The sequence below is a fragment of the Rhizobacter sp. Root404 genome (assembly GCF_001425865.1).
Classification (GTDB): Bacteria; Pseudomonadota; Gammaproteobacteria; order Burkholderiales; family Burkholderiaceae_C; genus LMDS01.
The window spans coordinates 1344641-1402311 of the sequence record NZ_LMDS01000004.1 but is presented as its reverse complement, the minus strand read 5'-3'; the positions used below and the strand labels follow the sequence as shown (position 1 = coordinate 1402311).

46 protein-coding genes and 1 other RNA gene (2 of these 47 running past the window's edge) are annotated in these 57671 nt (G+C 69.4%); 35 read left to right on the top strand and 12 right to left on the bottom strand.

Annotated features, from left to right (window positions below):
• Positions 1 to 1557 carry the 5' portion of a response regulator gene (locus ASC76_RS10795; RefSeq protein ID WP_162247109.1) on the bottom strand. 1446 nt of this gene lie to the left of the window's left edge, so 1557 of the gene's 3003 nt are visible here — the first part of the coding sequence; its start codon is at positions 1555 to 1557; its stop codon lies off the left edge, out of view.
• 244 nt (positions 1558 to 1801) lie between these two features.
• Here ASC76_RS10795 and ASC76_RS10790 point away from each other — a divergent pair, with 244 nt between their 5' ends.
• A complete protein-coding gene (locus ASC76_RS10790; protein ID WP_056467279.1) occupies positions 1802 to 2266 on the top strand; it encodes a (2Fe-2S)-binding protein in 465 nt (154 codons plus the stop codon).
• An 11-nt stretch (positions 2267 to 2277) separates the two neighbouring features.
• On the top strand, positions 2278 to 4431 hold the full coding sequence (locus ASC76_RS10785; protein WP_056465336.1) for a molybdopterin cofactor-binding domain-containing protein: 2154 nt from the start codon (positions 2278 to 2280) through the stop codon (positions 4429 to 4431).
• A 62-nt stretch (positions 4432 to 4493) separates the two neighbouring features.
• Here ASC76_RS10785 and ASC76_RS10780 read toward each other — a convergent pair whose 3' ends face one another.
• A complete protein-coding gene (locus tag ASC76_RS10780; protein ID WP_056465334.1) occupies positions 4494 to 5048 on the bottom strand; it encodes an HNH endonuclease in 555 nt (184 codons plus the stop codon).
• A gap of 84 nt (positions 5049 to 5132) precedes the next feature.
• A complete protein-coding gene (locus ASC76_RS10775) occupies positions 5133 to 6125 on the bottom strand; it encodes a 2-dehydropantoate 2-reductase (RefSeq protein WP_056465332.1) in 993 nt (330 codons plus the stop codon).
• 242 nt (positions 6126 to 6367) lie between these two features.
• Here ASC76_RS10775 and ASC76_RS10770 point away from each other — a divergent pair, with 242 nt between their 5' ends.
• From ASC76_RS10770 to otsA, 12 genes are read left to right on the top strand one after another with little or no spacing between them, the layout of a single operon-like run.
• Complete coding sequence (locus ASC76_RS10770) at positions 6368 to 7075, top strand: TetR/AcrR family transcriptional regulator (RefSeq protein WP_056467276.1); 708 nt, start codon at positions 6368 to 6370, stop codon at positions 7073 to 7075.
• A 21-nt stretch (positions 7076 to 7096) separates the two neighbouring features.
• Positions 7097 to 8887, top strand: a complete 1791-nt coding sequence (locus ASC76_RS10765; RefSeq protein WP_056465330.1) for an acyl-CoA dehydrogenase C-terminal domain-containing protein — start codon at positions 7097 to 7099, stop codon at positions 8885 to 8887.
• Positions 8888 to 8921: 34 nt separating this feature from the next.
• Positions 8922 to 9377, top strand: coding sequence for a DUF2147 domain-containing protein (locus ASC76_RS10760; RefSeq protein WP_056465328.1), 456 nt, complete (start codon positions 8922 to 8924; stop codon positions 9375 to 9377).
• Positions 9378 to 9409: 32 nt separating this feature from the next.
• A complete protein-coding gene (locus ASC76_RS26440) occupies positions 9410 to 11806 on the top strand; it encodes a 3-hydroxyacyl-CoA dehydrogenase/enoyl-CoA hydratase family protein (RefSeq protein WP_056465325.1) in 2397 nt (798 codons plus the stop codon).
• Positions 11807 to 11820: 14 nt separating this feature from the next.
• The gene (locus tag ASC76_RS10750; protein WP_056467273.1) at positions 11821 to 13017 is read left to right on the top strand and encodes an acetyl-CoA C-acyltransferase; all 1197 of its coding nucleotides are present in this window, start codon (positions 11821 to 11823) and stop codon (positions 13015 to 13017) included.
• Positions 13018 to 13022: 5 nt separating this feature from the next.
• Positions 13023 to 13577: a DUF1569 domain-containing protein gene (locus ASC76_RS10745; RefSeq protein ID WP_056465323.1), complete on the top strand. Its 555-nt coding sequence runs from the start codon at positions 13023 to 13025 to the stop codon at positions 13575 to 13577.
• A 26-nt stretch (positions 13578 to 13603) separates the two neighbouring features.
• Positions 13604 to 14359, top strand: coding sequence for an enoyl-CoA hydratase (locus ASC76_RS10740; RefSeq protein WP_056465321.1), 756 nt, complete (start codon positions 13604 to 13606; stop codon positions 14357 to 14359).
• 7 nt (positions 14360 to 14366) lie between these two features.
• Entirely contained in the window at positions 14367 to 15098 is a 732-nt protein-coding gene (locus ASC76_RS10735) for an SGNH/GDSL hydrolase family protein (protein WP_056465319.1), read from the top strand.
• Positions 15095 to 15931, top strand: a complete 837-nt coding sequence (locus ASC76_RS10730) for an NAD(P)-dependent oxidoreductase (RefSeq protein ID WP_056465317.1) — start codon at positions 15095 to 15097, stop codon at positions 15929 to 15931. Before ASC76_RS10735 ends, ASC76_RS10730 begins: the two co-directional genes overlap by 4 nt.
• 60 nt (positions 15932 to 15991) lie before the next feature.
• Positions 15992 to 16780: a trehalose-phosphatase gene (gene otsB, locus ASC76_RS10725; protein WP_056465316.1), complete on the top strand. Its 789-nt coding sequence runs from the start codon at positions 15992 to 15994 to the stop codon at positions 16778 to 16780.
• Complete coding sequence (locus ASC76_RS10720; RefSeq protein ID WP_056465314.1) at positions 16777 to 18576, top strand: glycoside hydrolase family 15 protein; 1800 nt, start codon at positions 16777 to 16779, stop codon at positions 18574 to 18576. The genes otsB and ASC76_RS10720 overlap by 4 nt, the downstream gene beginning before the upstream one ends.
• Positions 18576 to 19973 (top strand): alpha,alpha-trehalose-phosphate synthase (UDP-forming), encoded by a 1398-nt coding sequence (otsA, locus tag ASC76_RS10715; RefSeq protein ID WP_056465312.1) that lies wholly within the window; start codon positions 18576 to 18578, stop codon positions 19971 to 19973. Before ASC76_RS10720 ends, otsA begins: the two co-directional genes overlap by 1 nt.
• A gap of 30 nt (positions 19974 to 20003) precedes the next feature.
• Here otsA and ASC76_RS10710 read toward each other — a convergent pair whose 3' ends face one another.
• A complete protein-coding gene (locus tag ASC76_RS10710) occupies positions 20004 to 20435 on the bottom strand; it encodes an acyl-CoA thioesterase (protein ID WP_056465310.1) in 432 nt (143 codons plus the stop codon).
• 110 nt (positions 20436 to 20545) lie between these two features.
• Here ASC76_RS10710 and ASC76_RS10705 point away from each other — a divergent pair, with 110 nt between their 5' ends.
• The 14 genes from ASC76_RS10705 (at position 20546) to ASC76_RS10640 (ending at position 34725) form a co-directional block, all read left to right on the top strand.
• Positions 20546 to 20920, top strand: coding sequence for a hypothetical protein (locus ASC76_RS10705; protein WP_056465308.1), 375 nt, complete (start codon positions 20546 to 20548; stop codon positions 20918 to 20920).
• Between the two features lie 10 nt (positions 20921 to 20930).
• Positions 20931 to 22781, top strand: coding sequence for an ABC transporter ATP-binding protein/permease (locus ASC76_RS10700; protein WP_056465306.1), 1851 nt, complete (start codon positions 20931 to 20933; stop codon positions 22779 to 22781).
• A 31-nt stretch (positions 22782 to 22812) separates the two neighbouring features.
• Positions 22813 to 23730: a LysR substrate-binding domain-containing protein gene (locus ASC76_RS10695; protein ID WP_056465304.1), complete on the top strand. Its 918-nt coding sequence runs from the start codon at positions 22813 to 22815 to the stop codon at positions 23728 to 23730.
• Between the two features lie 189 nt (positions 23731 to 23919).
• The gene (locus ASC76_RS10690) at positions 23920 to 25224 is read left to right on the top strand and encodes a dicarboxylate/amino acid:cation symporter (RefSeq protein WP_056465302.1); all 1305 of its coding nucleotides are present in this window, start codon (positions 23920 to 23922) and stop codon (positions 25222 to 25224) included.
• A gap of 7 nt (positions 25225 to 25231) precedes the next feature.
• Positions 25232 to 26143: an amino acid ABC transporter substrate-binding protein gene (locus ASC76_RS10685; protein ID WP_056465299.1), complete on the top strand. Its 912-nt coding sequence runs from the start codon at positions 25232 to 25234 to the stop codon at positions 26141 to 26143.
• A gap of 51 nt (positions 26144 to 26194) precedes the next feature.
• The gene (locus ASC76_RS10680) at positions 26195 to 27277 is read left to right on the top strand and encodes a type II asparaginase (RefSeq protein WP_056465297.1); all 1083 of its coding nucleotides are present in this window, start codon (positions 26195 to 26197) and stop codon (positions 27275 to 27277) included.
• A 33-nt stretch (positions 27278 to 27310) separates the two neighbouring features.
• Entirely contained in the window at positions 27311 to 28738 is a 1428-nt protein-coding gene (locus ASC76_RS10675; protein ID WP_056465295.1) for an aspartate ammonia-lyase, read from the top strand.
• Positions 28739 to 28876: 138 nt separating this feature from the next.
• On the top strand, positions 28877 to 29779 hold the full coding sequence (locus ASC76_RS10670; RefSeq protein WP_056465293.1) for a transporter substrate-binding domain-containing protein: 903 nt from the start codon (positions 28877 to 28879) through the stop codon (positions 29777 to 29779).
• 142 nt (positions 29780 to 29921) lie between these two features.
• Positions 29922 to 30629, top strand: coding sequence for an amino acid ABC transporter permease (locus ASC76_RS10665; RefSeq protein WP_056465291.1), 708 nt, complete (start codon positions 29922 to 29924; stop codon positions 30627 to 30629).
• A complete protein-coding gene (locus ASC76_RS10660) occupies positions 30626 to 31294 on the top strand; it encodes an amino acid ABC transporter permease (RefSeq protein WP_056465285.1) in 669 nt (222 codons plus the stop codon). The genes ASC76_RS10665 and ASC76_RS10660 overlap by 4 nt, the downstream gene beginning before the upstream one ends.
• 19 nt (positions 31295 to 31313) lie before the next feature.
• Positions 31314 to 32048 (top strand): amino acid ABC transporter ATP-binding protein, encoded by a 735-nt coding sequence (locus tag ASC76_RS10655; protein ID WP_056465282.1) that lies wholly within the window; start codon positions 31314 to 31316, stop codon positions 32046 to 32048.
• Between the two features lie 70 nt (positions 32049 to 32118).
• Complete coding sequence (pyrC, locus tag ASC76_RS10650; protein WP_056465281.1) at positions 32119 to 33162, top strand: dihydroorotase; 1044 nt, start codon at positions 32119 to 32121, stop codon at positions 33160 to 33162.
• The gene (locus ASC76_RS10645; protein ID WP_056465278.1) at positions 33159 to 33941 is read left to right on the top strand and encodes an NYN domain-containing protein; all 783 of its coding nucleotides are present in this window, start codon (positions 33159 to 33161) and stop codon (positions 33939 to 33941) included. Before pyrC ends, ASC76_RS10645 begins: the two co-directional genes overlap by 4 nt.
• 19 nt (positions 33942 to 33960) lie before the next feature.
• Positions 33961 to 34725, top strand: a complete 765-nt coding sequence (locus tag ASC76_RS10640; protein WP_056465276.1) for a DUF3025 domain-containing protein — start codon at positions 33961 to 33963, stop codon at positions 34723 to 34725.
• Positions 34726 to 34758: 33 nt separating this feature from the next.
• Here ASC76_RS10640 and ASC76_RS10635 read toward each other — a convergent pair whose 3' ends face one another.
• A complete protein-coding gene (locus ASC76_RS10635) occupies positions 34759 to 35163 on the bottom strand; it encodes a hypothetical protein (protein WP_056465274.1) in 405 nt (134 codons plus the stop codon).
• Positions 35164 to 35415: 252 nt separating this feature from the next.
• Here ASC76_RS10635 and rnpB point away from each other — a divergent pair.
• Positions 35416 to 35761: RNase P RNA component class A (gene rnpB, locus ASC76_RS14110), an RNA gene on the top strand.
• A 25-nt stretch (positions 35762 to 35786) separates the two neighbouring features.
• On the opposite strand, the gene ASC76_RS10630 is transcribed toward rnpB, so the two are convergent.
• Positions 35787 to 36374: a GNAT family N-acetyltransferase gene (locus ASC76_RS10630; protein ID WP_056465272.1), complete on the bottom strand. Its 588-nt coding sequence runs from the start codon at positions 36372 to 36374 to the stop codon at positions 35787 to 35789.
• 38 nt (positions 36375 to 36412) lie between these two features.
• Between ASC76_RS10630 and ASC76_RS10625 the strand changes: the two genes are divergently transcribed.
• From ASC76_RS10625 to ASC76_RS10610, 4 genes are all read left to right on the top strand, one after another.
• Positions 36413 to 37618: a multidrug effflux MFS transporter gene (locus tag ASC76_RS10625; protein WP_056465270.1), complete on the top strand. Its 1206-nt coding sequence runs from the start codon at positions 36413 to 36415 to the stop codon at positions 37616 to 37618.
• A gap of 67 nt (positions 37619 to 37685) precedes the next feature.
• The gene (locus ASC76_RS10620; RefSeq protein ID WP_082549033.1) at positions 37686 to 38780 is read left to right on the top strand and encodes a carbonic anhydrase; all 1095 of its coding nucleotides are present in this window, start codon (positions 37686 to 37688) and stop codon (positions 38778 to 38780) included.
• A gap of 46 nt (positions 38781 to 38826) precedes the next feature.
• Entirely contained in the window at positions 38827 to 39399 is a 573-nt protein-coding gene (locus ASC76_RS10615; RefSeq protein ID WP_056465267.1) for an NnrU family protein, read from the top strand.
• 113 nt (positions 39400 to 39512) lie between these two features.
• Positions 39513 to 39698: a CsbD family protein gene (locus tag ASC76_RS10610; RefSeq protein WP_056465265.1), complete on the top strand. Its 186-nt coding sequence runs from the start codon at positions 39513 to 39515 to the stop codon at positions 39696 to 39698.
• A 3-nt stretch (positions 39699 to 39701) separates the two neighbouring features.
• On the opposite strand, the gene ASC76_RS10605 is transcribed toward ASC76_RS10610, so the two are convergent.
• Entirely contained in the window at positions 39702 to 41795 is a 2094-nt protein-coding gene (locus ASC76_RS10605; RefSeq protein ID WP_056465264.1) for an ATP-dependent helicase, read from the bottom strand.
• A gap of 44 nt (positions 41796 to 41839) precedes the next feature.
• Between ASC76_RS10605 and ASC76_RS10600 the strand changes: the two genes are divergently transcribed.
• Positions 41840 to 42742, top strand: coding sequence for a DUF72 domain-containing protein (locus ASC76_RS10600; RefSeq protein WP_056465262.1), 903 nt, complete (start codon positions 41840 to 41842; stop codon positions 42740 to 42742).
• A 13-nt stretch (positions 42743 to 42755) separates the two neighbouring features.
• Here ASC76_RS10600 and ASC76_RS10595 read toward each other — a convergent pair whose 3' ends face one another.
• Complete coding sequence (locus ASC76_RS10595; protein WP_056465260.1) at positions 42756 to 43679, bottom strand: rhodanese-like domain-containing protein; 924 nt, start codon at positions 43677 to 43679, stop codon at positions 42756 to 42758.
• A 100-nt stretch (positions 43680 to 43779) separates the two neighbouring features.
• Between ASC76_RS10595 and ASC76_RS10590 the strand changes: the two genes are divergently transcribed.
• On the top strand, positions 43780 to 44211 hold the full coding sequence (locus ASC76_RS10590; RefSeq protein ID WP_056465258.1) for a universal stress protein: 432 nt from the start codon (positions 43780 to 43782) through the stop codon (positions 44209 to 44211).
• A 6-nt stretch (positions 44212 to 44217) separates the two neighbouring features.
• On the opposite strand, the gene ASC76_RS10585 is transcribed toward ASC76_RS10590, so the two are convergent.
• The 4 genes in view from ASC76_RS10585 to ASC76_RS10570 are tightly spaced (at most 8 nt apart) and all read right to left on the bottom strand, a layout consistent with a single transcriptional unit that may run on beyond the window.
• A complete protein-coding gene (locus tag ASC76_RS10585; protein WP_157615547.1) occupies positions 44218 to 45756 on the bottom strand; it encodes a diguanylate cyclase in 1539 nt (512 codons plus the stop codon).
• Complete coding sequence (locus ASC76_RS10580; RefSeq protein ID WP_056465253.1) at positions 45753 to 55841, bottom strand: DUF4347 domain-containing protein; 10089 nt, start codon at positions 55839 to 55841, stop codon at positions 45753 to 45755. The genes ASC76_RS10585 and ASC76_RS10580 overlap by 4 nt, the downstream gene beginning before the upstream one ends.
• Positions 55842 to 55849: 8 nt before the next feature.
• The gene (locus tag ASC76_RS10575) at positions 55850 to 56800 is read right to left on the bottom strand and encodes an efflux RND transporter periplasmic adaptor subunit (protein ID WP_162247108.1); all 951 of its coding nucleotides are present in this window, start codon (positions 56798 to 56800) and stop codon (positions 55850 to 55852) included.
• On the bottom strand, positions 56797 to 57671 hold the end of the coding sequence (locus ASC76_RS10570) for a DEAD/DEAH box helicase (RefSeq protein WP_056465249.1). The gene runs 1186 nt beyond the window's last position; only the last 875 of its 2061 coding nucleotides appear in the window; the start codon falls outside the window, past its right edge — the gene reads right to left on this strand; the stop codon is at positions 56797 to 56799. The genes ASC76_RS10575 and ASC76_RS10570 overlap by 4 nt, the downstream gene beginning before the upstream one ends.

Below are 57671 nucleotides of genomic sequence, written 5' to 3'. Positions count from 1 at the left end.
GACCAGCGCACGCAGGCCGCGCACGCGGTGCAGGTCCAGCGTCAGGTGCTCCGCGCGCGCCGGCTGCACGCGGACGGTGAAGCTGAAGGTACAGCCCTCGCCGAGCCGGCCTTCGACCTCGATCTCGCCGCCCATCAGCTGCACGAGCTGGCGGCAGATCGTCAGGCCCAGGCCGGTGCCGCCGTACTTGCGCGTCACCGAGTTGTCGGCCTGCGTGAACGCGTGGAAGAGCTGCCCGGCTTGCGTCTCCGACAGGCCGATGCCGGTGTCGCTGACCGAGAAGCGCAACAGCATTCCGGTCGGCTCGCGCGCCGCGACCTCGGCCTTCAGGTGGATCTCGCCCCGTTCGGTGAACTTGATCGCGTTGCCGACCAGGTTGTTCAGCACCTGCGTCAGGCGCATCGGGTCGCCGACGACCTCCATCGGCACGTCCGGCGCCACTTCGAAGAACAGCTCCAGGCCCTGCTGCTCGACCTGCGCGCCGAACAGGTTCGCGACATTGTTCAGCGGCTCCTCGACCGCGAACTGCACTTGCTCGAGCGTCATGTGCCCGGCCTCGATCTTCGAGTGGTCGAGGATGTCGTTCAGGATGCCGAGCAGCGACTTGGACGAGGCCTGCACCTTCTGCAGCAGGTCGCGCTGCGGCGCGGCGAGCTCGGTGCCGAGCACCAGACGGGTCAGCCCGATCACCGCGTTCATCGGCGTGCGGATCTCGTGGCTCATGTTGGCGAGGAACATGCTCTTGGCGTGGCTGGCCGCGTCGGCCGCCTCCTTCGCCGCCAGCAGCTCGGCTTGCGCGTGCTTGCGCTGGGTGATGTCCTGGGCGGTGCCGATCACGCGCCGCGGCCGGCCGCCGGCGTCGCGCTCCACAACCATGCCGTGCTCGAGCAGCCAGACCCAGTGCCCTTCCTTGTGGCGCAACCGGTGCTCGACTGCGAACTCGGCGGTCTCGCCGCGCAGGCAGGGCTGGATGATCGCGGTGGTCGCCGCGTCGTCATCCGGGTGGCCCAGCGCAACGATGTCGTCGATGTGCGGTCGCAGTTCCACCACCGCGTAGCCCAAGGTCATCGCCCACAGCATGTCGACCTGGTAGGCGCCGCTCTCGACCTGCCATTCCCACAGGCCGATGCCGGCGACCTGCAGCGCCAGGCTGTGTCGCTGCAGCTGCAGGGCCTCGGTGCGCTTGCGCGCATCGATGTCGAGCGCCAGCACATGGACGCCGGCGACGTCGCCGTCCGGCGTGCTCAGCGCGCACAGCGCCACGTCGGCCCAGACGGTGCGATCCGGCTCGGGCTCGAAGCGCAGCTCGAGCCGCGTGCTCGCGCCGGCGCCGTAGCGCAGTGCGGTGAGGGCGTCGGCAAGCGCGTCGGCATCGTCCTCGCAGACCAGCGCGGCGAACGGGCGTCCGACCAGCGAACCGGCCGCACATCCCAGGCTGCGCGCGAATGCCGGATTGGCACACCGCACCCGGCCCGCGGGATCGAGTTCGAGCCAGCCGACGCTGCCGTGATCGAAGCGGGGATCGGTCGTGCGGGGCAGGGCGGTGGCGAGGCTCATGGCGCGCATATCGGTGAGCGCCGCGGCCAACTTGACGGGCGGGTGGACCGGGCCGATGCCAGTTGACTTGAGTTCACCTTTTGTCGCTCAATCCAGGTGGTAAGTCGCGGTCTGGACGGGCAATGGGCTTGTTCCGAAACGCGACATCCCGGCCAGGCGCGGCCGGTGCGCCGGGGGCGGCGCTAGCATGCGCGGCCGACGCGGGGCGCGCGGTCACAACAACGACGACAAACTGGAGATTCCGATGACGACCCGTTTCAACGTGAATGGCAAGAGCGTGGACGTGAAGGCCGAGCCCGACACGCCGCTGCTGTGGGTGATCCGTGACGAGATCGGTCTGACCGGCACCAAGTTCGGTTGCGGCATGGCGCTGTGCGGCGCCTGCACCGTGCACCTCGATGGCGTGCCCGTCCGCTCGTGCCAGACGCCGGTGTCGGCAGTGGCCGGCAAGAACGTGGCGACGATCGAAAGCCTGTCGACCAACAACTCGCACCCGCTGCAGAAGGCGTGGATCGCGCACGACGTGCCGCAGTGCGGCTACTGCCAGTCCGGCCAGCTGATGAGCGCCGCGGCGCTGCTGAAGGACAACAAGAACCCGAGCGACGCCGACATCGACGCGGCGATGAGCGGCAACATCTGCCGCTGCGGCACCTACGGCCGCATCAAGGCCGCGATCAAGACCGCCGCCGCCGACATGCGCAAGGCCTGAGGGAGACGACCATGACGACCACCACCACCACCGTCTCGCGTCGCGCCTTCCTGCAGACCTCCACCCTCGCCACCGGCGGGCTGATGCTCGGCGTCACGCTGCCCGGCCTGCTCGCCGCAGGCGCCGCGGACGCCGCCGGCACGTTGTACACGCCGAATGCCTGGGTCCACATCGCCGACGACAACACGATCACGCTGCTGTCCGCCCGCTCCGAGATGGGCCAGGGCGTCTACACCTCGATGCCGATGTTGATCGCCGAGGAACTGAACGTGGACTTCCGCTCGATCAAGGTCGCGATCGCGCCGCCCAACGCCAAGGTCTACGGCAACGCGCTGCTCGGCGGGCCGCAGCTCACCGGCGGCTCGACCTCGGTGCGCGACGGCTGGGAGCGTCTGCGCGTCGCCGGCGCGCAGGTGCGCGAGATGCTGGTCAGTGCCGCGGCCACGAGGTGGAACCTCGATCGAGCCACGCTGACGGCGGCCAACGGCATCGTCACCGGCCCGGGCGGCAAGAAGGCCACCTACGGCGAGCTCGCGGCCGACGCGTCGAAGCTGCCGGTGCCGGAGAAGGTCGCGCTGAAGGACGCGAAGGACTTCACCCTCGTCGGCAAGCGCACCAAGCGACTGGACACGCCGGCCAAGACCAACGGCACGGCCGAGTTCGGCATCGACGTGAAGCTGCCCGGCATGGTCTACGCCTCGCTCGAGCAGTGCCCGGTGATCGGCGGCACGGTCAAGAGCTTCGATGCCGCCAAGGCCAAGGCGATGCCCGGCGTGATCGACGTCGTGCAGATCCCCGACGGCGTGGCCGTCGTCGCCGACACCTGGTGGCATGCCAAGAAGGCGCGTGAAGCGCTGACGGTCGTCTGGGACGAAGGCGCGGGCGCGGCGCTGAACGACAAGGCCATGTTCGCCGGCATCCGCGCCGGTGCGCCGGCCGACAAGCTGATCCCGTTGAAGGCGGTGGGCGACGCCGACGCGGTGATCAAGGCGTCGAACAAGGTCGTGCGCGCCGAGTACGTGATGCCGCTGCTCGCGCACGCGCCGCTGGAGCCGATGAACTTCACCGCGCACTTCCACGCCAACAAGGTCGACCTGATCGGCCCGACGCAGTGGCAGGACGCGGCGCAGGGCACGGTCGCGAAGGTGCTGGGCGTGAAGCCGGAAGACGTGACGCTGCGCACCACCTTCCTCGGCGGCGGGTTCGGCCGGCGCATCGACATCGACTACATCATCCAGGCGGCGCAGATCTCGAAGGCGGTGAACAAGCCGGTCAAGCTGCTGTGGACGCGCGAGGACGACACCACGCACGACTTCTACCGCCCGCAGTCGCTGCACCAGCTTGCGGCGTCGCTCGGCGCCGACGGCAAGCCGACCGCGATGACCTTCAAGATGGTCTCGCAGTCGGTCACCGGCCGCGTCTTCGGTCTGCCGCTGGAAGCGCAGGACCCGCTGATGACCGAGGCGGCGATCGCGGCCTACGAGATCCCGGCGACCCGCCACGACATGGTCAAGCACGACGCCGGCCTGCGCGTGGGCTACTGGCGCTCGGTCAGCCACGCGCTGAACGCGTTCGCGAACGAGAGCTTCATCGACGAGTGCGCGGCCGCGGCGGGCAAGGACCCGTATGCCTACCGCATGTCCTTGCTGGAGACCAAGCCGCGCTTCGCCAACGTGCTGAAGCAGGCCGCCGACAAGGCCGGCTGGGGCACACCCGCACCGGCCGGGCGCTCGCGCGGCATCGCGCTGATGGAGGGCTACGACACCTACATGGCGCAGGTGGCCGAGATCTCGATGAAGGACGGCGTGCCGGTCGTGCACAAGGTGACCGTGGTGGCCGACCTCGGCCGCATGGTGAACCCCGACACGGTCGAGGCGCAGATCCAGTCGAGCATCGTGTTCGGGCTGACCGCGGCGCTGTACGGCGAGATCACGCTCGACAAGGGCCGGGTGCAGCAGACCAACTTCCACCAGTATCAGCTGCTGCGCATGAACGAGGCCCCGGCCATCGACATCACGCTGGTGCCGAGCACCGAGAAGCCCGGCGGCATCGGCGAGCCGGCGACCGCGCTGATCGGGCCGGCGGTGGCGAACGCGATGTTCGCGGCGACAGGCAAGCGGGTGCGGCGGATGCCGTTCTCGGCCGACAACATCAAGTCGGCCTGACGTGATCACCCTCTCCCGCTTGCGGGAGAGGAACGCGGTGCGGGAGGCGGCGGTGCGCCGCCCTATCCGTGCAGCCGGCTGTGCCGCGGCACGCTGGCGAGCAGGAATTCCATCTGGTCCGCCAGGATGCGGCGGCCGCGCAGGATCATGTCCTCGTGCAGGCTCGGCACGTAGGGCAGGTACATCAGCGACAGGTGAGCCTCTTCGGGCATCCGGTTGCCCTTGTGGCCGTTGCACGGCCGGCAGGCGGTGATGCAGTTCATCCAGGTGTCGTGCCCGCCGCGCGAGGTGGGCACGATGTGCTCGCGCGTCAGGTCCTCGAACTTGAAGCGGTGGCCGCAGTACGCGCAGATGCCGCGGTCGCGGGCGAACAGCTTGGGGTTGGACAACGCGGGCGTCTGGCGCCAGGCCCGGCTGGGTACCGAGCCCTTGACCGCGATGATCGGATGGACCTCGATCCGCGACTGCAGCCCGGTGCGCTGGTAGCCGCCGCGCAGCACGTAGAAGGTGTCTCCCAGCGTCCAGGCGACGCCGTCGCTTGCGTAGATGACAGCTGCTTCCTTGGCCGAAATCCAGGATTGCGGCCGCCCCGACACATCGAGTTGCAGTACTTCCATGAGGCTCCGAGCGTAATCCAGACGGCGCATTCGCTCAACCCCGGTTTCGATAGCCCCGGGGCCGCAGCGCCCGTCATGCGCTCGTCACACGGCAAGTGGGTACAAACCCCGCTCGCGGGCCATCAGCCGGGTCAGGCCGAGCAGCGCGCCGATGTTCGGCATCGGAACGGCCAAGCGGGTGCCGATCTCGTGGACCGCGGCGACCAGCGCGTCGATCTCCAGCGGGCGGGCGGCCAGCGCGTCCTGCAGCATCGAGGTCTTGAACGCGCCGAGCTGGCGTGCGATGGCCATCCGCTCCTCGCCCGACTGGGTGACCGCGCAACCGATGCGCGCGCCGATCTCCCGCGCTTCCTCCATGGTGCCGAGCATGAACGCCAGCACCAGCGGGTCGTCGATGATGCGGTGGCTCTCCGCGCCGGTCAGCGCCGAGACCGGGTTCATCGTCATGTTGCCCCACAACTTGTACCAGACCTCGCGGCGGATGTCGGGGCTGGCCTCGGCGGTGAAGCCGGCGGACGCGAGTGCGGCGCGGACGGTCTCGGCGCGTCCGGACACGCCGCCGCCCGGCTCGCCGACGATCAGCCGGTCGCCGAAGCCGTGCCGCACTAGGCCCGGTTCCGGGCTCGCGCAGGTCAGGTGCACGACGCAGCCGAGCACGCGCTCGGTCGGCAGCGCCTCGGCGATCCGGCCGTCGGGGTCGATGCTGGCCAGGCGCCGGTCGCCCAGCGGGGCGTCGGCCGGCGCCGCATCGAGAAACCACCACGGAACGCCGTTCATCGCCGGCATCACGACCGTCCGAGGACCGAGCAGGGGGCGCAGCGAGCCAGCGGCGGCGGCCAGCGCCGGGCCTTTCAGCGCGATGACGACCAGGTCCTGTTCACCGAGCGCGGCGGCGTCGTCGCTCACCGCGATCGGCGTGGCGGTCTGCGCGCCGCCCATCTCAAGGCGCAGGCCCTGCTCGCGGACCGCCGCGAGCGTGGCGCCGCGCGCCAGCCCGGACACTGGGTGGCCTGCCGCCGCCAGCCTGGCCGCCATCAGGCCGCCGACGGCCCCCAACCCCACCACTGCGATCTTCATCGGTGACTCCGCTGCTTGATTGCGGCCGATGGTAGCGAGGCCCTCGCGACGACACGAAGCGCGGGTAAACCCTTGAAAAGACGGCGGCGCTAGCGCTGTTCTAGGCGCCGTTGCCTAGAAATACCCGCGGATTCCGTGCGGGACCGGCTTCCGGGTCATCCAATCGTCTGCAAAATAGCACGATCGTTCGTTTTAATGTCCCGCCACCGCGGGCCCCCACCGTGACCGACATCCCGACCACCCTGAACGAACCCGCCCGTGACGCGGCTGCGTCCGCCACGGGATCGCACCGGCCGCTGCTGAAGGGCCGCCAGACCCGCTCGACGATCCTCGACGCCGCGCTCGCGCTGGCCTCGCAGATGGGGCTCGAGGGCCTGTCGATCGGTGCGCTGGCCGAGGTCACGCAGATGAGCAAGTCCGGCGTGTTCGCCCACTTCGGCTCGCGCGAGGAGCTGCAGATCTCGGTGGTGCGCGAGTACCACGCCAAGTTCGAGGCCGAGATCTTCGAGCCGGCGATCACCGCACCGCGCGGCCTGCCGCGGCTGCGCGCGATGTACGACCGCTGGTTCAAGCGCGTCTCGGTCGAGATCGACGCCGGCTGCATCTACATCAGCGGCGCGGTCGAGTTCGACGACCGCCCGGGCCCGGTCCGCGACGCGCTCGTCGGCATGGTGCAGACCTGGCACGCCGCCCTCGAGCGCGCGATCCGCATCTCGATCGACGAAGGCCACCTGCGCGCCGACACCGACCCGCAGCAGATGCTGTTCGAGATCCACGGCCTGATCCTCGCGCTGCACCACGACGCGCGCTTCCTGCGCCGCCCGGGTGCCGATGCGCGCGCGCGGGCCGGCTTCGAGAACGTGCTGTCCCACTACCTCGCCGCGCCGGGCGCGACACCGCCGGCGGCCGCGCCGGCCGTGCGTCGCCGGCGCGCCCCCGCATCCCCTTGATTTCACTCTCCAGGAGTTTCCATGCCCCAGTACACGCCGCCCCTGCGCGACATGCAGTTCGTGATGCACGAGTTGCTCCACGTCGTCGATGAACTGAAGCAGCTGCCGGCGCATGCCGACATCGACGTCGACACCATCAACGCGGTGATCGAGGAAGGCGGCAAGTTCGCCGCCAACGTGCTCGCGCCGATCAACCAGCGCGGCGACGAACAGGGCTGCGTGCTCGACAAGACCACCCACGAGGTCAAGGCGCCGGACGGCTTCAAGGCCGCTTATGCCCAGTACGTCGAGGGCGGCTGGCCGTCGCTGAGCTGCGACCCGGCGTTCGGCGGCCAGGGCCTGCCGCACCTGGTCAACCAGTGCATGTACGAGATGATGAACTCGGCCAACCAGGCCTGGACGATGTACCCGGGCCTCTCGCACGGCGCCTACGAGGCGCTGCACGCACACGGCTCGGACGCGCAGAAGACGACCTACCTGCCCAAGCTCACGAGCGGCGAGTGGACCGGCACGATGTGCCTGACCGAATCGCACTGCGGCACCGACCTGGGCCTGCTGCGCACCAAGGCGGAGCCGCAGCCGGACGGCACCTACAAGCTCACCGGGAACAAGATCTTCATCTCGGCCGGCGAGCACGACCTGGCCGCCAACATCGTCCACCTGGTGCTCGCGCGCCTGCCGGACGCGCCGGCCGGCTCCAAGGGCATCTCGCTGTTCGTGGTGCCGAAGTTCAAGGTCAACGCCGACGGCACGCTCGGCGAGCGCAACACCATCTACTGCGGCGGCCTCGAGCACAAGATGGGCATCCACGGCAACGCGACCGCGCAGATCAACCTGGATGGCGCCGTCGGCACACTGGTCGGCGAGCCGAACAAGGGCCTCGCGGCGATGTTCGTGATGATGAACGCGGCGCGCCTGGGCGTGGGCATGCAGTCGCTCGGCCTGACCGAGGTGGCCTACCAGAACGCGGTGGCCTACGCGAAGGACCGCATCCAGATGCGGTCGCTCTCCGGCGTCAAGAACCCCGACCAGCCGGCCGACACGATCATCGTCCACCCCGACGTGCGCAAGATGCTGTTGACCGCGCGCGCCTACGCCGAGGGCGCCCGCGCGCTCGCGATGTGGACGACGCTGCAGCTCGACAAGGAACTCGCCAGCGACGACGAGCAGGTGCGCGCCGACTGCGCCGACCTGGTCGCGCTGGTCACGCCGATCGTCAAGGCGTTCTTCACCGACAACGCCTGGATCGCCACCTCGCACTGCATGCAGGTGTTCGGCGGCCACGGCTACATCCGCGAATGGGGCATGGAACAGTTCGTGCGCGACTCGCGCATCAACATGATCTACGAGGGCACCAACACGATCCAATCGCTCGACCTGCTGGGCCGCAAGGTGCTGGGCGACAACGGCGCGAAGCTGAAGAAGTTCGGCAAGCTGGTCGCGCAGTTCGTCGAGGACGAAGGCACCGACGAGGCGATGCAGGAGTTCGTCAACCCGCTCGCCGACCTGGGCGACAAGGTGACCAAGCTGACCACCGAGATCGGCATGAAGGCGTTCAAGAACCCGGACGAAGTGGGCGCGGCGGCGGTCGACTACCTGCGCGTCTGCGGCCACCTGGTGTTCGCGTACTTCTGGGCGCGGATGGCCAAGGTCGCGCTCGCCAAGGTGGACGGCGGCGATCCGTTCTACAAGGCCAAGCTGATCACCGCGCGCTTCTACTTCGCCAAGCTGCTGCCTGAAACGGCGACACTGATCCGCACCGCGCGCGCCGGCTCGGCGTCGCTGATGGAGATGGACGAAGCGCTGTTCTGATCGTCCGCATCGATTTTTCCCGGGAGACAACAACATGATCCGCCATACCAAGACCCTCGTCGCCGCGCTCAGCCTCGGCCTGCTGTCCGCCATCGCCCACGCGCAGGCCACACCGGCCGGGCTGTGGAAGTCAGTCGACGACGAGACCAAGAAGGAGAAGTCGCTGATCCGCATCACCGAGGCAGGCGGCGTGTTCACCGGCAAGCTCGAGAAGCTGCTCGACCCGGCGACCAAGCCCGATGCGGTCTGCGACAAGTGCACCGACGACCGCAAGGACAAGCCGCTGGTCGGCATGACGATCATCAAGGGCGTCAAGCACAGCGAATCCGACAAGGAGCGCTGGGACGGCGGCGAGATCATGGACCCCAACAACGGCAAGACCTACAAGGTCCGCCTGACCCCCGGCGACGGCGGCAAGACGCTGGCCGTGCGCGGCTACATCGGCGCGCCGATGCTGGGCCGCACGCAGACGTGGATCCGCGTCGAGTAATCAATCCGTATCGAAGAACCGAAGGAACGAAGATGAACCGTTTTCCAGTCCGCAAGGTCGCCGTGCTCGGCGCCGGCGTGATGGGCGCGCAGATCGCGGCCCACCTCGTCAACTGCAAGGTGCCAGTGATCCTGTTCGACCTGCCTGCCAAGGAAGGCCCGAAGAACGGCATCGTCTCGAAGGCCGTCGAGGGCCTGAAGAAGCTCAAGCCGGCGCCGCTCGGCATCAACGAAGACGCGGCGCTGATCCAGCAGGCCAACTACGAAGACCACCTCGACCTGCTCGCGGGCTGCGACCTGATCATCGAGGCCATTGCCGAGCGCATGGACTGGAAGCTGGCGCTGTACCAGCGGATCGCGCCCGCCATCGCGCCGCACGCGATCGTCGCGAGCAACACGTCCGGGCTGTCGATCACCAAGTTGTCCGAGGTGCTGCCGGAGGAAATCAAGCCGCGCTTCTGCGGCATCCACTTCTTCAACCCGCCGCGCTACATGGCGCTGGTCGAGCTGATCAACACGCCGACGACGAATCCCGAGATCCTCGACCAGCTCGAGGCCTTCGTCACCACCGCGCTCGGCAAGAGCGTGGTGCGCGCGAAGGACACGCCGAACTTCGTCGCCAATCGCGTCGGCATCGCCGGCATGCTGGCGACGATGAAGGAGGCCGAGACCTTCGGCCTGACTTACGACGTGGTCGACGACCTGACCGGCAAGAAGCTCGGCCGCGCGTCGAGCGGCACCTTCCGCACCGCGGACGTGGTCGGCCTGGACACGATGTCGCACGTCATCAAGACACTGCAGGACAACCTCCAGTCCGACCCGTTCTTCGCCAGCTACGCGACGCCGCCGGTGCTCGCGAAGCTGATCGAGCAGGGTGCGCTGGGCCAGAAGACCGGCGCCGGCTTCTACAAAAAGGTCGGCAAGGACATCCTGCGGCTCGATCCGGCCAGCGGCGAGTACGTCGCCGGCGGCGGCAAGGCCGACGAGATCGTCGCGCGCATCCTGAAGAAGCCGCCGGCCGAGCGTCTGAAACTGCTGCGCGAATCGAAGAACCCGCAGGCACAGTTCCTGTGGGCGATCCTGCGCGACGGCTTTCACTACGCGGCCGTTCACCTCGCCGACATCGCCGACAGCGCTCGCGACATCGACTTCGCGATGCGCTGGGGCTTCGGCGTGCAGCAGGGCCCGTTCGAGCTGTGGCAGGCGGCCGGCTGGACGACCGTGGCGAACTGGATCAAGGAAGACATCGATGCCGGCAAGGCGCTGAGCACCGCGCCGCTGCCGTCCTGGGTGTTCGACGGCCCGGTGGCCGCGAACAACGGCGTGCACCACGCCGAAGGCTCGTGGAGCGCCGCGCACGCGCGCTGGGTCGCGCCGAGCACGCTGCCGGTGTACCAGCGCCAGGCCTTCCGCGAGTCGGTGTTCGGCGCGGGTGCCGCGGCACCGCTGAGCTCGGGCACCGAACTGTTCAAGAACGACGAGATGCGCGTCTGGACGCTCGACGGCGAGGTGCTGATCGCCAGCATCACCGCCAAGCTGCACCTGATCGGTCAGGGCGTGATCGAGGGTTTCGACAAGGCGGTCGAGCTCGCCGAGCGCCAATACAAGGGGCTCGTGATCTGGTCGCCCGACGACGTGTTCTCGGCCGGCGCGAACCTCGAGCAGATGATGCCGGTGTTCATGAAGAGCGGCGGCAAGGGCATCGCGCCGGAGCTGAAGAAGATGCAGGACGCGATGCTGCGCCTGCGCTACGCGAGCGTGCCGGTGGTGGCGGCGATGCGCGGCATCGCGCTGGGCGGCGGTTGCGAGATCGCGCTGCATTGCGCCCGGCGCGTCGCGGCATTGGAAAGCTACGTGGGCCTGGTCGAGGTCGGCGTCGGGCTGATCCCCGGCGGCGGCGGTCTGACCTACATCGCGCGCCGCGCAGCCGAGATGGCCAGCGCCGGCAACGCGAACGCCGACATCTTCAAGTTCCTCAGCGACGGCTTCACGAACGCCGCGATGGCCAAGGTCGGCACCAGCGCGATCGAATCGCGCAAGCTCGGCTACCTGTTGTGGAGCGACGTGGTCGTGCCGAACAAGGACGAACTGCTCCACGTCGCGACGCAACAGGCGAAGGCGATGTACGAGAGCGGCTATCGCGCGCCGGCGAAGGCGCTGTTTCCGGTCGCCGGCCGCAACGCGATCGCGACGATCAAGGCCCAGCTCGCGAACATGCGCGACGGCGGCTTCATCAGCGCGCACGACTTCCACATCTCGGCATTGATCGCCGACGTGGTCTGCGGCGGCGATGTCGATGCCGGTTCGCTGGTCAGCGAGGAGTACCTGATGGCGCTCGAACGCAAGCACTTCTGTGGCTTGCTCGACCACCCGAAATCGCAAGAACGGATCATGGGCATGCTGCAAACGGGCAAGCCGGTCCGCAACTGATTGGAATGACCATCATGAGCACGCAAGTTCAAGAGGCGTACATCGTCGCCGCCACCCGCACGCCGATCGGCCGCTCGGGCCGGGGCTACTTCCGCAACACCCGGCCGGACGACCTGCTGGTCGCGGCGATCCGCAGCGCGATGACGCAGGTGCCGACGCTCGATCCGAAGGCGATCGAGGACGCGATCATCGGCTGCTCGTTTCCCGAGGGCGAGCAGGGCATGAACATGGCCCGTGTCGCGGTCGCGCTGGCGTTCTCGAACCCGGTCGGCGGCGTGACCGTCAACCGCTTCTGCGCGTCGGGCATCACCGCGATCCAGATGGCGGCCGACCGCATCCGCGTCGGCGAGGCCGACGTGATGATCGCCGGCGGCGCCGAGTCGATGAGCCTGGTGCCGATGGGCGGAAACAAGCCCTCGTTCAACCCGGCGATCTTCGAACGCGACGAGAACATCGGCATCGCCTACGGCATGGGCATCACCGCCGAGAAGGTCGCCGCGCAGTGGAAGGTCTCGCGCGAGGCGCAGGACGCGTTCGCGCTCGAATCGCACCAGCGTGCGATGAAGGCGCAGGCCGCCGGCGAGTTCAGCGACGAGATGACGCCGATCGACGTGGTCGACCGTTTCCCGAACCTGGCGACCGGCGAGCAGGGCGCGAAGACCCGCACCGTCAAGCTCGACGAAGGCCCGCGTCCCGATACCTCGCTCGAAGGCCTGGCGAAGCTGCGCCCGGTGTTTGCCGCCAAGGGCAGCGTCACGGCCGGCAACAGCTCGCAGACCAGCGACGGCGCCGGCGCACTGATCCTCGCCAGCGAGAAGGCGATCAAACAGCACGGCCTGACGCCGCTGGCGAAGTTCGTCAGCTTCGCCGCGCGCGGCGTGCCGCCGGAAATCATGGGCATCGGCCCGATCGAGGCGATCCCGGCCGCGCTGCGCTATGCGAATCTGCAGCTGTCGGACATCGACTGGATCGAGCTGAACGAGGCCTTCGCCGCGCAGTCGCTCGCGGTGATCAACAGCGTGGGCCTCGACCCGGCCAAGGTCAACCCGATGGGCGGCGCGATCGCGCTGGGCCACCCGCTCGGCGCGACCGGTGCGATCCGCGCCGCGACCGTGATCCACGCGCTGCGCCGCCACAACCTGAAGTACGGGATGGTGACGATGTGCGTGGGCACGGGGCAGGGCGCGGCGGGCATCTTCGAGCGCGTCTGATCGCGATGGACGCCGAGCGGCGCAGCGCGGTCCGGAAGGTCGGCCTCGTCGTCGGGGTCGGCGCGCTCGCCGCACCGGTGCTGGTCAGCGCGGTGCGGCCGGCGCCGCTCGCCGCGGAGCGCTTCGTCTCGATCGATGCGGCCGTGCAGACGCTCGCGCAACTGAAGACCGCGGCGCCGCGCCTGACCGGCGCCTGGGACCTGGCCCACGTGCTGCACCATGCGGCGCAAAGCATCGAGTATTCGATGAGCGGCTTCCCGGCGCTGAAGCCGGCGTGGTTTCGCGCCACGGTGGGCTCATACGCGTTCGCGCTGTTCAATGCGCGGGGCGCGATGTCGCACGACCTTGTCGAGCCGATCCCCGGCGCACCCGCGATCGCGCAGGGCCAGCCGCTCGTGCCGGCGATCGAGCGCGCGAGCGCCGCGCTGCGTGCGTTCGACGCCCATGCCGGCGCCCTGCAGCCGCATTTCGCCTACGGCACACTCGACAAATCCGACTACGCGCGGGCGCACCTGATGCACCTCGCGAACCACTGGAACGAAGCCGCCACCGCGGCTTGAACAACGTCACTGAAGGAGACCGCCGCATGAGCATCAAGACCGCCACGTTGAACGGCGTCGCGACCATCGAGATCGCGCGCCCCGAGAAGAAGAACGCGATCACCGGCGCGATGTACCACGCGATGGGTGCCGCGCTCGACGCCGCCAAGGCCGACAACGCGGTGCGCGCCGTGCTGATCACCGGCCAGCCGGGCATCTTCACGTCGGGCAACGACATCGACGACTTTATGAAGCGTCCGCCCGGCGAACCGCCGGCCTACGTTTTCATGCGCGCGCTGATGGGCTGCGACAAGCCGGTGATCGCCGCGGTGACCGGTGCCGCGATCGGCATCGGCACGACGCTGCTGCTGCATTGCGATTTCGTCTACGTATCGGACGAGGCGCGGCTGGCGATGCCGTTCGTCAGCCTCGGCCTGGTGCCGGAGTTCGCGTCCAGCCTGATCGTGCCGCAGCTGATGGGCAACGTGCGCGCGGCCGAGAAGCTGCTGCTGGGCGACCCGTTCACCGGTGCCGACGCGGTCGAGTGCGGCATCGCCAACGCGGTGCTGCCGGCGAACGAGGTCGTGAACCACGCGCGCCGCGTCGCCGAGCGCTTCAACGCGCTGCCGCCGGGCGCCGTGCGCGACAGCAAGACGCTGATGCGCCGCGCCCGCGCCGCGCTCGCTGCCGAAACCATCGCCGTCGAGGGCGAGGTGTTCGGCGCGCGGCTGCGCAGCCCCGAGGCGCAGGAGGCGTTCAGCGCGTTCTTCCAGAAGCGCAAGCCGGACTTCTCGAAGTTCTGATCGCGCCATGTCGCTCGCGCTGAAGCTCGTGCTGTCGCCCGTGCTGATCGCGCAGGCGATGGGCACGCGCCGGCGTGCCCCCGCCTTGCCGGAGGCGGCCGGGCCGCGCGAGGGGCAGATCGGCAGCGGGGCGGGTGCCTTGCGGGTGCTGATCGCGGGGGATTCGTCGGCGGCCGGCGTCGGCGTCGCGACGCAGGATCACGCGTTCGCCGGCCACTTCACGCGCACGCTGCACCGCCGCAGCGGCCGCGCGGTGCGGTGGCGGCTGCGCGCGAAGTCGGGCCTGACGACATTGGAGGTCCTGGCGCTGCTGCGGGCCGATCCGCCGCCGGTGGCGGATGTGGCGGTCGTGCTGACCGGCGTCAACGACGTGATCGATCTGGTTCCGCCGAAGCGCGCCGTGCAGCACCGCGCCGCCCTCGCCGACTGGCTGCTCGGCCAGGGGCGGGCGCGCTACGTCGTCTTCGCGCCGCTGCCGCCGATCAACCAGTTCCCGCTGCTGCCGCAGCCGCTGCGCGGCGTGATGGGCGCCGATGCGCGGCTCCACGACACCGCGATGGCCGCCTGGGCGGCGAGCAAGCCGAACGTGTTCCACACGCCGATCGCATTGCAGCTTGCGCCGGGCGCGATGTCCAGCGACGGCTTCCACCCCGGCGAGCCGGTGTACCGTGCCTGCGGCGAGGCGCTCGCGCGCTTCGTCGTCGACAGAATCCTTCCGTTGGAGATCGCCAAATCATGACCCGCACGCTCGAGGGCAAGACCCTGTTCATCACCGGCGCCTCGCGTGGCATCGGCCTGGCGATCGCCAAGCGCGCCGCCGCCGACGGCGCCAACATCGTGATCGCCGCGAAGACGACCGAGGCCAACCCCAAGCTGCCCGGCACGATCCACTCCGCCGCGGCCGAGATCGAGGCCGCCGGCGGCCACGCGCTCGCGCTGCAGACCGACATCCGCGACGAAGCCAGTGTGCTCGCGGCGTTCGAGCAGGCGGTCGGGCGCTTCGGCGGCATCGACATCCTGGTCAACAACGCCAGCGCGATCAGCCTGACGCCGACGACCGCGACGCCGATGAAGCGTTTCGACCTGATGTTCGGCGTCAACGTGCGCGGCACCTACCTGTGCACGCAGAGCTGCCTGGCCGAACTGATCAAGAGCGCACGGGCCGGGCGCAACCCGCACGTGCTGAACATGTCGCCGCCGCTGTCGATGCGCGAGCACTGGTTCAGCCCGCATGTGGCTTATACGATGGCCAAGTACGGGATGAGCGAGTGCACGCTCGGCCACGCCGGCGAGTTCCGGCCGCACGGCATCGGCGTCAACAGCCTGTGGCCGCGCACCGCGATCGCGACCGCGGCGCTGCAGATGATCCCCGGCGTCGACCTGTCGCGCTGCCGCAAGCCCGAGATCCTCTCCGACGCCGCGTACCTGATCCTGACCAGCGAGGCGGCCACCACGACCGGCAACTTCTTCATCGACGACGCGCTGCTCGCGCAGCACGGCATCACCGACCTCGACCGCTACAGCGTGACGCCCGGCACGACCGAGTTCGTGCCGGATTTCTTCGTCGACTAGCCTGCGCGGCGCGGCGTTGGCTGACAGACAACCCCCCGCCGGCCCTGCTACGGTCGGCGGGTGACTGCCAACACCGATCCTTCCGCAGCCGCGCCGCCGCCCTTGTCCGGTGCAGCAGCGCTGTTCCTCGACTTCGACGGCACGCTCGTACCGATCGCCGCACGCCCGCAGGACGTGCAGGTGCCCGCGTGGGTGCGTCCGACGCTGCATGCGCTCGCCGCGCGCCTGAATGGTGCGCTGGCGATCGTCAGCGGCCGGCCGATCGCACAGCTCGATGACTTCCTCGCGCCGCTGCGGCCGATCGCGGCTGGCGCGCATGGTGCCGAGTGGCGCGACGCGCACGGCGCCGTGCGGCAAGTGGCGGCGCCGCCGCCGGACAGCGTGGTTCGCCAGGCGCACGCCCTCGCGGCGCGCCACGCGGGGCTGATCTTCGAGCCGAAGTCCAGCGGTCTGTCGCTCCACTACCGGGCGCGGCCCGAACTCGAGGCCGAGTGCCGCGACGCGCTGATGGCCGCGCTGGCCGCGATCCCCGGCGCGAGCGACGACTGGGAGTGGCTGCACGGCCATTGCGTCTTCGAACTGAAGCAGCGTGCGGTGTCCAAGGGCAGCGCGGTGCAGGCGCTGCTTTTGCAGCCGCTGTTCGCCGGCCGCCAGCCCGTGTTCGTCGGCGACGACCGCACCGACGAGGACGGCATCGCAGCGGTGCAGGCGGCCGGCGGCTTCGGCGTGCGCGTCGGTGGCGGCGTGACCCGGGCGCGCTACCGGCTCGCCGATCCCGCGTCGGTCGGCGCGTGGCTGCGTACCGCGCTGGAGCCCGACACCACATCACAGGAGAACCGCGCGGCATGATCCCCAACGAAGCGAACCTCAACCTCGGCATGATCGGCAACTGCACGATCAGCGCGCTGATCGACGCCCAGGCGCGCATCGTCTGGTGCTGCATGCCGCGCTTCGACAGCGATCCGGTGTTCCACGCGCTGCTCGATTCGGCCGACGGCATCGGCGAGGAGGGCAGTTTCCAGATCGTGCTCGACGGCTGCGTGCGCACCGAGCAGGCCTACGACGAGAACACCGCGATCCTGCGCACCCGGCTGTTCGACCACCGCGACAACGCCGTCGAGGTGACCGACTTCGCGCCGCGCTTCATGCGCCACGAGCGCTCGTTCCACCCGATGCAGCTGGTGCGCCGGGTGCGGCCGCTGCAGGGCTCGCCGCGCATCCGCATCGTGCTGCGGCCGCGTGCGGACTGGGGCCGCACGACGCCGTCGCGCACGCGCGGCAGCAATCACCTGCGCTTCGTCACGCCCGAGCGCACGCTGCGGCTGACCACCGACGCGCCGATCACCTACATCCTCGACGAGACCACCTTCACGCTGAACGGCCCGGTCAGCCTGCTGCTCGGCACTGACGAATCGCTCGACGGCGCGGTCGAGGAGACCGCGCGCTGGCTCGAAGAACACACGGCGAACTACTGGCGCCAGTGGACGCGCCGCCTGGCGCTGCCGCTCGAATGGCAGACCGCGGTGATCCGCGCCGCGATCACGCTGAAGATGTGCCTGTTCGAGGAGACCGGCGCGATCGTCGCCGCGATGACCACCAGCCTGCCCGAAGCGCCCGGCAGCGAGCGCAACTGGGACTACCGGTTCTGCTGGCTGCGCGACGCGTTCTTCGTCGTGCGCGCGCTCAACAGCCTGTCCGAGGTCGGCACGATGGAGGATTACCTGCGCTGGCTGCGCGACGCGGTCGCCCGCACCGGCGGCGGCCACATCCAGCCGCTCTACGGGATCGGGCTGGAGCAGGAGCTGCCGGAGTCCATCGTCGCGCACCTGGGCGGCTACCGCGGCCACCGGCCGGTGCGCGTGGGCAACCAAGCGGCAGAGCACTTCCAGCACGACGTCTACGGCAACATCGTGCTCGGCGCCGCGCAGGCCTTCCACGACCACCGGCTGCTGCGGCGCGGCACGCGCGAGGAATTCGCGATGCTGGAGATCGTCGGCGAGCGGGCGTTCCAGATCCACGACCAGCCCGACGCCGGCATGTGGGAGCTGCGCACCCGCGCCCGCGTGCACACCTCGTCGGTGCTGATGAACTGGGCGGCCTGCGACCGGCTCGCCAAGATTGCCGAGACCTTCGACCTGACCGATCGCGCGGCCTTCTGGCACGAGCGCGCGGCGCTGATCCGCGCCAAGATCCTCGAGCGTTCGTGGAGCGAGGAGCGCCAGGCGTTCGCCGAGAGCTTCGGCGGCCGCGAGCTCGACGCCAGCGTGCTGCTGATGGCCGAGGTCGGCATGATCGATCCGATGGACCCGCGCTTCGTCAAGACCGTCGACGCGCTGGAGGCCGTGCTGTGCGACGGCCCCTACATGCGCCGCTACGAGGCGCCCGACGACTTCGGCCTGCCCGAGACCTCGTTCAACATCTGCGCGTTCTGGCGCATCGACGCGCTCGCGCGCATCGGCCGCAAGGAGCAGGCGCGCGAGATCTTCAATGCGCTGCTGGCGGTGCGCAACCCGCTCGGGCTGCTCTCGGAAGACACCCACCCGGTCACCGGGCAGCTCTGGGGCAACTTCCCGCAGACGTATTCGATGGTCGGGATCATCAACGCCGCGACGCGCCTGTCCGCGCCTTGGGACTCGAGGATCTGATGGGCCGCCTCGTCGTCGTTTCCAACCGCATCGGGGACCCGCGCAAGGCGGCCGCGGGCGGCCTGGCCGTCGCGCTTGGCGACGCGCTGTCGCAGAGCGGGGGCCTGTGGTTCGGCTGGAGCGGCAAGATCAACGAGAGCGGGGCGCCGGGCGAGGGCGAGTTGCACATGCAGCGTTCGGGCTCGGTGCAGCTGGTCACGCTCGACTTGTCGCAGGCCGATCACGACGCCTACTACACCGGCTACTCGAACCAGGCGCTCTGGCCCGCCTTCCACTACCGGCTCGACCTGGCCGACTTCGGCGCCGGCTTCTTCGCCGGCTACCAGCGCGTCAACCGGCTGTTCGCGCGCAAGCTGGCGGCGCTGCTGCAGCCCGACGATGTGGTCTGGGTGCACGACTACCACCTGATCCCGCTGGCCGCGGAGCTGCGCGCGCTCGGCTGCCGCCAGCGCATCGGCTTCTTCCTGCACATCCCGCTGCCGCCGCCGCCGATCCTCGCGGCGATCCCGGGGCACGAATGGCTGATGCGCTCGTTCTTCGCCTACGACCTGGTCGGGTTGCAGACCCGCAGCGATGCCGATCACTTCGCCCGCTTCGTCGTCGAGGAGGCGAACGCGACCGCGCTCGGCAACGACGAATTCGAGGCCTTCGGGCGGCGGGTCGTCGCGCGCGCATTCCCGATCGGCATCGACGTCGACGAATTCCAGCGCCTGGCCCACAGCACCGAGTCGCGGGAGACCGAGGCCATGCTGCGCGACCAGTACAGCAAGCGCCGGCTGCTGGTCGGCGTCGACCGGCTCGACTACTCGAAGGGGCTGCCGCGGCGCTTTCGCGCGTTCCGCGAGCTGCTGGCCAACTACCCGGAGAACCGCAACAGCGCGACGCTGATCCAGATCGCCTCGCCGACCCGTGAAACGGTGGACGCGTACGACGACCTGCGCCGCGACCTCGAAGGCCTGGCCGGCGAGATCAATGGCGACTATGGCGAGCTCGACTGGATGCCGATCCGCTACCTGCACCGCACCTGGGCGCGGCGCCGGCTGCCGGCGCTGTACCGGTGCGCGCGCGTGGCGCTGGTCACGCCGCTGCGCGACGGCATGAACCTGGTCGCGAAGGAGTACGTCGCGATGCAGACGCAGGAGGATCCCGGCGTGCTGGTGTTGTCGCGCTTCGCCGGCGCCGCCGAGCAGATGCGCGAGGCGCTGCTGGTCAACCCGTACGACATCCCGGCCGCCGCGCAGACGATCCAGCGCGCGCTGCAGATGCCGCTGGCGGAGCGGCGCGAGCGCCACGCGGCGCTGCTGCAGCGCATCCGCACGAACGACGTGCATTGGTGGCGCAAGGAGTTCCTCGACGCCCTGTCGGCGATCGAGCCGCGGGTGCGCGAGACCAGCTGACGCGCCGGCGAGCGGGTCAGGTAGTCGGCATCAGGTGGTCGGGATCAGGCGCGGCTTGCCGTCCTTGTCGATCGCCACGTAGGTCAGATTCGCCTCGGTCACCTTGACGACCTGCAGGTTGGCCGGGTTGCGCTCGGCGTAGACCTCGACGTTGACGGTGACCGAGGTCTTGCCGATGCGCTCGACCTTGGCGTAGAAGCTCAGCAGGTCGCTGATCGACACGGGCTGCTTGAAGATGAACTCGTTGACCGCGACCGTGACGATCCGGCCCTTCGCGATCCGCGCCGGCAGCACCGCGCCGGCGATGTCGACCTGGGCCATGATCCAGCCGCCGAAGATGTCGCCGTTGCCGTTCGCGTCCGCCGGCATCGGCATCACGCGCAGCACCAGCTGGCGGTCGTCGGGCAGGCGCAGCGGGGCGAGCGAATCGGGCATCGGGTTCTCGACTTGAATCTCGGCCATCGGGGCTCACCTGCGGGTTGTCGTTGTCCGGCGGATTCTTCCACCTTTGCCGGCGCGTCATGCGAAGATGCCGCCGCTTCGTTTCGACAACACCACCGGGAGAGTGACTCATGACCGACCTGACCACCGCTGAAACGACCGACGAGCGCCTGCGCTCCAACAAGACGCTGACCTGGATCATCTACGGCCTGTACGCCGCCAGCTTCATCGTCGGCTTCACTTCGATCGCCGCGATCATCATGAACTACGTCAAGCGCGGCGACGTGGCCGGCACCTACCTCGAATCCCACTTCACCTGGCAGATCCGCACCTTCTGGATCAGCCTGATCGCCGCGTTCGTCGGGCTGCTGCTGATGATCGTGCTGGTCGGCTGGATCGTGCTGATCGCCGACATGGTCTGGGTGATCTACCGCCTGGTGATCGGCGCGATCCGGCTGAACGAGAACAAGCCGGTCGTCGAGGGCAAGTACGGCCTCGAGGCCTGACACTCACTCGATGCGCAGTCATTCCCTTCCGCTCCCGCCCGCCCCTCCGACGGGCCCGAACGCCGCCCCCCGCTCCGACCTGGCCACGCTGCGCAAGCTGCTGCCCTACCTGTGGCAATGGCGCTGGCGGGTGCTCATCGCGCTCGCCTTCCTGGTCGCCGCCAAGCTCGCCAACATCGGCGTGCCGCTGGTGCTCAAGCAGCTGGTCGACGCGCTCGACCTGAAGCCCGGCGACCCGCGCACCGCGCTGGCGGTGCCGGTCGCGCTGCTGGTGGCGTACGGGCTGCTGCGCCTGTCGATCACGGCCTTCACCGAGCTGCGCGAATACCTGTTCTATCCGGTGGCGGCGCGGATCGCGCGGCGGGTGTCGCTGGAGGCGTTCGAGCACCTGCTGGCGCTGAGCCTGCGCTTCCACCTCGAGCGCCAGACCGGCGGCGTTTCGCGCGACATGGAGCGCGGCTCGCGCTCGATCCAGTCGCTGCTGAACTACACGATCTACAACATCCTGCCGACGCTGGTCGAGATCACGCTCGTGATCACGCTGCTGTCGGCCAAGTTCGACGGCTGGTTCGCGGCGATCGCATTCGGTGCGCTGGCGGTCTACATCACGTTCACGATCACCGTGACCGAGTGGCGCACCCACTTCCGGCGCGCGATGAACGAGCAGGACAGCAAGGCCAACACCCGCGCGGTCGACGCGCTGATCAACTACGAGACGGTCAAGTACTTCTCGAACGAGAAGTTCGAGCAGGGCCGCTACGACGAGAACCTGCAGCGGCTCGAGAAGGTCTCGATCAAGTCGCAGACCTCGCTGTCGGTGCTCAACGTCGGCCAGAGCCTGATCATCGCGACCGCCGTCACGCTGCTGGTGTGGCGGGCCACACTCGGCGTGGTCGCCGGCACGCTGAGCCTGGGCGACCTGGTGCTGGTCAACGCGCTGATGATCCAGCTGTACATCCCGCTGAACTTCCTTGGCGTGATCTACCGCGAGATCAAGCAGTCGATGATCGACATGGAGAAGATGTTCGCGCTGCTCGGCCAGAACCGCGAGATCGCCGACGCGCCCGACGCGCAGCCGCTGATCAACCGGGGTGGCGCGGTGCGCTTCGACGACGTGCGCTTCGGCTACGACGCCGACCGCGAGATCCTGCACGGCGTGAGCTTCGAGATCCCGGCCGGCAAGACGGTCGCGGTGGTCGGGCCGTCGGGCTCGGGCAAGAGCACGCTGGCGCGGCTGATGTTCCGCTTCTACGACGTGAACGCCGGCGCGATCTCGATCGACGGGCAGGACATCCGCCATGTCACGCAGCAGAGCCTGCGGCAGGCGATCGGCATCGTGCCGCAGGACACGGTGCTGTTCAACGACACGGTCGAATACAACATCGCGTATGGCCGCACCGGCGCCTCGCGCGAGGAAGTCGAGGGCGCCGCGAAGGCCGCGCACATCCACCAGTTCATCGCTTCGACGCCGAAGGGCTACGACACGATGGTCGGCGAGCGCGGGCTGAAGCTCTCCGGCGGCGAGAAGCAGCGCGTCGCGATCGCGCGCACGCTGCTGAAGAACCCGCCGGTGCTGATCTTCGACGAGGCGACCTCGGCCCTCGACTCGGCCAACGAGCGCGCGATCCAGGAAGAACTGCGCAGCGCCGCCCGCAACAAGACCGCGCTCGTGATCGCGCACCGGCTGTCGACGGTGGTCGACGCGCACCAGATCCTGGTGATGGAACTGGGCCGCATTCTCGAACGCGGCACGCACGCCGAGCTGTTGGCGCTGAACGGCCGCTACGCCGACATGTGGCGGCTGCAGCAGAGCAGCGAGGCCGACGCCGAAGCCGCCCCGGACCTGACGCTGGCGGCCTGAGCCGCGATGCGGCGCCGCTACACTGGGCGCCGTGGAGACCAAGTGGTTCGAAGATTTCGTCAGCCTGGCCGAGACGCGCAGCTTCTCGCGCTCGGCGCAGTTGCGGCATGTCACGCAGCCGGCGTTTTCGCGGCGCATCCAGTCGCTCGAGGCCTGGGCCGGCATCGACCTGGTCGACCGCTCCTCCTATCCCACCCGCCTGACCGCCGCGGGTGAAACCCTGCACGCCCAGGCGCTGGAAATCCTGGGCGCGCTGCAGGCCACGCGCAACATGATGCGCAGCCACAAGGCGGCCGGGCACGACATGATCGAGTTCGCGGTGCCGCACTCGCTGGCGTTCACGTTCTTTCCGCACTGGGTGATGGACCTGCGCAAGCGCTTCGGCGCGACCAAGAGCCGGCTGATCGCGCTGAACGTGCACGACGCGGTCATGCACCTGGTCGAAGGCAGCTGCGACCTGCTGCTGGCCTACCACCACCCGTCCCAGCCGCTGCAGCTCAACCCGGATCGCTACGAGATGATGAGCCTGGGCCACGAGACGCTGTGCGCCTACGCGAAGGGCGACGCCGACGGCCAGCCGCTGTTCAGCCTGCCGGCCGCGCCGGGCCAGTCGGTGCCGTTCCTGAGCTACGCCGCCGGTGCCTACCTGGGCCGGCTGGTCGAGGTGATCACCAAGCTCGCCCCCGAGCCGCTGCAGCTCGAGCCGATCTACGAGACCGACATGGCCGAGGGACTGAAGGCGATGGCACTCGAAGGCCACGGCCTGGCGTTCCTGCCCGCGAGCTCGGTGCGCAAGGAACTGAAGAGCAAGCGCCTGGTGCGCGCGGCGCCCGCCGGCGTGCACGAGATCGAGATGGACATCCGCATCTACCGCGAGCGCCCGGAGATGGCGCGCCACAGCAAGCCGGGCGCCGTCGCGCTCTGGGATTTCCTGGCGTCCTCCCGCTAGGGGCCGACCACCGGCTCAAGGGTTTGCCCTGAGCCGCTATGCATCGCATGCATGGCGTCGCGGAGATTCAGCATTGGCGCCGATTCGGCCTCGCCCCTAAAGTTCCGCCGCTGTTCGAACGCAGCGTCATACCGCCGTGCCGAAGAGCACCGGCGTTGGAATCAACGACATCAAGGGGCGATAATTTTCATGAAGAAGCGACTGCCGCCAGCGGCCTGGATCCTGATCGCGATGGTCATCGGGATCATCCTGGGCTACATGGTTTTCACCAGTTTCCCGGACAAGAAGACCGCAGCGCAGATCGCCGGCTATATCTCGATCATGTCCGACGTGTTCCTGCGGCTGATCAAGATGCTGATCGGCCCGCTGGTGTTCTCCACGCTCGTCGTCGGCATTGCGCACATGGGTGACGCGGCCTCGGTCGGGCGCGTGTTCGGCAAGGCGCTGGGCTGGTTCGTGACCGCGTCGCTGATCTCGCTGATCCTCGGCCTGGTCATGGCCAACCTGCTCGAGCCGGGCAAGAACCTGGGCCTGCCGCTGCCGGACATCGGCGCCTCGGCCAATCTGGCGACGAGCAAGTTCACGCTGAAGGATTTCGTCAGCCACCTGGTGCCGAAGTCGTTCGCCGAGGCGATGGCGAACAACGAAATCCTGCAGATTGTCGTGTTCTCGATGTTCTTCGGCGTCGCGCTCGCGGCGCTCGGCGACAAGGCCAAGACGCTGGTCGCGGCGATCGACGAGCTCTCGCACGCCATGCTCAAGATCACCGGCTACGTGATGAAGCTGGCGCCGCTGGCCGTGATGGCCGCGATGGCTGCGACGGTGGCCGTCAACGGCCTCGAGATCCTGCTGAAGTTCGCGGTCTTCATGGGCGACTTCTACCTCGGCCTGTTCGTGCTCTGGGCGGTGCTGGTCGGGGCGGGTTTCCTGTTCCTCGGGCCGCGCGTGTTCAAGCTGCTGGTGCTGATCAAGGAGGCGTTCCTGCTGTCGTTCGCGACTGCCAGCTCGGAAGCCGCGTACCCGAAGATCCTCGACGCGCTCGACCGGTTCGGCGTGAAGCGCAAGATCTCGAGCTTCGTGATGCCGATGGGCTACTCGTTCAACCTCGACGGCTCGATGATGTACTGCACCTTCGCGGTGTTGTTCATCGCGCAGGCCTACGGGATCGTGCTGCCGATCGGCACGCAGATCACGATGCTGCTGATCCTGATGCTGACCTCCAAGGGGATGGCGGGCGTGCCGCGCGCCTCGCTGGTGGTGATCGCCGCGACGCTGAACCAGTTCAACATCCCGGAAGCCGGCCTGCTGCTGATCCTGGGCGTCGACACCTTCCTCGACATGGGCCGCTCGGCGACGAACGCCGTCGGCAACTCGATCGCCACCGCGGTGGTGGCGAAATGGGAAGGCGAGCTGCTGTCCGAAGACGCCGCCGAGGCGAACCTGAAGGTCATCGACGCCGAGGCCGCAGCCCTGGCGCACCCGATCTCCGCCTGAGCCCGCGATGAAACGCGCGTTCATCGTCCGACTCGCCGTGGGCGCCCTGGTGGCGCTGGCGGCCTCGTTCGCCGCCGCGCAGACCGCGCCGGCGCCCACCCAACTCACCGGCACGCTCGCCAAGGCGCGCGAGACCGGCTCGATCACGATCGGCCACCGCGAATCGTCGATCCCGTTCTCCTACCTCTCGGCACGCGGCGAGCCGATCGGCTATTCGATCGACCTGTGCCGGCTGCTCGTCGACGCGATCAGCGAGGAGGTCGGCCGCACGGTCGCGATCCAGTGGAAGGCGGTGACTCCCGAATCGAGAATTCCGGCGGTGGTCTCCGGCCAGGTCGACCTCGAATGCGGCTCGACCACCAACAACCTGGAGCGCCAGAAGCAGGTCGCGTTCTCGCCGACGATGTTCGTCTCCGGCACCAAGCTGCTGGTGAAGAAGGGGTCGCCGGTCAGGACCTTCCGCGATCTCGCCGGCAAGAAGGTGGTGGTCACCGCCGGCACGACCAACGAGAAGACGATGCGCGAGCTCGCCACGAAGTTCAAGGTCGACATGACGATCGTCGTCGCCGCCGACCATGCCGCGTCGTTTGCGCAGCTCGCGACTGGCACGGTCGATGCATTCGCCACCGACGACGTGCTGCTCTACGGCCTGCTCGCGCAGAACAAGGCGCAGGCCGACTACGTCGTCACCGGCGACTTCCTGTCGTACGACCCGTACGGCGTGATGTACCGCAAGGGCGATCCCCAGCTCACGAGGCTGGTCAACGACACCTTCCACGCGCTCGCCGAGGACCGCGAGATCGAGCGCCGCTACAACCGCTGGTTCCTGCGCAAGCTGCCCTCCGGCGTGAGCCTGGACCTGCCGATGAGCGCGCAGCTCGAGACGCTGATCCAGACCATGGTGTCGCGCACCGAGTAGCCGCGCGACCCCGTCCCCTTCCTTTCTCATCCTTCCTTTCATCGGATTCCCATGCTCCTCGTTCATCGCCTGATCCGCGGCGTCGCTGCCGCGTTCCTCGCCACCCACTTCGGCGCGTTCGCGCAGACGGCGGTGGCGCCCGCACCCAAGGCCAACGTGGTCGTGCTCGCCACCGGCGGCACGATCGCCGGCGCCGGCGCGTCCGCTGCCAACAGCGCCACCTACCAGGCCGCCAAGGTGCCGGTCGACAAGCTGATCGCCGGCGTGCCCGAACTGGCCGACATCGCCAACGTGCGTGGCGAGCAGGTGTTCCAGATCGCCTCGGAGAGCTTCACGAACGAGAAGCTCGTGACGCTGGCCAAGCGCGTCTCGGCGCTCGCGAAAGACCCGGGCGTCGACGGCATCGTGATCACGCACGGCACCGACACGCTCGAAGAGACCTCGTTCTTCCTGACCCTGGTCGTGCACACCGACAAGCCGATCGTCGTGGTCGGCTCGATGCGTCCGGGCACGGCCATGTCGGCCGACGGGACGCTGAACCTGTACGACGCGGTCGCCGTGGCCGCGGCGAAAGACTCGCGCGGCAAGGGCGTGCTGATCGTGATGAACGACGACATCCTGTCGGGCCGCGATTCGGGCAAGCGCATCAACATCAAGACCAACGCGTTCGGCAGCCAGTGGGGCGCGCTCGGCTCGATCGTCGAGGGCAAGACCTACTGGTTCCGTGCGCCGGTCAAGCGCCACACGATGGCCAGCGAGTTCGACATCGATTCGATCACGACGCTGCCGATGGTCTCGATCGTCTACGGCTCGGGCGAGATGGGCACGACGATAGCCGACGCCGCCGGCAAGGCGGGCGCGAAGGCGATCATCCACGCCGGCACGGGCAACGGCTCGGTGCCGGACTACGAGGTCGAGACGCTGAAGAAGCTGCGCGCCAGCGGCGTGCAGATCATCCGCTCGGCACGCGTTCCGGACGGCTTCGTGCTGCGCAACTCCGAGCAGCCCGACGACAAGTACGACTGGGTCGTCGCGCACGACCTGAACCCGCAGAAGGCCAAGATCCTCGCTGCCGTGGCGCTGACCAAGACGAGCGACCCCAGGGAGCTGCAGCGCATCTTCTGGACCTATTGATCCGCCGAACGAACCGACCGACCGAGGACCACCATGACGACCCCCGACACACGCCGCGAACACGACTTTCTCGGCGAGAAGGACATCCCGTTCACCGCCTACTGGGGTGTCCACACGGCCCGGGCGGTCGACAACTTCCCGATCTCGGGGCAGACGGTCGCGACCATGCCCGAACTGGTGCGCGCGCTGGCCTACGTCAAGAAGGCCGCGGCGCAGGCCAACGCCGAGCTCGGCGTGATCGACCCGGCGCAGGCCGCCGCGATCGTGCGGGCGTGCGACGACCTGATCGCCGGCCAGCTGCACGAGCAGTTCGTCGTCGACGTGATCCAGGGCGGTGCCGGCACCTCGACCAACATGAACGCGAACGAGGTCATCGCGAACCGCGCGCTCGAGCACATGGGTTTCGAGAAGGGCCGCTACGACAAGCTGCACCCGAACGATCACGTCAACGCCTCGCAGAGCACCAACGATGTCTACCCGACCGCGTTGCGCGTGTCGGCCTGGTTCGGAATCGAGGCGCTGCTCGGCGCCATGGCCGAGCTGCGCGGCGCGTTCGAGGCCAAGGCGCTCGAGTTCAAGGACGTGCTGAAGATCGGCCGCACCCAGCTGCAGGACGCGGTGCCGATGACGCTCGGCCAGGAATTCCTCGCGTTCGCGATCATGATCGGCGAGGACGAGCTGCGGCTGCGCGAGGCGCGCGCGCTGGTCGTCGAGGTCAACCTCGGCGCGACCGCGATCGGCACCGGCATCAACGCGCCGGCCGGCTACGCCGACATGGTGATCCCGATGCTCGCCAGGGCGAGCGGCGTGCCGGTCGTCAAGGCGGCCAACCTGGTCGAGGCGACGCAGGACACCGGCTCGTTCGTGCAGCTCTCCGGCGTGCTCAAGCGCGTCGCCTGCAAGCTGAGCAAGGTCTGCAACGACCTGCGGCTGCTCTCGAGCGGGCCGCAGGCCGGCTTCGGCGACATCAAGCTGCCGCCGCGCCAGGCCGGCTCGTCGATCATGCCGGGCAAGGTCAATCCGGTGATCCCGGAAGTGATGAACCAGGTCGCGTTCGAGGTCATCGGCAACGACGTGACGATCACGATGGCCTCCGAGGCCGGTCAGCTCCAGCTCAATGCGTTCGAGCCGATCATGGGCTACGCGATCCACAAGAGCGTCAGGCACCTGACCCACGCGTGCAAGACGCTGCAGGTCAACTGCGTCGAGGGCATCCAGGCGAACCATGCGGTGCTCGCCAAGCGGGTGGCCGAATCGGTGACGCTGGTGACGGCGCTGAACCCGATCATCGGCTACGAGAAGGCGGCGCTGATCGCGAAGACGGCGCTGGCGCTCCAGGGCAAGGAAGGCGGCACGATCGCCGAGGTCGCCGAGGCGCTCGGCATCATGAGCCAGGCCGAGATGAATGCGCTGCTGGTGCCCGAGCGGCTGACCCAGCCGGTGCGGCTGGTCGTGGCCTGATGGCACGAACTTTGCGCTGGCGTTCGATGCCCGTTCTCCGGCATTACCCTGAGTTTGCGGGTGCCTACCGATTACACGTCGGCGTGCAACCGCAACAATCCGTTGTTTCCAGTTCTACAACCCCTTAAGGACCTCCGAATGAAGAAGCTCGCCCTCGCACTCGCCGCCGTGTTGGCCTGTGGCACGGTCACCGTCGCGCAGGCTGCCGACACGCTGGCCAAGATCAAGTCCGCCGGCAAGATCGTCATCGGCACGCGCGATTCGTCGGCCCCGCTGGCCTACACCACGGGCGACGGCAAGTACACCGGCTACCACGTCGACGTCTGCTTGAAGATCGCCGACGCGATCAAGGCCAACCTCAAGGCGCCGACCATGCCGGTCGAGTACACCGTCGTGACCTCGGCCAACCGCGTGCCGCTGGTGCAGAACGGCACCGTCGACATGGAATGCGGCTCGACCACCAACAACACCGCGCGCCAGGGCCAGGTGTCGTTCGCGCCGACCACGTTCGTGACCAACGTGCGCACGGCCGTGAAGGCCAACTCCGGCATCACCTCGATCGCCCAACTGAACGGCAAGACCGTCGCGACCACCACCGGCACCACCTCCGTGCAACTGCTGCGCAAGCACGAGAAGGGCGCCGGCGTGGACTTCAAGGAATTGTTCGGCAAGGACCACGCCGATTCGTTCCTGCTGCTCGAATCGGGCCGTGCCGACGCGTTCGTGATGGACGACAACATCCTCGCCGGCCTGATCGTCAACTCGAAGGCCCCGGCCGAATTCAAGATCGTCGGCGAGTCGCTGTCCGAAGAGCCGATCGCGATCATGATCCCGAAGGACGACCCGGCCTACAAGAAGCTGGTCGACGACACCGTGATCGGCCTGATGAAGAGCGGCGAGCTCGACAAGATCTACACCAAGTGGTTCATGTCGCCGATCCCGCCGCGCAATGCGACGGTCGGCATGGCGATGTCGGCGTCGTTGAAGAACGCGATCGCGAACCCGAACGACAAGCCGGCCGAGGCCTACGCGAAGAAGTGACCGGCGGCCTGAGGTAAGCCCTAGCGCCACCCGGCGCGAAGTTTGCTTACATTGGGTCGAGCGCGGCGTGGAGCCTTCTGCGCCGCGTTTTCTTTTTGCCGGCGGTCGAACGGGCACATAACGAAATCAGCGGGAGCGAGCCTTGGGAAAATGGGATTGGCAGGTGTTCTTCCAGGACACCGGAGGCGGGCAGACCTACCTGCAGTGGTTGATGTCGGCCTGGGGCTGGACGCTGTCCGTCGCACTGCTGGCACTCGTGATCGCCTTGGTCGTCGGCTCGCTGATCGGCATCCTGCGCACGGTGCCGAGCAAGGCGCTGTCCTGGTTCGGCGAGGCGTGGACCGAACTCTTCCGCAACGTGCCGCTGCTGGTGCAATTGTTCGTCTGGTACCACGTGCTGCCGGCGATCTTCCTGCCGCTGCGCGCCGTGCCGAGCTTCCTGCTGGTCGTGTTCGGCCTGGGCTTCTTCACCTCGGCGCGGATCGCCGAGCAGGTCAAGGCCGGCATCCAGACCCTGCCCAAGGGCCAGCGCTACGCCGGCCTCGCAATGGGCCTCACGCTGCCGCAGGTCTACCGCTACGTGATCATGCCGATGGCGTTCCGCATCGTCATTCCGCCGCTCACCAGCGAATCGATGAACATCATCAAGAACTCGTCGGTCGCGTTCGCGGTGAGCATCGCCGAGCTCACCTTCTTTGCGCAGCAGGCTGCTGAGGAGACCTCGCGCGGCGTCGAGGTCTACCTGGCCGTGTCGTTCCTGTACTTCATCTCCGCCTTCGCGATCAACCGCATCGCGCTGGTGATCGAGCACAAGGTCGCCGTCCCCGGCATGGTGGGAGCCGGCAAATGACGGCCCTCGACTTCGGCTTCCTGAACTGGAACCTGATCACCAACTTCATCCTCAAGGGCCTGATCTTCTCGGTGCAGCTGACGCTGATCGCGATGGTCGGCGGCATCATCATCGGCACGATCCTCGCGCTGATGCGGCTGTCGGGCAAGAAGTGGCTGGTGATGGCGGCGGCGTTCTACGTCAACACGCTGCGCTCGATCCCGCTGGTGATGGTGATCCTGTGGTTCTTCCTGTTGATCCCGCTGCTGATCGGCAAGTCGCTCGGCGCGGAGTTGTCGGCCATCATCACCTTCACGGTGTTCGAGGCGGCCTACTACTCCGAGATCATGCGCGCCGGCATCCAGTCGGTCTCGAAGGGCCAGGTCAATGCCGGCTACGCGGTCGGCATGACCTACAAGCAGTGCATGCAGCTGATCGTGCTGCCGCAGGCCTTCCGCAACATGCTGCCGGTGCTGCTGACCCAGACGATCATCCTGTTCCAGGACACGTCGCTGGTCTACGCGATCGGCGCCTACGACCTGCTGAAGGGCTTCGAGGTCGCGGGCAAGAACTTCAACCGCCCGGTCGAGGCCTACTTGTTCGCCGCGGTCGTCTACTTCGTGATCTGCTTCAGCCTGTCGATGCTCGTGCGCCGGCTGCAGAAGAAGATCGCCATCATCCGTTGAGAGAAGAGAGTCCATCACCATGATCGACATCAAGAACGTATCGAAGTGGTACGGCAGCTTCCAGGTCCTGACCGACTGCACGACCACCATCAACAAGGGCGAGGTCGTCGTCGTCTGCGGCCCGTCGGGCTCGGGCAAGTCGACGCTGATCAAGACCGTGAACGCACTCGAGCCGTTCCAGAAGGGCGACATCGTCGTCGACGGCATCTCGATCGCCGACCCGAAGACCGACCTGCCCAAGCTGCGCGCGCGCGTCGGCATGGTGTTCCAGCACTTCGAGCTGTTCCCGCACCTGAGCGTGACCGAGAACCTGACCCTCGCGCAGATCAAGGTGCTCGGCCGCAGCCAGGACGACGCGAAGAAGCGTGGCCTGAAGATGCTCGAACGCGTCGGCCTGATCGCCCACAAGGACAAGTTCCCGGGTCAGCTCTCGGGCGGCCAGCAGCAGCGCGTGGCGATCGCCCGCGCGCTCAGCATGGACCCGATCGTGATGCTGTTCGACGAGCCGACCTCGGCGCTCGACCCCGAGATGGTCGGCGAGGTGCTCGACGTGATGGTCCAGCTCGCGCAGGAAGGCATGACGATGATGTGCGTCACGCACGAGATGGGCTTCGCGAAGAAGGTCAGCCACCGCGTGATCTTCATGGACGCCGGCAAGATCGTCGAGGACTGCAAGCGCGAGGAGTTCTTCGGCGACCCCGACGCGCGCTCGCCGCGCGCGAAGGAATTCCTGTCGAAGATCCTGCAGCACTAGAGCTTCGCGCTACAGGACAGCGGGCGCCTTCGGGCGCCCTTCTTTTTGTTGGGTGCGAGAATCGGCCGCCATGACGAACGAGATCACACTCACCCGCCCCGACGACTGGCACCTGCATGTGCGCGACGGCGCGGCGCTCGCGGCCGTCGTGCCCGACACCGCCCGCCAGTTCGCCCGCGCGATCATCATGCCGAACCTGAAGCCGCCGGTCACGACCGCGGAACAGGCAGTCGCGTACCGCGAGCGCATCTTGGCGGCGGTGCCCGAAGGCGTCGCGTTCGAACCGCTGATGACGCTGTACCTCACCGACACGCTGCCGCCCGACGAGATCGCCCGCGCCCAGGCGGCCGGCGTGGTGGCGCTGAAGCTGTACCCGGCCGGCGCGACGACCAACAGCGACGCCGGCGTCACCGACCTGCGCAAGACCTACAAGACGCTCGAGGCGATGCAGCGCGCGGGCATGCCGCTGCTGGTCCACGGCGAAGTCACCGACAGCGACATCGACCTGTTCGACCGCGAGAAGGCGTTCATCTACACCAAGCTGATCCCGCTGCGGCGCGATTTCCCGGAACTGCGGATCGTGTTCGAGCACATCACCACGCGCGAGGCGGCGCAGTACGTCGCCGAAGCGGACAGTTTCGTCGGCGCCACCGTCACCGCACACCACCTGCTCTACAACCGCAACGCGATCTTCACCGGCGGCATCCGCCCGCACTACTACTGCCTGCCGGTGCTCAAGCGCGAGGAGCACCGCCGCGCGCTGGTCGCGGCCGTCACGTCCGGCAGCACGAAGTTCTTCCTCGGCACCGACAGCGCGCCGCACGCCGCGCACCTGAAGGAGCACGCGGTCGGCTGCGCCGGGTGCTACACGGCGTTGTCGGCGCTCGAGTTGTATGTCGAGGCGTTCGATGCAGCCGGTGCGCTCGACCAGTTCGAGGCGTTCGCCAGCTTCAACGGCCCCGCCTTCTACGGCCTGCCGCGCAACGCCGGCACCGTCACCTTGCGTCGCCAGGCCTGGACGCTGCCCGAGTCGCTGCCGTTCGGCGAAGCGACCCTCAAACCCCTGCGCGGCGGCGAAAGCCTGGCGTGGCAACTCGCCGAAAGCGCTGCATGAACGACGACACCCGTGTGGCCCTGCTGATCGACGCCGACAACCTGTCCGGCGACGTGATCGAGCAGGCGATCCAGCACCTGCTGAAACTGTACGGCGCGATCCACTTCCGGCGCGCCTACTCGAGCCCGCAGAAGGTGATCGAGCACACCGACCTGTTCAAGTGCTACGCGATCCGCCCGATGGTCAACGTGCCGACCGGCAAGAACTCGACCGACATCGCGCTGGCCGTCGACGCGATTGACCTGGCGATCTGCGAAAGCCCCGACGTGGTGGTGATCGCCTCCAGCGACTCGGACTACGCGCCGCTCGCCCAGCGCCTGCGCGAGAAGGGCTGCCGCGTGCTCGGCATCGGCCAGGCCGGCAAGACCGGCGGCGAGGCGCCGCTGGCGTACGACGAGTTCATCGACCTGGCGCACCGCAAGGCCCCGCCGCGGGAGACGCCGCGCCCGGTCCCCGTGACGCGGCCGGCCCCGGCGCCGCGTGCCGCGCCCGGCCCGGCGCCCCGTCCGCCCCGTGCCCGCGTTGCGCCGATTCCCCCGGCGCCCGCGAAGCCAGCGACTCCGGCGATGCCACCGGAGGTCGAAGCCGTCTTGCAAGCGGTGCCGGCACTCCGTGGCGGCGCAGCGCTGCAACTCGGCGAGGTCAGCGAAGCACTGCGCCGGCATGAGATCCTGACCAGCAAGCGCGCGTCGGCAAGCGGCTTCCTGAAGCGCCACGCCGCGCACTTCGAACTCGTGCCGGCCGACCGACCGCGCACGGTGCGCTACCGGGGCGCCTGAGCCGCCGACCGGGGACTGCATGGCGCAGGTGCCCGGCCTCGAGGCGGTCGACTGGTCGCGCCCGTGGCTCGCGCCGTGGCGGGCGATCGGCGAACCGCTGGCGACGTGTGCCGATCGGCACGGCCTGGTCGACGCCTTGAATGCCGCGGCGCCTGCCGGGGCACCCCGGTTCGTCCATCAGCACCATCTGCCGGCCGGCGAGCCCTACGAGGCCTTCATCGCGCGCACCGGCAGCGTGCCTACCCGTGCGAACGTCCACGACTTCTTCAACGGGCTTGCGTGGTTGCGACACCCGGCGCTCAAGCGGCGCTTGAACGAGCTTCAGGCGGCGCAGATCGCAGCTGCGCCAAGGGGGGCGTCGCGCGGCGCGGTGCGCGACGCGCTGACACTCTTCGACGAGAACGCCGCGCTGTTGCAAGGGCCTGCACCGCTGGTCGACGCGCTGCGGCGGCGCGACTGGCACGCGCTGTTCGTCACGCAGCGCGCGGCCTGGACCGACGTGCGTCTCGAGCTGTTCGGTCACGCGCTGCTCGAAAAGCTGGTTCGGCCCCGTGCGGCGATCACCGCACATGCCTGGGTCGTGCCGCAAGGCGTCGAGGCGCCGGGTGCGTGGTCGGCCGCGTCGTTGACGCCTGCGGGACTCGCCGCCAAGCCGTTCCTGCCGCTGCCGGTGCTCGGCGTGCCGGGCTGGTGGGGGCCGAACGAAGCGCTGGACTTCTATGGCGACGCGACCGTGTTTCGCGTCGCACAAAAACAAACAGCGGCCCGCGGGCCGCTGTTCTGAACCCCACGGCGCACTCGGCGCCGTGACGGATTCTTACTTCTTCGGAGCGTCCGGGCCTTCGCCGGCCTTGGTCGTGGCGCCGGCCTTGACGGCGGCCTTGGTGTCGGCCTTGACGTCGGCGCGCGCGGCGGCCGGGCCAGTCGACGGGGCGGCTGCAGGTGCCGTGGCTTCACCGGCCGGAGCCAGCTTCTTCTCCTTGCGGGCGGCTTGGGTCTCGGCCTTGCGCTCGGCACGGGTCTTGGTCGACTTGCCGGTCGACTTTTCCATCGGCGCAGCGCCTTCGCCAGCCGGGGTCAGCTTGCCGGCCTTGGCGTCGGCCTTGGTCTCGGCCTTGACTTCGGCGCGCGAGGCGGGGGCCGAAGCTTGGGCGAACGTGGCTTGGGCGAACATGGCAGCGGCGACAGCGGCCACGACGGTCAGAGCGTTTTTCATCGTCATATCAATCTCCTGTTTGAGAACGAGGGTGAGGGCAAAACCGCAGAGCCAACGCACTCGGAGCGACATGCCCTCATCAAGTCGGCTAGCTGTCGGGCTGCGTTTGCAGACCGGTGGAGCGCGGCACGTATTAGAACGCGGGTTGACCCGATCGGTTGACCAAGACCTCGATTACCTTGGCGGCGGAGCCCACCGGCGGTCAATTTGTTGCGCCGATGCCGCACCCGGGCTGTTCGCCCGACATAATCGCGCCGTGAAGTGGGCCAGACCGCCGCTGGTGCGAGGCCTGAAAGGGTGCACTGGAGGAAGGTCCGGACTGCACAGGGCGGCGTAGCAGCTAACGGCTGTCCACCGTGAGGTGAGGATCAGAGCAACAGAGACGAGTCGGTCGGGTGCCGCAAGGCGGTCGGCCGGGTGAAACGGGCAATCTCTACGCGCAGCAACACCAAATAGGCCGGCGATGATGTGGCTCCGCGGAGCCGGCGGGTAGGTGGCATCGAGCCGTCGCAGCGATGCACGGCCCAGAGGAATGGCGGTCACGGCCGGGACGTCGCAAGACGCACCGGCTGCACAGAATCCGGCCTATCGGCCCGCTTCACACTTTTCCCGGCCCGTTGAGCGAGCGCTCAGAGCGGGCGCGGATGGAGCCGCTTGCGCACCGTCAGCAAGCCGTCCGGATGGGTCTTGACGGTCGTGAAGCCGGCGGCGGTGTACATCGACAGCGCGCCGTGGTGGCTCGCGGCAGCGCCCTGCGCGCCGGGGCGCGGGTAGGCCTCCGCGTACTCGAAATCGCGGTCGCGCAAACCGTCGCAGGCCGCCTGCAGCAGGGCCGTCGCGACGCGCTGGCCGCGGAACGCCGGGGCGACCACGAAGCAGGCGATCGCGCCGATCCGTTCGGCCAGCGGCTCGGGCTCGTCGAACAGACCGGCGATGAAGCGGCGCGGGCCGGCGTTGACCCAGCCGATGGCCTGGCCCTCCGCGTAGGCGAGCCAGCCGGTCATCGTCTCGGACTCGATCCGCTGGCAGGTGCCGGCGCGGTTCTGCGCCGCGGTGCGCTTGGCCCAGTCTTCGTTCGAGTGATCGGCATGCGGGAAGTAGCAGTAGCAGGACTGCCAGTTCGGGTTGTCGGTGAACGCGCGGTGGTCGAACAGATCCAGGAAGTCGGGCAGCCGCTGCGGCGTGAGCGGCCGGATGTCGATGTGCTGAAGTCCCATGGAAGCCTTCCGCTGGTGCAGACCGTAGACTCTAGCGCTTGAATCCCGACGCACATACCCTCTGGCGCGCACCGCGCTGGGCCCTGGCCGTCCTGCTTGCCTGCCTGGGCATGCTCGGGCCCTTCTCGATCGACACCTACCTGCCGGCCTTCACCGGCATCGCCACCGCGATCGGCGCGACGCCGGTCGAGATGCAGCAGACGCTGTCGGCCTACCTGTTCGGGTTCGCGGTCATGAACCTGTTCCACGGTGCGCTGTCCGACAGCTTCGGCCGCCGCCCGGTCGTGCTGACCGGGCTGGTGGTGTTCACGCTCGCGTCGGTCGGTTGCGCGCTGGCGCAGCACATCGGGCAGCTGGTGTTCTTCCGCGCGCTGCAGGGCATGTCGGCCGGCGCCGGCATCGTGATCTCGCGCGCGGTGATCCGCGACATGTTCCCGCCCGCCGACGCGCAGCGCGTGATGTCGCAGGTGACGATCTACTTCGGCGTGGCGCCGGCGATCGCGCCGATGGTCGGTGGTTTCCTGTTCGTGCATGCCGACTGGCACGCAATCTTCTGGTTCCTGACCGCGGTCGGCGTGATCCTGTGGATCGCCAACTACAAGCTGCTGCCCGAGACGCTGCATCTGAGCCAGCGCCAGGCCTTCAACGTGCGCAACCTGATGCGCGGCTACTGGGAGATGGGCTCGAGCCCGCGCTTCATGCTGCTGGCGCTGGCCAGCGGCATCCCGTTCAACGGCATGTTCCTGTACGTGCTCTCGGCGCCGGTGTTCCTGGGCGACCACCTGCACCTGGCGCCCGGCCAGTTCTTCTGGTTCTTCCTGATCACGATCGCCGGGATCATGGGCGGCGCGTACTTCTCCGGCCGGCTGGCCGGGCGGATCAAGCCGCACCACCAGATCCGCCACGGTTTCCTGATCATGCTGCTGGTGTCCATCGTCAACCTGGTGCTGAACCTGTTGTTCACGCCGCAGGCCTGGTGGGCCCTGGTGCCGCTGGGCATCTACGCGTTCGGCTGGGCGCTGATGGTGCCGGTCGTCACGTTGATGGTGCTCGACCTGATGCCGGAGCGGCGCGGCATGGCGTCCTCGTTCCAGGCCTGCATCGGCAGCCTGGCGAACGGGCTGGTCGCGGGTGTGATCGCGCCGCTGGTGATGCACTCGACCGTGGGGCTCGCGGTGGCGTCGATCCTGATGATGAGCGTGGGCATCCTCGCCTGGATCTGGGTCAAGCCGCGGGTGACCTGAACTCAAGTCGCGCGGCGCGCCGTCGATATGACGGCCAGGCGCCTCGGTTGGGCGCCGGAGACCGTTCATGCCCGCCTTGCCGTCGCCCCCGTCCCTCGCTGCCGTCTGCGCGGCCGCCTTGTTGTCGCTGAGCGCCGCCGCGTCGGAGCACGCGCCCGCGGCGCCGACCAAGGCCGAGGCCGTGAAGGAAACGACAGCGCTGGAGGCGGCGCCGAAAAAGGCCAAGGCACCGCTGGACGCGACCCGCGATCCGATGGACGCCTTGCGCGAGCGCCTCGCGCAGAAGCTGGGTGCGTCCCGCACGCCGGATGCCGGCAACCCGAACGTCGTCCGCGTCGTCTCGAAGGCGAGTGCACCGGTCGCGGCGGACAGCCACGAGCCCGCGGCCGCCCTGGAGCCGAAGCGGCCGGTCGCCCGCCGCGCCGCAGCGCCGGCCCCGGTGCGCACGCCCGTCGCGCACGCCGTCGCCGGCGCGACGGCTCACCACGCCGCCCACTGGGACTACACCGGCAGCGGCGGCCCCGAGACCTGGGGCCAGCTGCAACCCGAATTCTCCAAATGCTCGACCGGCACGCGCCAGAGCCCGATCGACATCCGCGACGGCATCCGCGTCGAACTCGACCCGGTGCGCTTCGACTACCAGCCGAGCGCATTCCGCGTGATCGACAACGGCCACACCGTGCAGGTCAACGTCGCCGCCGGCAACTCGATCGAGGTGATGGGACGACGCTACGAGCTGGTGCAGTTCCATTTCCACCGCCCGTCCGAAGAGCGCATCAACGGCAAGCAGTTCGACATGGTCGTGCACCTGGTGCACAAGGACCTGGACGGCCGCCTCGCCGTCGTCGCCGTGCTGCTCGATCGCGGCGCCGCGCAGCCGCTGATCCAGAGCGTGTGGAACAACCTGCCGCTCGAGAAGGGCGACGAGGTGGCCGCACGCACGCCGGTCAACCTCAACGACCTGCTGCCACCCGAACGCCAGTACTTCACCTACATGGGCTCGCTGACCACGCCGCCATGCAGCGAGGGCGTGCTGTGGATGGTGATGAAGCAGCCGGTGCCGGTCTCGGCGGAGCAGATCGGCATCTTCGCGCGCCTGTACCCGATGAACGCGCGGCCGATCCAGTCGGCCAGCGGCCGGCTCATCAAGGAATCGAACTAGGGCGAACCGGGGTGATACTGCGCGCTCCATTGCAGCGGAGCGCGTCATGACCCTTCTCCTCCTCGGCCTGGTGCTGTTCCTCGGCATCCACTCGGTCGCGATCGTCGCCCCTGCCTGGCGTGACGCGCAGGCCGCGCGCCGCCCCGGCGCGTGGAAGGGCATCTATTCGATCGTCTCGCTCGCCGGCTTCGTGCTGCTGATCTACGGCTACGGCCTGGCGCGGCAGGCCCCGGTGGTGGTCTGGACGCCGCCGACCGCGATGCGTCACGTCGCGCTGCTGCTGATGCTGCCGGTGTTCCCGCTGCTGCTCGCGACCTATCTGCCGGGGCGCATCAAGGCCGCGGCGAAGCACCCGATGCTGCTGGCCGTGAAGTTCTGGGCGCTCGCGCACTTGCTCGCCAACGGCAACCTCGCGGACATCGTGCTGTTCGGTGCGTTCCTGGCCTGGGCCGTGGCCGACCGCATCGCCGTCAAGAAGCGCGCCGTCCCACGGGCGATTCCCTGTGCGCCGCCGTCGGCCCTCAACGACGCGATCGCGCTCCTGGGCGGCCTGGCGCTTTACGTCCTGTTTCTGTTCAAGGCGCACCAGTGGCTGATCGGCGTGTCGCCACTCGGCTGAGCGAAACCCGCCTGCGCCGCGTCCTACAGGCAGGGCACACCTGTCCCGACAGACCCCGGCGCGACGCCTGGGCACAGTGAAGTCCTCTCTTCACCCCGTGCAAAGGAACCAGCATGAACAAGGATCAAGTCAACGGTCGTATGGAACAGGCCAAGGGCAGCGTCAAGGAAGCCGCGGGCAAGGTCGTCGGCAACGAGAAGCTCGAGGCCGAAGGCAAGGTCGACAAGGCCGCCGGCAAGACGCAGGCGACGTATGGCGACGGGAAGGAAGACGTCAAGGACGCCGTCAAGAAGCCCTGAGCCTCATGACCACATCGACCTGACGCCGGCCGCGAGGTCCAGGCGCAGGCCGGGGACGCCGGCCGATGGGAAACCATCGGCCGGTTCTTCGTCGTGGGTGGCGTTCGTCTCGAACCGGTCGGCCAGCGCCGGCGGGATGAAGCGGGTCAGCGAACCGTACAGGTGGCGGTCGCCGTGCTCGGCCTGCTGCGTGACGTAGAAGCGCTGCGGGACCATCAGGTGCAGGTGCTGGCGGGCGCGCGTCATCGCGACGTACAGCAGCCGGCGTTCCTCCTCGATCTCGACCGCGTTGCCGGTCGCCATGTCCGACGGGATGCAGCCGTCGACCGCGTTCAGCACGAACACCGCCTTCCACTCCTGCCCCTTCGCGGCGTGGATCGTCGACAGGATCATGTAGTCCTCGTCGCGCAGCGGGGGGCCGGACTCGTCGCTGGTCGCCTCGGGCGGATCGAGCGTCAACTCCGCGAGGAACGACTCGCGCGACGCGTAACCGTGCGCCAGGCGCGCGAGCTGCGCCAGGTCGCCCTCGCGGATCGCCGCGTCGTCGTGCAGGCGGCGCAATTGCGGCAGGTACCAGGCGTGAACCTGTTGGAGTTCGGTGGGCCAGTGCGGCGCGGCGCGCAGCGCGTCGTAGGTGGCGGCCCACGCCGCCCAGTCGCTGGCCGCGGCCGGAGGCGGCTTGAATGCGCGCAGCGCGCCGACCGGGTCGGCGGCCTGCGCCATTGCGTCCAGCAGCCGTTTCGCGCTCGCGGTACCGATACCGGGCACCAGTTGCGCGACCCGCAACCCGGCCATCCGGTGGCGCGGATTCTGCGCCCAGCGCAGCATCGAAAGCACGTCCTTCACGTGCGACGCTTCCAGAAACTTCAAGCCGCCGAACTTGACGAACGGAATGTCGCGGCGCGTCAGCTCCAGTTCGAGCGCGGCGCTGTGGTGCGAGGTGCGGAACAGCGCGGCCTGGCCCTTCAGCGCGATGCCGCGCTCGCGGTGGCGCAGCACCTGGTCGGCCACCCACGCGGCCTGTGCCGACTCGTCCCGCATGGTGATCAGCGACGGGCGCTCGCTCGATGCGGCATCGCTCCACAGCTGCTTGCCGAAACGCTGCGGCGCGAGCGCGATCACCGCGTTCGACGCGTCGAGGATCGGTTGGGTCGAGCGGTAGTTGCGCTCCAGCGTGACGATGCGCGCTGGCGGCGTGAACAGCGCCGGGAAGTCGAGGATGTTGCGCACCTCGGCGGCGCGGAACGAGTAGATCGACTGCGCGTCGTCGCCGACCACCGTCAGGCCGCGCCCGTCGGGCTTGAGCGCGAGCAGGATCGCGGCCTGCAGCCGGTTGGTGTCCTGGTACTCGTCGACCAGCACGTGGTCGAAGCGTGCCGACACGTGCCGCGCCAGCGCCGGCTCGCCCAGCATCTGCGCCCAGTACAGCAGCAGGTCGTCGTAGTCGAGCACGCACTGGGCCTGCTTGGCGGCCACGTAGGCGCGGAACAGCTGCTTCAGCTCGTCCTCCCAGACCTGGCACCACGGGTAGACCGTGCGCAGCAATTCCCCCAGCGGCTCGCGGCTGTTCAGCACGCGCGAGTAGATGCCCAGGCAGGTGCCCTTCAGCGGGAAGCGGTTCTTCGTCGTCGCGAACTTCAGCTCGTGGCGCACCAGGCCCATCAGGTCTTCCGAATCGCCGCGGTCCTGGATCGTGAAGTTCTCGGCCAGCCCGATCTGCGGGGCGTACTCGCGCAGCAGCCGCGCACCGATGCCGTGGAAGGTGCCGGCCCAGTGCAGCTGCGGCGCCCGCTGCGTCGACGCGAAGCCGAGCGCCTGGTGCAGCACCCGGCCGACGCGGCGCTGCATCTCCTGCGCCGCACGCCGCGAGAAGGTCAGCAGCAGCAGGCGCTGCGGGTCGGCGCCATCGAGCACCAGCTTCGCGACCCGCGACGCCAGCGTCATCGTCTTGCCCGAGCCGGCGCCGGCGATGACCAGCAGCGGGCCGGGAATGCTGCTGCCCTCGGCCCCGTGCTCGACCGCGCTGCGCTGCTGCGCGTTGAGCGCGGCGAACGGGTCGGTGCGCTGGGGCGGATCGGGGCGGGCGGACATGGGCATACTGTAATTGCATCCAGCCCTGACCTGGGTGCAGGAGTTCCCCGATGAGCGTGCTGGTCGGTACCGCGTCGTGGTCGAGCAAGACCCTGGTCGACAGCGGCCGCTTCTATCCGCCGGGCGTCACCAGCGCCGAGGCGCGGCTGCGCTACTACGCGTCGCGCTTCCCGCTGGTCGAGGTCGATTCCAGCTACTACGCGATGCCGACGCCGGCCACCTCGCAGCTCTGGGCCGAGCGCACACCCGACGGCTTCACGATGAACGTCAAGGCATTTCGCCTCTTCACGGGCCACCCCACCTCGCCGAACGTGCTGCACAAGGACCTGCGCGCGGCGTTGCCGCCGTCCTCGAAGGCGAACCTGTACCTGAACGACATACCGCCCGAGATCGTCGACGAGCTGTGGCGCCGTTTCATCGAGGCGCTCGTGCCGCTGCGCGCCGCCGGCCGGCTGGGCCTCGTGCACTTCCAGTTCCCGCCGTGGATCGTGCGCAATTCCTCTGGCCACGAGCACGTGCGGATGTGCGTCGAGCGCATGGCGGGGCACACGCTGAGCGTCGAGTTCCGGCATCGCAGCTGGTTCGCCGATGCGCACGCGAGTGCGTCGACGCTTGCGTTCGAGCGCGAGCTTGGCGTCGTGCACACGGTGGTCGACGGCCCGCAGGGCTTCAGCAACAGCGTGCCGGCGCTGTGGGAGGTCACGCATCCCGAGGTCGCCCTGCTGCGCCTGCACGGCCGCAATGCCGCGACCTGGAACGTCAAGGGCCAGACCGATTCGTCGGAGCGCTTCAACTACGACTACGGCGCGGCGGAGCTGGGCGAGGTGGCCGCGCAGGTCACGGCGCTCGCGAAGCGCGCGCGCTCGACCCATGTCGTGTTCAACAACAACATGGAAGACCAGGGCCAGCGCAATGCCGCGGCGCTGATGACGCTGCTGAGCGGGCGGGTCTGAACCTGCAGCGGCCTCAGGCTTCGAGCGCGCGACCCGCGGCCGTCCAGGCCTCGATGCCGCCGGCCAGCGGGCGCACATCGCGAAATCCGTGCTGCAGCAGCTGGCGCGCGGCGACGACCGCCGAGGCGTCGTTCGGGCAGGCGCAGTAGACGACGATCAGCGCGTCCTTCGGGTGCCCGATCAGCTCCGGCGCCAGCTCGCGGCCGGTCGACAGGATCGCGCCGGGGATGCGTCCGTCCTCGCGCGCGACGGCCGAGCGCACGTCGACGATCATCGGCCGCTCGCCGCGGTCGAGCAGCTCCGCCAGCGAGTCGACCGACAGCCGCGCCATCCGCAGCTGCTTGTTGAAACGGTAGCGCTGCCACCACTTGGCGGCGATGAACAGCGCGATCACGATCGCCAGCAGCATCAGTCCCCAGCGGCCGAACTGCGCGAGCACGGACACGATCTGCTCGATCGCCGGCGAGAACAGCCAGCCCAGCCCGAGGCCGACTCCGACCCACACCGTCGCGCCGATTGCGTCATACAGCAGGAACGCGGCGCGCGGGATGTGGATCGCGCCGGCCAGTGCGGTCGCGACCGACGCGAACCCGGGCACGAACTTGGCCACCAGCAGCGACGGCGGCCCGAAGCGCGTGAAGATCGATTCGGTCTGGCGCACGCAGCCGTCCGGCGACAGCGAGATCTGGCACAGCGTGCGCAGCACGCGCCGACCGCTGCGCCGGCCGATCGCGTACCAGATGCCGTCGGCGATCAGGCAGGCCAGCACCGCGGTGCCGAGCAGCGCGAGCACGTCGAGTTCGCCGCGCGCCGCGAGCGCGCCGGTGACCATCAGCATCGGGTAGCCGGGCAGCGGCGCACCGAGCTGCTGCAGCAGGATGTTGGCGAACACGAACAGCAGTCCGTACTCGGCGATCAGGCGGATGAGGGTGTCCAACGCGGCGTCGTCAAGGGTTCTCGTGCAAAGCGCAGTGTCGCCCGGATCGGCGCCGCGCGCAGGCCGTAAGCTCGGTGCATCTGCCCTTCAGGAGATCGTGATGAGAATTCTGCTGCCGGTCGACGGTTCCGAGAACGCGCTCGAGGCGGTGCGGCACGCGCTGCGGCTGGTCGACGACGGCCTGCGCGCGAGCTTCGTGCTGGCCAACGTGCAGGAGCCGGCGTCGCTCTACGAGATGGTGGTCGCCCACGACGCCGCAGTGATCGAACAGGTCAGCGAGGCCGCCGCGCAGCACGTGCTGGCGCCGGCGCAGGAGCTGCTGCGCGTGGCCGGGCTCGCGTTCGACACCGAGATCGCCAACGGCGATCCGGGCCACCAGATCGTCGACATCGCCGAGCGCTGCAACTGCGAGCTGATCATCGTCGGCGCGCGCGGCATGGAGCCGCTCGAAGGCGCGCTGGGCTCGGCGGCGGAATGGGTGCTGCGGCACGCGAGCATGCCGGTGATGGTCGTGCGACGCGACGAGGGCTGACGCGCTTCAGCCCGCCGGGACGGACGCGAGCTCGGTCCAGGCGGTCACCCGGTTGCGACCGGTCTTCTTCGAGTGGTAGAGCGCCTGGTCGGCGCGATCGACCAGCGCGTCGAACTGCGCCGCACCGTGGCCGAGCTGCTCGACGCCGAAGCTCATCGTCACCTGCACGTCCGCGAGGTGGCGCACGGCACTGCCGGCATGGGCCTCCACCTCGGCGCGCAGCCGCTCGGCGATCTCGCGACCCTGCGCCAGCGTCGCGTTCGGAAGCACGATGCAGAACTCCTCGCCGCCGTAGCGCCCGAGCAGGTCGCCGGTGCGCAGGCCGCGGCCGAGCGCCTTGGCGACGGCCTTGAGGACCTCGTCGCCGCCGCCGTGGCCGAAGCGGTCGTTGATCGACTTGAAGTGATCGACGTCGCACATGATCGCGCACAGCGGCTGGCCGGCGGCCGCGGCGGCGGCGATCGCGCGCTCGCTGTCGGCCAGGAAGGCGCGCCGGTTCAGGCAGCCGGTCAGCGCGTCGCGCGTGGCCAGCAGCGTCAGCTCCTCGTTCTTCTGGCGGATCTCCTCGCGCGAGGCGTGCAGCTCGACCAGCGCGACGCGCAGGCCCTCGGTGCGCTCGTGCAGCTCGGTCACGTCGGACATCGTCAACAGGCAGCCGCGGGCGCGGTGGAAGCCGTCGTTGATCGGCGTGCAGTTCAACACGACGTCGCGAATGCGCTCGCGATTCGCCGTCAGGCGCATCTCGAGGCCGAGCAGCGGCCGGTTGGTCTCGAGCACCCGCTGCCAGGGCCGGCCGGACCCCTCGGGCAAGGCGCCGACCAGCCACGCGAGGTCGTTGACGCTGGTGCCGGTGCGGATCGGCATGGCGTTCGGCCCGAGGGCGCTGAACGCGTTGTTGGCCAGCATCACGCGACTGCCGGTGTCCAGCACCAGCACCGCCTCGGTCAGCGTGTCGAACGCGGTGCGCACGCGTTCGGGCACCGCCGCGCTCGGGTCGAGGTAGCGCATCGCTCGCCGCAGGTAGAGCTGGAACGCGACGAAGCCGAGCCCGATCATCAGCAGCACGCCGGCCACCAGCGGCTGGCCCAGCCATTCGCGCCACGACTGCGGCCCGCTCGGTGCGAACGCGAGCTGCAGTTCGCCCCAACGCCGCCCGTCGGCCAGCAGCGTCATGCGGAGGTTGTCGATCGTCGATGGCTCGGTGCCGCCCAGGCGCCATTCGTGCGCATGGTCGCCGGCGACGACGCGCGGCGCCGCCCCCCCGATCACGGCCGCCGAACGCAGCTGCGGGTCGCGCCGAAGCACGCCGGCGAGCAGCGTGCGCAGATCGTCGTCGCTGTCGCTGCGCAGCGCCTGCACCACCTGGGTCGCGACCGATTCGGCGACGAGCTGCCGGTGGCGGCGCGCGTCCGCGACGCGGTCGTCGAGGAAGCCGCCGACGAACAGGTCGCTGAGCATCAGCAGCGACACCATCAGCGAGACGAGGCCGAAGGCCACACGCGTCGCCGGACCGGCGCGCAACAGGGGGGGCAGGGCGATGTTCAATGCAACTCCAGGATGTCGTGGTCGCGCCGGGTGGTGCCGGCCGACGCGTCGAGCGGGGTGAGGTCGGTCTCGTCGAGCGGCGCGTCGTCGGGCGACTCGTCGTCGCCCCAATCGGCGTCCTCGGTGCGGCGGCGCAGCACCGGCAGCAGGTCGTAGCTGCCCCACGCCGGGCTGGCGACCAGCACGCTGGCCATCAGCGCCGCACCGCGCGAAGCCCAGCCGATCACGCCGATCGACAGCGCGATGCCCAGCGTGATCGCGGTCACGGAGTGGGCGGGGCCGTCGGTGGCCGGCTGCTCGGCGGCGCCGGCGCCGACGTCGGCGCTGTAATGCGGGTGGCTGTCGGATCGACCGGTGGTCTGCGCGCCGAACGCGAGCGGGTTCAGCGCCAGCATCGCGACGTCCGAGGCGTTACGGTGCGAGGGCAGCGTAATGGCGGGCAGCGCACGTGCGAGCGACTCGATCGACCGGGCGGCCCCGACTGCGACGACGCGGGCGCCGCCGGCCTCGACCCCCTGGCCGGGGACCGGGCGGGGCACGGGCGGCTCGGGGAGCGTCGTTGCCACGACCTTCGCGACTGCCGCGGCCGCGGGCGGCGTCGCATCCACCGCGGGGGTGGCGGTGGCCGGCGCCGTGGTCGCATCGCGCGCCGGCGTGGCGGTCGCGGTGACGTCCGGAGCCGGCACCGGAGCCGGCACCGGTGCGGGCGCGGGCGCGGGAGCTGGAGCTGGAGCTGGAGCTGGAGCTGGAGCTGGAGCTGGAGCTGGAGCCGCGGTCACGGTGACCGCCAGCGTGCGCGTGTCGGCGAGTGCACCGTCGTCGACCCGCACGGTGACGACGTAGACCTGCCCGCCGCCGGCCGCCGTGGGGCCCTCGAAGTCGGGCGCGACGACGAAGCGCAGCGCCCCCGTCGCGGCGTCGATCGCGAAGCGCGCGGCATCGGCACCGCCCGCGATCGACCAGGTCAGCGCCGAGGCCGGTTGGTCGACGTCGGTCGCGACCAGCGTCGCCACGGCGGTGGTGTTCTCGGCGACATCGAAGGCCACGACCGGGTCGGCGATCGTCGGCGCATCGGCCAGGTCCGTCACGATGATGGTCGCGGTGTCGGTGGCGGCACTGAAGGCGTTCGCGCCGCCGTTCGCGCCCGTCTCCGCCCGGTCGCCCGCGACGCCGGCGCTCTGGTCCCAGGCGCGGTAGGTGAGCGTGCCGGTCGTGCCGTTCGCGCCATCGGGCAGGAAGCGGATCGAATCGGTCGCCCGCAGCAGCAGGGCCGAGGTGTCGGCGACGGTGCCGATCGCCGTCCAGCGCGTTCCGCCGTCGGTCGAGAACTGCCAGGTGCCATTGCCGGAGGCGAGGCCGCTGATCGCGACCCCGCGCAACGCGCCGGTGTCCGCGTCGGTGATCGAGGCACCGACGACGGATGCGACGGTCTGGCCGGCATTCGCCGTCTGGTCCTCGGTGATCGCCGTCAGCGTCGGCGCGATGGCGGTGAGCACCGGCGCATCGTTGACTGCGGTCACCATGATCGACGCGGTGTCCGTCTGCGTGCTGAACGCCGTGCTGCCGCCAGTGGCACTCGCGTCGGCCTGCGTGCCCGCGCTGCCGCCGCGCTGGTCCCAGGCGCGGTAGGTGAGCGAGGCCGTGGTCGCGTTGTGACCATCGGGCACGAAGCGCAGGTGGTCGCTGCCGCGCAGCAGCAGCGCCGACGCGTCGCCGACCGCGCCGAGGTCCGACCAGCTGGCACCGCCATCGGTCGAGAACTGCCAGCCGCCGTTGCCCGGGTCGGCCGCGGTGATCGCGATGCCCTGCGCCGCAGCGGTGTCGACGTCGGCGATCGATGTGCCGACGAAGGACGCCACGGTCTGGCCGGCATTCGCCACGTCGTCTTCGGTCAGCGGGCCGAGCACCGGCGCAACCGGCGTCAACACCGGGGCGTCGTTGACCGCGGAGACCGTGATCGTGGCCGCGTCGCTGGCGCTGCTGAACGCGGTCGCGCCGCCGCTGACGCGGGTATCGGCCAGGTCGCCGGCGAGGCCGGCGGTCTGGTCCCAGGCGCGGTAGTTGAGGGTGCCGCTGGTCGCCTCGAGGCCGTTGGGCACGAAGCGCACGAGGTCGGTCGCGCGCAGCAGCAGCGCGGCGTCGTCGCCGACCGGCCCGAGCAGGTCCCAGCGGCTGCCGGCGTCGAGCGAGTACTGCCAGGCGCCGTTGCCCGCAGTCGCGACGGTGATCGCGATGCCCTGGACCGCACCGGCGTCCACATCGGCGATCGTCGCGCCGACGAACGACGCGACCGTCTGGCCGGCATTGGCGACCTCGTCCTCGGTCAGCGTGGTGAGCCTCGGCGCCGCCGCGGCCAGGACCGGCGCGCTGTTGACGGAACTGACCGTGATCGTCGCGGTGTCGATCGCGCTGCTGAACGCGGAGCTGCCGCCGGTGCCGCGCGCGTCGAACACGCTGCCCGCGCTGCCCGCCGTCTGGTCCCAGGCGCGGTAGGTGATCGAGCCGGTGGTGCCGTTCGCGCCATCGGGCACGAAACGGATCGCATCCGTCGCGCGCAGCAGCAGCGCTGCCGCATCGGACACCGCGCCGAGCGCATTCCAGCTCGCGCCGCCGTCGGTCGAGAACTGCCAGCTGCCGTTGCCGAGGTCGGCAGCGACGATCGCGATCCCGGGTATGGCGCCCGCGTCCCCATCGGTGATCGACGCCCCGATGAAGGACGACACCGCCTGTCCGCCGTTGGCGCTGTCCGTCTCGCTGATCTTCACCAGCGCGGGCGCGATCGGCGTCAACACCGGCGCATCGTTGACCGCCGTGACGGTGATCGATGCGGTGTCGGTCACGGTGCTGAAAGCGGTGGTGCCCCCGTTCGCGCTGGCATCGACCAGGCTGCCGGCGCTGCCGCTCGTCTGGTCCCAGGCGCGGTAGGTGATGGCGCCGGTCGTGGCGTTCCGACCGTCCGGCCCGAGTCGGATCGAATCGGTCGCGCGCAGCAGCAGCGCCGAGGTGCTCGAGACGCCGCCGACCACCGACCAGGTCGAGCCGGCGTCGGTCGAGAACTGCCAGGTGCCGGTGCCTGAGACGAGCGCGGTGATCGCGATGCCCTGCAACGCGCCGCTGTCCACCTCGGCGATCGACGCGCCGATGAACGAGGCGATGGTCTGGCCCGCGTTCGTCACCTCGTCTTCGGTGATCGAGGTCAGCGTCGGTGCGACGGCGGTGAGCACCGGCGCGTCGTTGACCGCGGTCACCGTGATCGACGCGGTGTCCGTCGCCGTGCCGAACGCGGTGGTCCCGCCGTTCGTGCCCACGTCGACCTGGCTGCCCGCGGTGCCGCTGGTCTGGTCCCACGCGCGGTAGGTGATCGAACCGGTCGTCGCGTTCTGGCCGTCGGGTGCGAAGCGGATCGAGTCGGTCGCGCGCAGCAGCAGCGCCGACGATCCGCTCACGCTGCCGAAGGCCGTCCAGCTCGAACCGGCATTCGTCGAGTACTGCCAGGCACCCGTGCCCGAGGTGAGGCTCGTGACCGCGATGCCCTGCACGGCACCGGTGTCCACCTCGGTGATCGACGCGCCGACCAGCGAGGCCACCGTCTGCCCGTCGTTGGCCGACTGGTCTTCCGTGATCGAGGTCAGCGTCGGAGCGACGGCGCTGAGAACCGGGGCATCGTTGACGGCGGTGACGGTGATCGAGGCGATGTCGGTGGTCGCGCTGAATGCGGTCGTGCCGCCGCCCACGCTCGCATCGACCTGGCTCCCCGCGCTGCCCGTGGTCTGATCCCAGGCGCGGTAGGTGATCGATCCGGTCGTCGCATTCTGGCCGTCGGGTACGAGGCGGATCGAATCGGTCGCCCGCAGCAGCAGTGCCGACGAGCCGCTCACGCTGCCGATGGCCGTCCAGCTCGATCCACCATTCGTCGAGTACTGCCAGGTTCCTGTGCCCGAGATGAGGCTCGTGATCGCGATGCCCTGCACCGCACCGGTGTCCACGTCGGTGATCGACGCGCCGACGAACGATGCGACGCTCTGTCCGGCGTTCGCGGTCTGGTCTTCGGTGATCGAGGTCAGCGTCGGTGCCATGGTCGTGAGCAAAGGCGCGTCGTTGATGGCCGTGACCGCGATCGACGCGGTGTCGATCGTCGCGCTGAACGCGGTCGTGCCGCCGTTCGCACTCACGTCGACCTGGTTGCCCGCGCTGCCGCTGGTTTGATCCCACGCGCGGTAGCTCAGCGAGCCGGTCGTCGGATTCTGGCCGTTCGGCACGAAACGCACCGAGTCGGTCGCGCGCAGCAGCAGCGCGGACGAGTTCGCGACGCCGCTGATCGCCGACCAACTCGATCCGCCGTCGGTCGAGTATTGCCAGGCGGCAGTGCCGGAGGTCAAGCCGGTGATCGCGATGCCTTGCACGGCACCGGTGTCCACATCGGTGACCGACGCGCCGACGAGCGAAGCGACGGTCTGCCCGCTGTTGGCCGTCTGGTCTTCCGTGATCGACGTCAGCGTCGGCGCCATGGCAGCGAGCACAGGCGCATCGTTGACCGCGGTGACCGCGATCGCTGCGGTGTCGGACGATGTGCTGAACGCCGTCGCGCCGCCGTTGCTGCTGGCATCGACCTGGCTGCCCGTGCTGCCGCTGGTCTGGTCCCACGCGCGGTAGGTGATCGAACCGGTCGTCGCGTTCTGGCCGTTCGGCACGAAGCGGATCGAATCGGTGGCGCGCAGCAGCAGCGCCGACGTGTCGGCGACCGCACCGATCGCCGACCAGGTCGAGCCGCCGTCGGTCGAGAACTGCCAGGTGCGGGTGCCCGAGTCGAGCCCGGTGATCGCGATGCCTTGCACCGCGCCGCTGTCCACGTCGGTGATCGAGGCGCCGATGACGGACGCGACGGTCTGTCTCGCGTTCGCGGTCTGGTCTTCGGTGATCGGGGTGAGCGTCGGTGCGATGGCGGCGAGCACCGGCGCGTCGTTGACCGCGGTGACGGCGATCGACGCCGTGTCGCTCGCGGTGCTGAATGCCGTCGTGCCGCCGGTCGTGCTGGCGTCGATCTGGCTGCCCGCGCTGCCGGTCGTCTGGTCCCAGGCGCGGTAGATGATCGCGCCGGCCGTTGCGTTCTGCGCATCGGGCACGAAGCGCACGAAGTCGCTCGCGCGCAGCAGCAGCGCCGAGGCGTCGCTGACGGCACCGACGGCGGTCCAGCTGGCACCGCCGGTCGTCGAGTACTGCCAGGTGCCGGTGCCCGACGCGAGGCCCGTGATCGCGATGCCCTGAACGGCGCCGGTGTCCGCGTCGGTGATCGACGCGCCGAGGAAGGACGCGACGGTCTGTCCGCTGTGGGCCGTCTGGTCTTCCGTGATCGAGGTCAGCGTCGGTGCGATGGCCGCCAGCACCGGCGCGTCGTTGACGGCGATGACCGTGATCGCGGCGGTGTCGCTCGCCGTGCTGTAGGCCGTGGCACCGCCGTTCGTGCTCGCGTCGACCTTCGTCCCCGTGGTGCCGCTGGTCTGGTCCCAGGCGCGGTAGGTGATCGACCCACTGGTGGCGTTCTGCCCGTTCGGCACGAAGCGCACGAAGTCGCTCGACCGCAGGAGCAATGCCGACGAGCCGCTGACGGTGCCGACGGCCGTCCAGCTCGATCCGGCGTTGATCGAGTACTGCCAGGTGCCGCTGCCCGCGCTCAGCCCGGTGATCGCGATGCCTTGCACCGCGCCGCTGTCCACGTCGCTGATCGAGGCGCCGATGAACGACGCCACGGTCTGCCCGGCATCGTTGGTCTGGTCCTCGGTGAGCGAGGTCAGCGTGGGGGCCATGGCACCGAGCACCGGCGCGTCGTTCACGGCCGTCACCGTGATCGCGACGGTGTCGCTGTCGCTCAGGGTCGAGGCGTCGGTCGAGAGCATCGTCAGCGTGTCGCTGCCGCTGTAGTTGACGTTGCTCAGGTAGCTGAGCGTGGCCAGTGCCGCGTTCACCTGCGCGGTGGTGCCGCTCAGCGTCAGCGTGGCGCTGCCGTTGGCCCCGCTGCCGATCGTCGCGCCGCCGGCCAGGCTCACCGTCAGCGCGCCGTGAAGCACGCTCAGGCCGGTGGTCATCGTGAGCACGCCGCCGTCGACGACCGACAGCCCGGCGATGGCGCCGGAGACGTCTTCCGTCAACGTCTTCGCACCCGGCACCGTGTTGACCGGGGTGGTGCCGGCGTCGAGCGGGGCCGCGTACTCGGACGTGTCGGTGAAGGTCGCGTAGCCGGCATCCGACCTGGTTGCCGTTGCCGTGACCGTGTAGCCGACCGGCACCGCCGCGGCGAGCGTGGTCGCGAAGCTCGCGTTGCCCGAACCGTCGGTGGCGACGTTCGCGTAACCCAGGGTGATCATCCCGATCCCGCTCGCGGGCTTGGCGAAGAACTCGATCCGGTAGAAGTTGCCGGCCGCGCTGTTGAGCGTGCCGCGAACCTCGACCTGGCTGCTGCCGTCGGTCTTGACCAGCGTCAGCGCCGGGAAGTTCTGCAGGTTGTTGGCGCCGCTGTCGGCGTCGCCGGCGTCGTTCGTGCTCACGCCGTTCCCGCCCAGGTCGATCCCGAGGCCAGTGTTGGCATAGACCAGGTTGCCGAGGATCGAGATGCCGGTGCTGCTCAGCACCGCGATCCCGCGGGCGTTGTAGGCCACCGTGTTGCCCTGGCCGGCCGCGGTGCCGCCCACCATGGTGTTGTCGGCGCCGGCAGCGTCGCCGAGGTTGATGCCGTCGCCGCTGTTGCCCAGGGCCGTGAGGCCGTCGGCGCCCAGGCCGATCAGGTTGCCGCGGATGACGGTGCCGGTGTTGGTGCCCACCGAGTTGCCGATGTACAGGCCGTTGCCGTTGTTGCCCGACACGACGTTGTCCAGGATCTGGTTGTTCGACGACGAGTACCAGAGGTCGATGCCGTCGCTGCTGTTGCCCAGGTCCAGCAGGCCGGTCGCGTCGGTGCCCAGGTAGTTGTTCTGGATCAGGTTGCTGCTGCTGCCACCGGTGGTGTGGCCGACCTGGATGCCGTCGGTGTTGCCCGAGATCACGTTGCGGTACGCGCTGGTCGCGCCGCCCACGGTGTTGCCCGAGGCCCCGCCGAGCAGTTGGACGCCGTCGTCGCCGTTGCCGAGCACGGCCGAGCCGGCGGCGGTCAGGCCGATGTAGTTGCCGGCGATCTGGTTGCCGGTGGCCGAGGCGCCGCTCACGCGCACGCCGACGCCGGTGTTGCCCGAGACCACGTTGCGATCGGCCGCGCTGCTGCCGCCGATCAGGTTGTTCGCGCCGCCGACGTGGATGCCGTTGCCGCTGTTGCCTTCGCCCGCCCCGACGTCGATGCCGGCGGTGTCCAGGCGACCGATGTAGTTGCCGGCGATGGTGTTGCCGTCGGCGCCCGCGTCGATGTGGATGCCGTCGCTGCCGAAGTCGCGGATCACGAAGCCGCGGATCGTGCTGCCGTCGGCGCTGCCGGTCAGCGTCAGGCCGTGGCCGGCCAGGTTGTTGCCGTCGAGCACGATCGCCGGCTTGCTGCCGTTGGCGGCGAAGCTGTCGTCGGTGCTCGCGTCCAGGATCACCGCGTCGGTGATCGACGGCAGGCTGCTGGCCGGGTTGATCGTGTGCACGCCGGTGCCGGCGATCTGGAACACGATGCGGTCGGCTCCGAGCGTGCCGTTCGCAGTGTTGTTCGCCGCGGTGATGGCTTCGCGCAGCGAGATGAAGCCGTCGGCGCCCTTGCTGGCCAGCAGGGTCGACAGGCTGGTGGTGTCGCCGTCGCTGGTGTCGCTGGCGGTGTCGACGGTGATCGTCGCCTGCGTGGTCGAGATCGCCGCGGCGTTCTTCGCGAACTCCGAGGTCTCGGTGAAGGCGACGAAGAACCCGTCGGTCGCCGCCGTCGCGGTGGCCGTGATCAAGTAGCCCACCGGCACGTTGACCCCGTTCAGCGTCGCCGAGATCGTGGCGTTCCCCGCGCCGTTGGTCGCGACGTTGGCCGAGCCGAGGTAGATCTGCCCCTCGCCGTAGCCGGTGGCGTCGGCGCTGAGCGACGCGAAGAACTCGATGCGGTAGTAGCCGTTGGCGGCGCTGTTGAGCGTGCCGGTGACGACCAGCTGGTTCGACGCATTGGTGCGTGCCAGCGTCAGCACCGGGAAGTTCTGCAGGTTGTTGGCACCGGTGTCGGCGTCGCCGGCGTCGTTGGCGGTCGCGCCGTCGCCGCGCAGGTCGATGCCCAGCGCGACGCTCGAATAGATCAGGTTGGCCGAGAGCTGGTTGGCGGTGCCGGCGGTGTCGCTGATGCGCAGCCCCGAGTTGTAGCCGGCGATGTTGCTCTGCCCGCTGAAGGCGATGGTGTTGCCGAGGATGCTGCTGCCGCTCGGCCCGGCGCCGCCATAGCTGGTCTCGAGCAGAATGCCGTTCTGGCCCGGCCCCCAGTTGGCGGTGCCCGCCAGGTCGGTGCCGATGCGGTTGCCCTGGATCACCGTGCCGGTGCTGGCACCGTCGATCTCCACGCCGACGTAGTTGACGCCGGCGATCCAGTTGCCGTCGTTGGCCCCCGAGCCGCCGACCTGGGTGTTGTCGGCGCCGCTCGAGACGTACACGCCGTCGCCGGCATTGCGCAGAAGCGTGGTGCCGTCGGCGCCGATGCCGATCCAGTTGCCGCGCACGAGATTGTTGTCGGTCGCCTCGCCATCGATCTGGATGCCGTCGTTGCCGTTGCCGGAGATCAGGTTGCGCTGGGTGGTCAGGCTGCCGCCGATCGTGTTGCCGGTGGCGCCGTTGTAGACGCCGACGCCGCGCTTGGTGTTGCCCAGCGTCGACAGGCCGGTGGCGTCGATGCCGACGTAGTTGCCGATCACCTGGTTGCCGGTGGCGGAGGCGCCGTTCAGCTCGATGCCGAAGTCGTTGCCCGAGACCACGTTGCGGTCGGCCGCGGTGGTGCCGCCGATGATGTTGTTCGCGCCGAGCACGAAAATGCCGTCGCCGCCGTTGCCCGTGCCCCCGGCGGTTCCGCTGGTGACGAGCTGGCCGATGTAGTTGCCGGCGATGGTGTTGCCGTCGGAGCCGGCGTCGATCTGGATGCCGTCGCCGCGGAAGTTGCGGATCACCAGCCCGCGGATCGTGCTGCCGTCGGCGGTGCTCGTCAGCTGCAGGCCGTCGAAGTTGCCGTTGCCGCCGTCGATGCCGATGGCCGGCTTGTTGCCGTTGGGGGCGAAGCTGTCGTCGGTCGTCGCGTCCAGGATCACCGTGCCGGTGATCGCCGGGAGGGCGGTGCTCAGCACGATCGTGTGCACGCTCGTGCCGGCGATGTTGAAGCTGATCGTATCGGTGCCCGCGTTGGCGTTGGCGTCGAGGATCGCCTGGCGCAGCGAGCCGGCACCGCTGTTGGCGGTGCTGGTGACGATGTAGGTGTTGAGCAGCTGCGCGTAACTCGCCTGGCCCGCGGCGTCGAGCGCGACCTCGCGCTCGATGGCCCCGCTCGCGTATTCCAGCGCCCAGTTGCCGCCGCGCGCGGCGGTGCCGGTGGCATCGGTCGAGGCGGCCACGTCGGCGCCGGTCAGCTGGGCCAGGTCGGCGACGAGCGCACGGCCGTCGGCCTCGGCCGCGAAGCTGCAGCCGTAGAGCATCAGGTCGGCGTCGGCACTGAGATGGCTGCCCCACGCGGCGATGTCGCCGGCGCGGGTCAGCACCGTGTCGGCGTCGAGCCAGCTGCCGCCCAGCCGCATCGCGCCCTCGGCGCCGTGGCCGATCAGGTGGATCGCGGTGACCTCGTCGCGGCCCGCGAGCGCGGCGCCGATCTGGTCGAAGCCGTCCTGGTCGGTGCGCAGCAGGAACGCCTCGATCGACCGGCCGGCCGCGGCCTGGGCGGTGATGTCGGCGAGCATCTGGTCGGCGTCCGGCGCACGGGCGTCGACGAAGACCAGCTCGTGCGCCGCCGCCGTCGTGGCGGGCGTGGAGGCGACGCTGGCGTGCTGTTCGGGCGGGGCGTTCGGATCCTGCAGCACGCCCGCCAGCACGCCCAGCGGGTTGTCGGCCGAGAACAGGATGCGCGGCTCCAGGTCCTCCAGGACCGCTTGGCGCAGCGCGAACAGGTCGGTCGACATCGGGTGGGTCAGCGGGTCGCCGGGGCGGGGCGCGCGCCGGTCGGGCCGGTCGAGGCCGGCGTGAGTTCGAGGCCGGAGCGCACCGCCCCGCGCGCCGGCCCGGGCGGGCCGGCCAGCGCGGCCTTGCAGCGCAGGCCGGCGGGCAGGGCGCCGTCGTCGTTCGGCAAGTCCAGGCGCAGGCGGAAGGTGTTGCTCGCCGGCTCGAGCACGCGGTCGATCTGGGCGATGCGGGCCGTGCGCGGCCCGCTGCCGGCCAGCTCGGGCTGCACGCTCAGCTCCTGGCCGAGCCGCAGGCTGCCGAACAGGCTGGTCGACGCGACGACCTCGACCTTCAGGCGGCTGATGACCGCGATCTTCAGCATCGGCTTGTCCTCGACGCGTTCGCCGGGGTTCACGTAGCGCTCGGTGATCACGCCGTCGAATGGCGCGCGCAGGATGCGCTGCGCGAGCTGCGCCTGCGCGCTGGTGACCTCGCGCGCACTCGTGCCGAGCTGCTCGCGGGCCTGCTGCATGCGCTCCTTCGCGACGCGCTGCTCGGCCTCGGCCTGCTCGACCGCCTGGGCCGAGACGAAGTTCTGCGCCGCCAGCGAGCGCGTGCGCTCGAGCTTCTGCTGCGCCAGGTCGTGGCCGGCGATCGCGCCGCGTAATTCGGCCTCGCTGTCGGCGCGCGAGCGCACCACGTTGCTGGCGGCGCGTTCGACCTCCGCGCGCAGGCGGGCCAGCACCTGGCCCTTGCGAACGGTGTCGCCGCGCTCGACCAGCACCTCGTCGACCACGCCGATCACCGGGCTGCCGAGTTCGGCGACGCGGTCGGGCACGATCAGGCAGGCGAGCAATGCGGATGACGACGCGCTCGAAGGAAAGGGAGTCTGGGCCTGCGCCCGGCCGGGCGGGGCGGTGAAGAGGCAGGCGGTCAGCGCGATCGGCAGTGCGGCCGACAACAGTCGGGAGGCAGTCATGAGTGGTCCTTGGTGAGTCGGTCGTGGCCGAACGGGAGGCGCTGTTCGAGTGCGCCGTCGACGCTCAGCAGCGCGGTGCGCGCGCGCGCCGCTCGGGCTTCGCGGCGGCGTTGCTGCAGCGACAGCAGCGTGGACAGAAGGCGCCCGGGCCATTGCACTTCTCGCTCGAGCACGAACGCCCGCGCGAGTCGGGCGACAGCGGCCATGGGTCGGTCGATCGAGAAGCCGGTCGATTCCAGCGACAGCCAGACTTCCACGCTGCCCGGCTGGCCCTGCCGCCCGGCGCGGCCGGCGAGCTGGCGGTCGAGCCGGCGCGAGGCGTTGTGCTGGCAGGCGATCACGTGCAGGCCGCCGGCCTGCAGCGCGCGCTCGTCCGGCACGATGTCGGTGCCGCGGCCGGCCATCAGCGTCGCCACGGTCACCTGGCCGGCGACGCCGGCGCGCGCGACGATCGCGGCCTCGTCGGCATCGAAGTTGGCGTTCAGCAGCGCCGGCGGGATGCCCGCGCGCCGCAGCTGCGCCGTCAGCGCCGCCGAGTCGGCGACCGAATCGGTGCCGATCAGCACCGGGCGCCCGTACGACGCCAGTTGCCGCGCGCGCTGCACCACGGCGTCCCAGCGCGCGGCATCGGTGGCGTACAAGCGCATCGGCCACTGCGCCCGCTGGCTCGGGCGTCGCGGCGCGATCGCCACGGTCGCCAGGCCGTAGACGCGCGCCAGCTCGCCGCGTGCCTCGCGCAGCGTGCCGCTCATGCCGCCGAGGCGGTGGTAGCGGCGGAAGAAGCGCTGGAACGTGATCCGCGCCAGCGTCTCGAGATCGGCGTCGGGCCGGCAGCCTTCCTTGATCGCGACGAGCGCGTGCAGCCCGCTGG

What these genes read in the sequence shown, in the direction of transcription:
- ASC76_RS10680 (WP_056465297.1), top strand. Translation starts at nt 26,195, where the DNA reads ATGCTCCTCGTTCATCGCCTGATCCGCGGCGTCGCTGCCGCGTTCCTC.
- ASC76_RS10635 (WP_056465274.1), bottom strand. Translation starts at nt 35,163, where the DNA reads ATGACGATGAAAAACGCTCTGACCGTCGTGGCCGCTGTCGCCGCTGCC.
- pyrC (WP_056465281.1), top strand. Translation starts at nt 32,119, where the DNA reads ATGACGAACGAGATCACACTCACCCGCCCCGACGACTGGCACCTGCAT.
- ASC76_RS10745 (WP_056465323.1), top strand. Translation starts at nt 13,023, where the DNA reads ATGGACGCCGAGCGGCGCAGCGCGGTCCGGAAGGTCGGCCTCGTCGTC.
- ASC76_RS10700 (WP_056465306.1), top strand. Translation starts at nt 20,931, where the DNA reads ATGCGCAGTCATTCCCTTCCGCTCCCGCCCGCCCCTCCGACGGGCCCG.
- ASC76_RS10600 (WP_056465262.1), top strand. Translation starts at nt 41,840, where the DNA reads ATGAGCGTGCTGGTCGGTACCGCGTCGTGGTCGAGCAAGACCCTGGTC.
- ASC76_RS10605 (WP_056465264.1), bottom strand. Translation starts at nt 41,795, where the DNA reads ATGCCCATGTCCGCCCGCCCCGATCCGCCCCAGCGCACCGACCCGTTC.
- ASC76_RS10760 (WP_056465328.1), top strand. Translation starts at nt 8,922, where the DNA reads ATGATCCGCCATACCAAGACCCTCGTCGCCGCGCTCAGCCTCGGCCTG.
- ASC76_RS10615 (WP_056465267.1), top strand. Translation starts at nt 38,827, where the DNA reads ATGACCCTTCTCCTCCTCGGCCTGGTGCTGTTCCTCGGCATCCACTCG.
- ASC76_RS10575 (WP_162247108.1), bottom strand. Translation starts at nt 56,800, where the DNA reads ATGACTGCCTCCCGACTGTTGTCGGCCGCACTGCCGATCGCGCTGACC.
- ASC76_RS10735 (WP_056465319.1), top strand. Translation starts at nt 14,367, where the DNA reads ATGTCGCTCGCGCTGAAGCTCGTGCTGTCGCCCGTGCTGATCGCGCAG.
- ASC76_RS10580 (WP_056465253.1), bottom strand. Translation starts at nt 55,841, where the DNA reads ATGTCGACCGACCTGTTCGCGCTGCGCCAAGCGGTCCTGGAGGACCTG.
- ASC76_RS10790 (WP_056467279.1), top strand. Translation starts at nt 1,802, where the DNA reads ATGACGACCCGTTTCAACGTGAATGGCAAGAGCGTGGACGTGAAGGCC.
- ASC76_RS10685 (WP_056465299.1), top strand. Translation starts at nt 25,232, where the DNA reads ATGAAACGCGCGTTCATCGTCCGACTCGCCGTGGGCGCCCTGGTGGCG.
- ASC76_RS10645 (WP_056465278.1), top strand. Translation starts at nt 33,159, where the DNA reads ATGAACGACGACACCCGTGTGGCCCTGCTGATCGACGCCGACAACCTG.
- ASC76_RS10610 (WP_056465265.1), top strand. Translation starts at nt 39,513, where the DNA reads ATGAACAAGGATCAAGTCAACGGTCGTATGGAACAGGCCAAGGGCAGC.
- ASC76_RS10720 (WP_056465314.1), top strand. Translation starts at nt 16,777, where the DNA reads ATGATCCCCAACGAAGCGAACCTCAACCTCGGCATGATCGGCAACTGC.
- ASC76_RS10780 (WP_056465334.1), bottom strand. Translation starts at nt 5,048, where the DNA reads ATGGAAGTACTGCAACTCGATGTGTCGGGGCGGCCGCAATCCTGGATT.
- ASC76_RS10785 (WP_056465336.1), top strand. Translation starts at nt 2,278, where the DNA reads ATGACGACCACCACCACCACCGTCTCGCGTCGCGCCTTCCTGCAGACC.
- ASC76_RS10640 (WP_056465276.1), top strand. Translation starts at nt 33,961, where the DNA reads ATGGCGCAGGTGCCCGGCCTCGAGGCGGTCGACTGGTCGCGCCCGTGG.
- ASC76_RS10750 (WP_056467273.1), top strand. Translation starts at nt 11,821, where the DNA reads ATGAGCACGCAAGTTCAAGAGGCGTACATCGTCGCCGCCACCCGCACG.
- ASC76_RS10660 (WP_056465285.1), top strand. Translation starts at nt 30,626, where the DNA reads ATGACGGCCCTCGACTTCGGCTTCCTGAACTGGAACCTGATCACCAAC.
- otsA (WP_056465312.1), top strand. Translation starts at nt 18,576, where the DNA reads ATGGGCCGCCTCGTCGTCGTTTCCAACCGCATCGGGGACCCGCGCAAG.
- ASC76_RS10705 (WP_056465308.1), top strand. Translation starts at nt 20,546, where the DNA reads ATGACCGACCTGACCACCGCTGAAACGACCGACGAGCGCCTGCGCTCC.
- ASC76_RS10630 (WP_056465272.1), bottom strand. Translation starts at nt 36,374, where the DNA reads ATGGGACTTCAGCACATCGACATCCGGCCGCTCACGCCGCAGCGGCTG.
- ASC76_RS10690 (WP_056465302.1), top strand. Translation starts at nt 23,920, where the DNA reads ATGAAGAAGCGACTGCCGCCAGCGGCCTGGATCCTGATCGCGATGGTC.
- ASC76_RS26440 (WP_056465325.1), top strand. Translation starts at nt 9,410, where the DNA reads ATGAACCGTTTTCCAGTCCGCAAGGTCGCCGTGCTCGGCGCCGGCGTG.
- ASC76_RS10675 (WP_056465295.1), top strand. Translation starts at nt 27,311, where the DNA reads ATGACGACCCCCGACACACGCCGCGAACACGACTTTCTCGGCGAGAAG.
- ASC76_RS10710 (WP_056465310.1), bottom strand. Translation starts at nt 20,435, where the DNA reads ATGGCCGAGATTCAAGTCGAGAACCCGATGCCCGATTCGCTCGCCCCG.
- ASC76_RS10670 (WP_056465293.1), top strand. Translation starts at nt 28,877, where the DNA reads ATGAAGAAGCTCGCCCTCGCACTCGCCGCCGTGTTGGCCTGTGGCACG.
- ASC76_RS10590 (WP_056465258.1), top strand. Translation starts at nt 43,780, where the DNA reads ATGAGAATTCTGCTGCCGGTCGACGGTTCCGAGAACGCGCTCGAGGCG.
- ASC76_RS10765 (WP_056465330.1), top strand. Translation starts at nt 7,097, where the DNA reads ATGCCCCAGTACACGCCGCCCCTGCGCGACATGCAGTTCGTGATGCAC.
- ASC76_RS10775 (WP_056465332.1), bottom strand. Translation starts at nt 6,125, where the DNA reads ATGAAGATCGCAGTGGTGGGGTTGGGGGCCGTCGGCGGCCTGATGGCG.
- ASC76_RS10655 (WP_056465282.1), top strand. Translation starts at nt 31,314, where the DNA reads ATGATCGACATCAAGAACGTATCGAAGTGGTACGGCAGCTTCCAGGTC.
- ASC76_RS10730 (WP_056465317.1), top strand. Translation starts at nt 15,095, where the DNA reads ATGACCCGCACGCTCGAGGGCAAGACCCTGTTCATCACCGGCGCCTCG.
- ASC76_RS10740 (WP_056465321.1), top strand. Translation starts at nt 13,604, where the DNA reads ATGAGCATCAAGACCGCCACGTTGAACGGCGTCGCGACCATCGAGATC.
- ASC76_RS10620 (WP_082549033.1), top strand. Translation starts at nt 37,686, where the DNA reads ATGCCCGCCTTGCCGTCGCCCCCGTCCCTCGCTGCCGTCTGCGCGGCC.